This is a genomic window from Streptomyces roseofulvus (assembly GCF_039534915.1).
Classification (GTDB): Bacteria; Actinomycetota; Actinomycetes; order Streptomycetales; family Streptomycetaceae; genus Streptomyces; species Streptomyces roseofulvus.
This window is the reverse complement of record NZ_BAAAWE010000001.1, coordinates 3,956,354-4,011,900: the sequence shown is the minus strand read 5'-3', so window position 1 is coordinate 4,011,900 and position 55,547 is coordinate 3,956,354. Positions and strand designations below refer to the sequence as shown.

At 72.8% G+C, this 55,547-nt stretch carries 52 protein-coding genes and 1 riboswitch (2 of these 53 running past the window's edge); of the genes, 22 read left to right on the top strand and 30 right to left on the bottom strand.

Annotated features, from left to right (window positions below):
• On the bottom strand, positions 1 to 240 hold the 5' portion of the coding sequence (locus ABFY03_RS18425; protein WP_319011454.1) for a M18 family aminopeptidase. 1,068 nt of this gene lie to the left of the window's left edge; only the first 240 of its 1,308 coding nucleotides appear in the window; its start codon is at positions 238 to 240; its stop codon lies beyond the left edge, outside the window.
• A gap of 299 nt (positions 241 to 539) precedes the next feature.
• Positions 540 to 2,369: an acyl-CoA dehydrogenase gene (locus ABFY03_RS18420; RefSeq protein ID WP_319011453.1), complete on the bottom strand. Its 1,830-nt coding sequence runs from the start codon at positions 2,367 to 2,369 to the stop codon at positions 540 to 542.
• 157 nt (positions 2,370 to 2,526) lie between these two features.
• Here ABFY03_RS18420 and ABFY03_RS18415 point away from each other — a divergent pair, with 157 nt between their 5' ends.
• The 3 genes from ABFY03_RS18415 (at position 2,527) to ABFY03_RS18405 (ending at position 5,306) form a co-directional block, all read left to right on the top strand.
• Positions 2,527 to 3,027: an SseB family protein gene (locus tag ABFY03_RS18415; RefSeq protein ID WP_319011452.1), complete on the top strand. Its 501-nt coding sequence runs from the start codon at positions 2,527 to 2,529 to the stop codon at positions 3,025 to 3,027.
• A 158-nt stretch (positions 3,028 to 3,185) separates the two neighbouring features.
• Positions 3,186 to 4,148: a pirin family protein gene (locus ABFY03_RS18410; RefSeq protein WP_346170395.1), complete on the top strand. Its 963-nt coding sequence runs from the start codon at positions 3,186 to 3,188 to the stop codon at positions 4,146 to 4,148.
• An 84-nt stretch (positions 4,149 to 4,232) separates the two neighbouring features.
• Positions 4,233 to 5,306 carry an AI-2E family transporter gene (locus ABFY03_RS18405; RefSeq protein ID WP_319011450.1) on the top strand — a complete coding sequence of 358 codons (1,074 nt, stop codon included), beginning with the start codon at positions 4,233 to 4,235 and terminating at the stop codon, positions 5,304 to 5,306.
• 70 nt (positions 5,307 to 5,376) lie between these two features.
• On the opposite strand, the gene ABFY03_RS18400 is transcribed toward ABFY03_RS18405, so the two are convergent.
• A complete protein-coding gene (locus ABFY03_RS18400; protein ID WP_319011449.1) occupies positions 5,377 to 6,189 on the bottom strand; it encodes an MBL fold metallo-hydrolase in 813 nt (270 codons plus the stop codon).
• A 244-nt stretch (positions 6,190 to 6,433) separates the two neighbouring features.
• Entirely contained in the window at positions 6,434 to 8,554 is a 2,121-nt protein-coding gene (locus ABFY03_RS18395) for a SpoIIE family protein phosphatase (protein ID WP_319011448.1), read from the bottom strand.
• Between the two features lie 172 nt (positions 8,555 to 8,726).
• Between ABFY03_RS18395 and aspS the strand changes: the two genes are divergently transcribed.
• Entirely contained in the window at positions 8,727 to 10,544 is a 1,818-nt protein-coding gene (aspS, locus tag ABFY03_RS18390; RefSeq protein WP_346170394.1) for an aspartate--tRNA ligase, read from the top strand.
• 111 nt (positions 10,545 to 10,655) lie between these two features.
• Here the strand turns inward: aspS and ABFY03_RS18385 are convergent, their stop codons facing one another.
• From ABFY03_RS18385 to ABFY03_RS18350, 8 genes are all read right to left on the bottom strand, one after another.
• Positions 10,656 to 11,090 carry a PIN domain-containing protein gene (locus tag ABFY03_RS18385; RefSeq protein ID WP_346170393.1) on the bottom strand — a complete coding sequence of 145 codons (435 nt, stop codon included), beginning with the start codon at positions 11,088 to 11,090 and terminating at the stop codon, positions 10,656 to 10,658.
• Positions 11,087 to 11,332 (bottom strand): ribbon-helix-helix protein, CopG family, encoded by a 246-nt coding sequence (locus ABFY03_RS18380; protein WP_081959704.1) that lies wholly within the window; start codon positions 11,330 to 11,332, stop codon positions 11,087 to 11,089. The genes ABFY03_RS18385 and ABFY03_RS18380 overlap by 4 nt, the downstream gene beginning before the upstream one ends.
• Before the next feature lie 3 nt (positions 11,333 to 11,335).
• Positions 11,336 to 11,878: a GNAT family N-acetyltransferase gene (locus tag ABFY03_RS18375; RefSeq protein ID WP_346170392.1), complete on the bottom strand. Its 543-nt coding sequence runs from the start codon at positions 11,876 to 11,878 to the stop codon at positions 11,336 to 11,338.
• 73 nt (positions 11,879 to 11,951) lie between these two features.
• Positions 11,952 to 12,344, bottom strand: coding sequence for an Imm50 family immunity protein (locus tag ABFY03_RS18370; protein ID WP_346170391.1), 393 nt, complete (start codon positions 12,342 to 12,344; stop codon positions 11,952 to 11,954).
• Positions 12,345 to 12,356: 12 nt separating this feature from the next.
• Positions 12,357 to 16,943: a putative T7SS-secreted protein gene (locus ABFY03_RS18365; RefSeq protein ID WP_346170390.1), complete on the bottom strand. Its 4,587-nt coding sequence runs from the start codon at positions 16,941 to 16,943 to the stop codon at positions 12,357 to 12,359.
• Complete coding sequence (locus tag ABFY03_RS18360; protein WP_346170389.1) at positions 16,943 to 17,590, bottom strand: hypothetical protein; 648 nt, start codon at positions 17,588 to 17,590, stop codon at positions 16,943 to 16,945. Before ABFY03_RS18360 ends, ABFY03_RS18365 begins: the two co-directional genes overlap by 1 nt.
• Entirely contained in the window at positions 17,587 to 18,093 is a 507-nt protein-coding gene (locus ABFY03_RS18355) for an SseB family protein (protein WP_386723639.1), read from the bottom strand. The genes ABFY03_RS18360 and ABFY03_RS18355 overlap by 4 nt, the downstream gene beginning before the upstream one ends.
• A gap of 21 nt (positions 18,094 to 18,114) precedes the next feature.
• Positions 18,115 to 18,945 (bottom strand): MarR family transcriptional regulator, encoded by an 831-nt coding sequence (locus ABFY03_RS18350; RefSeq protein ID WP_346170388.1) that lies wholly within the window; start codon positions 18,943 to 18,945, stop codon positions 18,115 to 18,117.
• A gap of 189 nt (positions 18,946 to 19,134) precedes the next feature.
• On the opposite strand from ABFY03_RS18350, the gene ABFY03_RS18345 reads away from it, so the two are divergent.
• From ABFY03_RS18345 to ABFY03_RS18325, 5 genes are all read left to right on the top strand, one after another.
• The gene (locus ABFY03_RS18345; RefSeq protein ID WP_346170387.1) at positions 19,135 to 19,977 is read left to right on the top strand and encodes a helix-turn-helix domain-containing protein; all 843 of its coding nucleotides are present in this window, start codon (positions 19,135 to 19,137) and stop codon (positions 19,975 to 19,977) included.
• Entirely contained in the window at positions 19,974 to 20,186 is a 213-nt protein-coding gene (locus ABFY03_RS18340) for a DUF397 domain-containing protein (protein WP_346170386.1), read from the top strand. Before ABFY03_RS18345 ends, ABFY03_RS18340 begins: the two co-directional genes overlap by 4 nt.
• 548 nt (positions 20,187 to 20,734) lie before the next feature.
• Complete coding sequence (locus ABFY03_RS18335) at positions 20,735 to 22,510, top strand: FG-GAP repeat domain-containing protein (RefSeq protein WP_346170385.1); 1,776 nt, start codon at positions 20,735 to 20,737, stop codon at positions 22,508 to 22,510.
• Positions 22,511 to 22,623: 113 nt separating this feature from the next.
• Positions 22,624 to 22,962, top strand: coding sequence for a DoxX family protein (locus ABFY03_RS18330; RefSeq protein WP_346170384.1), 339 nt, complete (start codon positions 22,624 to 22,626; stop codon positions 22,960 to 22,962).
• 9 nt (positions 22,963 to 22,971) lie between these two features.
• On the top strand, positions 22,972 to 24,285 hold the full coding sequence (locus tag ABFY03_RS18325) for a hypothetical protein (protein WP_346170383.1): 1,314 nt from the start codon (positions 22,972 to 22,974) through the stop codon (positions 24,283 to 24,285).
• Positions 24,286 to 24,375: 90 nt separating this feature from the next.
• Here ABFY03_RS18325 and metG read toward each other — a convergent pair whose 3' ends face one another.
• Complete coding sequence (gene metG / locus ABFY03_RS18320) at positions 24,376 to 25,983, bottom strand: methionine--tRNA ligase (protein ID WP_319009276.1); 1,608 nt, start codon at positions 25,981 to 25,983, stop codon at positions 24,376 to 24,378.
• A 99-nt stretch (positions 25,984 to 26,082) separates the two neighbouring features.
• Entirely contained in the window at positions 26,083 to 28,509 is a 2,427-nt protein-coding gene (locus ABFY03_RS18315) for a VWA domain-containing protein (RefSeq protein WP_346170382.1), read from the bottom strand.
• A gap of 237 nt (positions 28,510 to 28,746) precedes the next feature.
• Between ABFY03_RS18315 and ABFY03_RS18310 the strand changes: the two genes are divergently transcribed.
• Positions 28,747 to 30,801, top strand: a complete 2,055-nt coding sequence (locus ABFY03_RS18310; protein WP_319009278.1) for a PhoX family protein — start codon at positions 28,747 to 28,749, stop codon at positions 30,799 to 30,801.
• Positions 30,802 to 30,854: 53 nt separating this feature from the next.
• Here ABFY03_RS18310 and ABFY03_RS18305 read toward each other — a convergent pair whose 3' ends face one another.
• The 7 genes from ABFY03_RS18305 to ABFY03_RS18275 all read right to left on the bottom strand — a co-directional run bounded on the left by ABFY03_RS18305 (position 30,855) and on the right by ABFY03_RS18275 (position 38,035).
• The gene (locus ABFY03_RS18305) at positions 30,855 to 31,844 is read right to left on the bottom strand and encodes a hypothetical protein (RefSeq protein WP_319009279.1); all 990 of its coding nucleotides are present in this window, start codon (positions 31,842 to 31,844) and stop codon (positions 30,855 to 30,857) included.
• Positions 31,845 to 31,893: 49 nt separating this feature from the next.
• Positions 31,894 to 33,366, bottom strand: a complete 1,473-nt coding sequence (locus ABFY03_RS18300) for an APC family permease (protein ID WP_346170381.1) — start codon at positions 33,364 to 33,366, stop codon at positions 31,894 to 31,896.
• Positions 33,367 to 33,687: 321 nt separating this feature from the next.
• On the bottom strand, positions 33,688 to 35,649 hold the full coding sequence (locus ABFY03_RS18295; protein ID WP_346170380.1) for an FUSC family protein: 1,962 nt from the start codon (positions 35,647 to 35,649) through the stop codon (positions 33,688 to 33,690).
• Between the two features lie 114 nt (positions 35,650 to 35,763).
• Positions 35,764 to 36,000, bottom strand: a complete 237-nt coding sequence (locus tag ABFY03_RS18290) for a DUF2630 family protein (RefSeq protein ID WP_346170379.1) — start codon at positions 35,998 to 36,000, stop codon at positions 35,764 to 35,766.
• Between the two features lie 17 nt (positions 36,001 to 36,017).
• Positions 36,018 to 37,100, bottom strand: coding sequence for an endonuclease/exonuclease/phosphatase family protein (locus ABFY03_RS18285; RefSeq protein WP_319009283.1), 1,083 nt, complete (start codon positions 37,098 to 37,100; stop codon positions 36,018 to 36,020).
• 4 nt (positions 37,101 to 37,104) lie between these two features.
• Positions 37,105 to 37,524: a hypothetical protein gene (locus ABFY03_RS18280; protein ID WP_346170378.1), complete on the bottom strand. Its 420-nt coding sequence runs from the start codon at positions 37,522 to 37,524 to the stop codon at positions 37,105 to 37,107.
• Between the two features lie 76 nt (positions 37,525 to 37,600).
• Positions 37,601 to 38,035 carry a DUF7144 family membrane protein gene (locus ABFY03_RS18275; RefSeq protein WP_319009285.1) on the bottom strand — a complete coding sequence of 145 codons (435 nt, stop codon included), beginning with the start codon at positions 38,033 to 38,035 and terminating at the stop codon, positions 37,601 to 37,603.
• Between the two features lie 164 nt (positions 38,036 to 38,199).
• Between ABFY03_RS18275 and ABFY03_RS18270 the strand changes: the two genes are divergently transcribed.
• The 4 genes from ABFY03_RS18270 to ABFY03_RS18255 all read left to right on the top strand — a co-directional run bounded on the left by ABFY03_RS18270 (position 38,200) and on the right by ABFY03_RS18255 (position 41,078).
• Positions 38,200 to 38,619: a RidA family protein gene (locus ABFY03_RS18270; protein WP_346170377.1), complete on the top strand. Its 420-nt coding sequence runs from the start codon at positions 38,200 to 38,202 to the stop codon at positions 38,617 to 38,619.
• A gap of 100 nt (positions 38,620 to 38,719) precedes the next feature.
• Complete coding sequence (locus tag ABFY03_RS18265; protein WP_346170376.1) at positions 38,720 to 39,124, top strand: hypothetical protein; 405 nt, start codon at positions 38,720 to 38,722, stop codon at positions 39,122 to 39,124.
• A 125-nt stretch (positions 39,125 to 39,249) separates the two neighbouring features.
• Complete coding sequence (locus ABFY03_RS18260) at positions 39,250 to 40,218, top strand: ATP-binding cassette domain-containing protein (protein ID WP_319009288.1); 969 nt, start codon at positions 39,250 to 39,252, stop codon at positions 40,216 to 40,218.
• The gene (locus ABFY03_RS18255) at positions 40,215 to 41,078 is read left to right on the top strand and encodes an ABC transporter permease (RefSeq protein WP_319009289.1); all 864 of its coding nucleotides are present in this window, start codon (positions 40,215 to 40,217) and stop codon (positions 41,076 to 41,078) included. The genes ABFY03_RS18260 and ABFY03_RS18255 overlap by 4 nt, the downstream gene beginning before the upstream one ends.
• Positions 41,079 to 41,087: 9 nt before the next feature.
• Here ABFY03_RS18255 and ABFY03_RS18250 read toward each other — a convergent pair whose 3' ends face one another.
• The 4 genes from ABFY03_RS18250 to ABFY03_RS18235 form a co-directional block, all read right to left on the bottom strand.
• A complete protein-coding gene (locus tag ABFY03_RS18250; protein ID WP_319009290.1) occupies positions 41,088 to 41,459 on the bottom strand; it encodes a VOC family protein in 372 nt (123 codons plus the stop codon).
• Positions 41,460 to 41,729: 270 nt separating this feature from the next.
• Positions 41,730 to 42,158, bottom strand: a complete 429-nt coding sequence (locus tag ABFY03_RS18245; protein WP_319009291.1) for a universal stress protein — start codon at positions 42,156 to 42,158, stop codon at positions 41,730 to 41,732.
• A 71-nt stretch (positions 42,159 to 42,229) separates the two neighbouring features.
• Positions 42,230 to 42,856 carry an FMN reductase gene (locus tag ABFY03_RS18240; protein WP_319009292.1) on the bottom strand — a complete coding sequence of 209 codons (627 nt, stop codon included), beginning with the start codon at positions 42,854 to 42,856 and terminating at the stop codon, positions 42,230 to 42,232.
• A gap of 4 nt (positions 42,857 to 42,860) precedes the next feature.
• Positions 42,861 to 43,958: an LLM class flavin-dependent oxidoreductase gene (locus ABFY03_RS18235; RefSeq protein WP_319009296.1), complete on the bottom strand. Its 1,098-nt coding sequence runs from the start codon at positions 43,956 to 43,958 to the stop codon at positions 42,861 to 42,863.
• Positions 43,959 to 44,100: 142 nt separating this feature from the next.
• Between ABFY03_RS18235 and ABFY03_RS18230 the strand changes: the two genes are divergently transcribed.
• The 3 genes from ABFY03_RS18230 to cobM all read left to right on the top strand — a co-directional run bounded on the left by ABFY03_RS18230 (position 44,101) and on the right by cobM (position 46,576).
• Positions 44,101 to 44,241, top strand: a complete 141-nt coding sequence (locus tag ABFY03_RS18230; protein ID WP_169092966.1) for a DUF6126 family protein — start codon at positions 44,101 to 44,103, stop codon at positions 44,239 to 44,241.
• A gap of 353 nt (positions 44,242 to 44,594) precedes the next feature.
• Positions 44,595 to 45,830, top strand: coding sequence for a precorrin-6y C5,15-methyltransferase (decarboxylating) subunit CbiE (gene cbiE, locus ABFY03_RS18225; protein WP_319009293.1), 1,236 nt, complete (start codon positions 44,595 to 44,597; stop codon positions 45,828 to 45,830).
• A complete protein-coding gene (cobM, locus tag ABFY03_RS18220) occupies positions 45,827 to 46,576 on the top strand; it encodes a precorrin-4 C(11)-methyltransferase (RefSeq protein ID WP_319009294.1) in 750 nt (249 codons plus the stop codon). Before cbiE ends, cobM begins: the two co-directional genes overlap by 4 nt.
• An 80-nt stretch (positions 46,577 to 46,656) precedes the next feature.
• Here cobM and ABFY03_RS37940 read toward each other — a convergent pair whose 3' ends face one another.
• Positions 46,657 to 46,731, bottom strand: coding sequence for a 50S ribosomal protein bL37 (locus ABFY03_RS37940; protein ID WP_099895366.1), 75 nt, complete (start codon positions 46,729 to 46,731; stop codon positions 46,657 to 46,659).
• A 132-nt stretch (positions 46,732 to 46,863) separates the two neighbouring features.
• On the opposite strand from ABFY03_RS37940, the gene ABFY03_RS18215 reads away from it, so the two are divergent.
• Positions 46,864 to 47,229, top strand: a complete 366-nt coding sequence (locus ABFY03_RS18215) for a transcriptional regulator (RefSeq protein ID WP_346170375.1) — start codon at positions 46,864 to 46,866, stop codon at positions 47,227 to 47,229.
• Positions 47,226 to 47,630, top strand: a complete 405-nt coding sequence (locus tag ABFY03_RS18210; RefSeq protein WP_346172378.1) for a hypothetical protein — start codon at positions 47,226 to 47,228, stop codon at positions 47,628 to 47,630. The genes ABFY03_RS18215 and ABFY03_RS18210 overlap by 4 nt, the downstream gene beginning before the upstream one ends.
• Here the strand turns inward: ABFY03_RS18210 and ABFY03_RS18205 are convergent.
• Positions 47,560 to 48,678 carry a cobalt-precorrin-5B (C(1))-methyltransferase gene (locus ABFY03_RS18205; protein WP_319009419.1) on the bottom strand — a complete coding sequence of 373 codons (1,119 nt, stop codon included), beginning with the start codon at positions 48,676 to 48,678 and terminating at the stop codon, positions 47,560 to 47,562. The genes ABFY03_RS18210 and ABFY03_RS18205 overlap by 71 nt on opposite strands.
• A gap of 12 nt (positions 48,679 to 48,690) precedes the next feature.
• On the opposite strand from ABFY03_RS18205, the gene ABFY03_RS18200 reads away from it, so the two are divergent.
• Together ABFY03_RS18200 and ABFY03_RS18195 are read left to right on the top strand one after the other, a co-directional pair.
• Positions 48,691 to 49,419, top strand: coding sequence for a cobalt-precorrin-6A reductase (locus ABFY03_RS18200; RefSeq protein WP_319009420.1), 729 nt, complete (start codon positions 48,691 to 48,693; stop codon positions 49,417 to 49,419).
• Positions 49,420 to 49,457: 38 nt separating this feature from the next.
• Positions 49,458 to 51,029: a serine hydrolase gene (locus ABFY03_RS18195; protein ID WP_346170374.1), complete on the top strand. Its 1,572-nt coding sequence runs from the start codon at positions 49,458 to 49,460 to the stop codon at positions 51,027 to 51,029.
• A gap of 3 nt (positions 51,030 to 51,032) precedes the next feature.
• On the opposite strand, the gene ABFY03_RS18190 is transcribed toward ABFY03_RS18195, so the two are convergent.
• From ABFY03_RS18190 to ABFY03_RS18180, 3 genes are read right to left on the bottom strand one after another with little or no spacing between them, the layout of a single operon-like run.
• Positions 51,033 to 52,517, bottom strand: a complete 1,485-nt coding sequence (locus tag ABFY03_RS18190) for a precorrin-2 C(20)-methyltransferase (protein ID WP_346172267.1) — start codon at positions 52,515 to 52,517, stop codon at positions 51,033 to 51,035.
• Positions 52,518 to 52,522: 5 nt separating this feature from the next.
• Positions 52,523 to 53,158 carry a precorrin-8X methylmutase gene (locus ABFY03_RS18185; RefSeq protein WP_319009422.1) on the bottom strand — a complete coding sequence of 212 codons (636 nt, stop codon included), beginning with the start codon at positions 53,156 to 53,158 and terminating at the stop codon, positions 52,523 to 52,525.
• A 2-nt stretch (positions 53,159 to 53,160) separates the two neighbouring features.
• Entirely contained in the window at positions 53,161 to 54,393 is a 1,233-nt protein-coding gene (locus ABFY03_RS18180; protein WP_319009423.1) for a cobalamin biosynthesis protein CobG, read from the bottom strand.
• Between the two features lie 76 nt (positions 54,394 to 54,469).
• Positions 54,470 to 54,607: riboswitch (cobalamin riboswitch) on the top strand.
• A 38-nt stretch (positions 54,608 to 54,645) separates the two neighbouring features.
• On the opposite strand from ABFY03_RS18180, the gene cobN reads away from it, so the two are divergent.
• Positions 54,646 to 55,547 carry the 5' end (the start) of a cobaltochelatase subunit CobN gene (cobN, locus tag ABFY03_RS18175; RefSeq protein ID WP_346170373.1) on the top strand. It continues 2,707 nt past the right edge of the window, so the window shows 902 of its 3,609 coding nt (coding positions 1-902); the start codon lies at positions 54,646 to 54,648; the stop codon falls past the right edge of the window.

The window sequence follows — 55,547 nt, the reverse complement described above, 5'->3', positions numbered from 1 at the left end:
GGCGCCGGCGGGCACGTACCAGGCGATGATCGCGCCGCCGCGGGTGACGAACTTCCCGCCGCTGGTCCCGTCCCACGCCGCGGTCTCCTCGACCCGGCGGAAGCCCGCCTTCTCCAGCCGCTCGGCGGCGTTGGCCACCGCGTGGTACGGCGACGGGGACGCCGAGAGGAAGGTCATCAGGTCATCGGTGTGGCCGGGGCCGAAGGGTGCGGACGCCGGTCGGGAAGCTGCGCTGCTCATGCGCCCCACCTTACGCAGCCCTTTGGCAGGGCCTTCTTGACGGGCCCACGCGTGCCCCGGACCCTCCGCCCGCGGAGCCCGTACCCCACCCGGCAGGACCCGGCGAGTGAGCCGAAGGGGCGCGCCGGGGGAACGGCGCCGCCCGCGCGCAGGCCCGTGAGGGACGAGCGGGCCGAGCACGGCCGGTGTCGTGAGCCCGGCTTGCGGCGCCCCGGAGGCGAACCGAGCCCGCAAAGACAGCAGAACGGCCCGCCCCCCTCCCCGGGGACGGGCCGTTCCAGTAAGGACCAGGCGGGTTCTTAGAACGCCGCCTCGTCCAGGTCCATCAGGCTGCCGTCCACGCCGTCGGCGAGGAGGCGCTCGGTGGAGACGCCGGGCAGGACGTTGGCGGCGAAGAACTTCGCGGCCGCGATCTTGCCCTGGTAGAAGGGGACGTCCTTGCCGGTGGCGCCGGCCGCGAGCTTCTCGGCGGCGACGGCCGCGCCCTTGAGGAGCAGGTAGCCGACGACGACGTCGCCGGAGGCCATGAGCAGGCGGGTGGTGTTGAGGCCGACCTTGTAGATGTTCTTGACGTCCTCGCCGGTGGCGGTGAGGTCGGTGATCATCTTGCCGACGATCGCCTCCAGGTCGACCGCCGCCTTGGCGAGCGCGTCGCGGGCGCCGGCCAGCTCCTCGCCGCCGGTGCCGACCGCGAGGAACTTCTTGATCTCCTCGGAGAGGGTGTTCAGGGAGGCGCCCTGGTCGCGGACGATCTTCCGGAAGAAGAAGTCCTGGCCCTGGATGGCGGTGGTGCCCTCGTAGAGGGTGTCGATCTTGGAGTCCCGGATGTACTGCTCGATCGGGTACTCCTGGAGGAAGCCGGAGCCGCCGAAGATCTGGAGCGACTGCGCGAGCTGCTCGTAGCCCTTCTCGGAGCCGTAGCCCTTCACGATCGGGAGCAGGAGGTCGTTGAGGCCGTGCAGGGCCTTGGCGTCCTCGCCGGCCGCTTCCTTGAGCTGGATGGCGTCCTGGACGGAGGCCGTGTAGAGCACGAGGGAGCGCATGCCCTCGGCGTACGCCTTCTGCGTCATCAGCGAGCGGCGGACGTCGGGGTGGTGGGTGATGGTGACCTTCGGCGCGGCCTTGTCCATGAAGTTGGCCAGGTCGGTGCCCTGGACGCGCTCCTTGGCGTACTCCAGGGCGTTGAGGTAGCCCGTGGAGAGGGTGGAGATCGCCTTCGTGCCGACCATCATGCGGGCGAACTCGATGATGAGGAACATCTGGCGGATGCCGTCGTGCTTGTCGCCGATGAGCCAGCCCTTGGCGGGGTGCTTGTCGCCGAAGGTCATCTCGCACGTGTTGGAGGCCTTGAGGCCCATCTTGTGCTCGACGTTGGTGGCGTAGACGCCGTTGCGGGCGCCCAGCTCGCCGGTCTCCCAGTCGAACTCGTACTTGGGGACGAGGAAGAGGGAGAGGCCCTTGGTGCCGGGGCCGGCGCCCTCGGGGCGGGCGAGGACGTAGTGGAGGATGTTCTCCTCCATGTCGTGCTCACCGGAGGTGATGAAGCGCTTGACGCCCTCGATGTGCCAGGAGCCGTCCTCCTGCTGGATGGCCTTGGTCCGGCCGGCGCCGACGTCGGAGCCGGCGTCGGGCTCGGTGAGGACCATGGTGGAGCCCCAGCGCTTCTCGACGGCGATCTGCGCGATCTTCTTCTGCGCCTCGTTGCCCTCGTTGTAGAGGACGCCGGCGAACGCCGGGCCGGAGGAGTACATCCAGACGGCCGGGTTGGAGCCGAGCAGCAGCTCCGCGTAGGCCCAGACGAGCGAGCGCGGGGAGACGGTGCCGCCGATGCCCTCGGGGATGCCGAGGCGCCAGTACTCGGACTCCATGAAGGCGTCGTAGGACGCCTTGAAGGTGGCCGGGACCGGGGCGGTGTTGGTCTCGGGGTCGAAGACCGGCGGGTTGCGGTCGGCGTCGGCGAAGGACTCGGCGAGCTCGTTCTCGGCGAGGCGGCGGATCTCGTCGAGGATGCTCTTGGCGGTGTCGACGTCCATCTCCTCGAACGGACCGGTGCCGTACACCTTGTCGCGGCCGAGCACCTCGAAGAGGTTGAACTCGATGTCGCGGAGATTCGACTTGTAGTGCCCCATGGCGACGGCTCCGTAAAGATCGGGGAGGGATGCTTCCTCGTGCCGCGCTACCCAGGTCCTACTCACGGGTAGCGCACTCTTCTCTACGATGATGCTACCCACCGGTAATAAGGGCAACCCCTACCGGGCGATCTGTGACGCAGTAGGCTCATGGCCCATGTACGGCTACGAGCAGAATCCGGGTGCGCAGCAGCAGTACGGGCCGCCTCAGCAGGGGCAGTACGCGCCCCAGGCGGGCATGCCGGGCGGGGTGCCCGGCGGCTACGGGCAGCAGCAGGCCCCGCTCTATCCCGAGCCCTCGCCGCCCTCCCTCGCCGACGCCGTACGCGCCTTCACCACCGGCACCCTGGCCGCCGAGGACTTCCAGCAGATCTTCGCGACCTCCAAGGTCTACTGCCCGCGCGGCGACAACCCCGGCTTCCTCGCCCTGCACAACACCCAGCAGCCGGTGATCCCGATGTTCACCTCGCTGAAGGAGCTGCGGCGGTACGCGGGCAAGGAGTCGAAGTACTTCGTGATCACCGGCGCCGAGGTGATCGACCTGCTGCCGACCGGCTACGGCTTCGTCCTCGACATGGAGGGCGACCACCGGATGGTCTTCGACGCGAAGGCCGTGGAGCAGATGGTCGACTTCGCGATGCGGCGGATGTACGGCTGACCCATCCTGAGACCAGGAGCAGAGAGCGCCCGGGAGGAATTCCTCCCGGGCGTTCCGCGTTTCGGGTGGCAGGAAGTTCAGCATTCAACTAAAGTGGTCGTACGAGGACAGGCCGAGCCGGCCACCGTGCCCTCAGGCCGTATCAAGGAGGTCCCGCCATGCCCGCCGTGACTGTCGAGAACCCGCTCACCCTGCCGCGCGTCGTCGCCACCGCCGACGCCACCCCGCGCCCCGTGCTCGCCGTCACCACGGCCCCCCAGGGCTTCGAGGGCGAGGGCTTCCCGGTCCGCCGGGCGTTCGCGGGCATCAACTACCAGTACCTCGACCCGTTCATCATGATGGACCAGATGGGCGAGGTGGAGTACGCGCCGGGCGAGCCCAAGGGCACCCCCTGGCACCCCCACCGCGGCTTCGAGACCGTCACCTACATCATCGACGGCACCTTCGACCACCAGGACTCCAATGGCGGCGGCGGCACCATCACCAACGGCGACACCCAGTGGATGACCGCCGGCTCCGGCCTCCTCCACATCGAGGCGCCGCCGGAGTCCCTCGTCGTCAGCGGCGGCCTCTTCCACGGCCTCCAGCTGTGGGTCAACCTGCCCGCGAGCGACAAGATGATGGCCCCCCGCTACCAGGACATCCGCGGCGGCCAGGTCCAGCTCCTCACCTCCCCGGACGGCGGCGCGCTGCTCCGCGTCATCGCCGGCGAGCTCGACGGGCACCAGGGCCCCGGCATCACCCACACCCCGATCACGATGATCCACGCCACCCTCCGCCCCGGCGCCGAGATCACCCTGCCCTGGCGCGAGGACTTCAACGGCCTCGCGTACGTCATGGCCGGCCGCGGCACCGTCGGCGCCGAGCGCCGCCCGATCCACCTCGGCCAGACGGCCGTCTTCGGCCAGGGAGGCTCGCTGACCGTCCGCGCGGACGAGAAGCAGGACGCGCACACCCCGGACCTGGAGGTCGTCCTCCTCGGCGGGCAGCCGATCCGCGAGCCCATGGCCCACTACGGCCCGTTCGTCATGAACACCCAGGCCGAACTCCGCCAGGCGTTCGAGGACTTCCAGGCCGGCCGCCTCGGCACCATCCCGGCCGTGCACGGCATGGGCGAGTAGGGAGCGGCGCCGATGTGACGGGCCGTCGCCCGGACGGCCCGTCATGTCCGCATTCGGCGGACATCGGTGTGATCTTATGGACGGGTGGAGACGAGTCGAACGCCCCTGCTTCCCGAGCCCGCCCGCAAGCTCGCCGCCTGGTGCGCCGTGGTGCTCCTCGTGGCCGGGGTGGCCGCCGTCTTCATCTGGCTCTGCGTGGTCTTCAAGACCGCCGTGACCCCGGTGCTGCTCGCCATCCTCGGGACGGCGCTGCTCGGCCCGCTCTACCGGCGGCTGCTGCGGATGAAGGTCAGCGCGTCCCTCGCAGCCGCCGTCACCGTCGCCGCCGTCCTCCTGGTCGTCGGCGGCGCCACGTACATCGTGGTCGCCGCGCTCATCGAGACCGGCGACCAGATCCTCGCCTCGCTCCGGCAGGCCGCCCTCGACATCGCCGAGCACTTCGGCGCCGCCGGTACCTCGCTGGAGGACCTGGCCGAGAACGCGAAGGCGCTGCTGGAACGGTTCGGCGGGACGGCCGCCTCCGGAGTGATCTCCGGGCTCAGCGTCGTCGGCCAGATGCTCGCCACCGCCGTCCTCGCCCTCCTGCTGATCTTCTTCTTCCTCCGCGACTCCGACAAGGCCGTCGGCGCCCTGCGCGCCTTCGTCCCGTCCGGCACCTCCGACACCGCCGAGGCCATGGCCCGCCGCGCCTTCGAGGCCGTCGAGGGCTTCATGCGCGGCACCACCCTCGTCGCCTTCGTCGACGCGGTCCTCATCGGCATCGGCCTGCTGGTCCTCCAGGTGCCGGGCGCGGTCGGCCTCGCCGCCCTCGTCTTCGTCACCGCCTACATCCCCTACCTGGGCGCCTTCCTCTCCGGCGCGGTCGCCGTCCTCGTCGCCCTCGCCGACCGCGGCTTCGTCATCGCCCTGTGGGTGCTCGGCATCGTCCTCGCCGTCCAGGTCATCGAGGGCAACGTGCTCCAGCCGATGGTCCAGAGCCGGACCGTCCAGATGCACCCCGCCGCCGTGATGCTGGCCATCACCGCGGGCGCCTCCGTGGCCGGCGTCCTGGGCATGCTGCTCGCCGTGCCGCTCACCGCCGCCGCCACCGGCATCCTCGGCGAACTCCGCGCGCGATACGGCTCGGCTGCCGGTACGACCCCGGAGACGACCGCCTAGAAGGCCGCCTAGAAAGTCGCCTGGACAACCGGCCCTGGAAGACCGCCCAAGGACCGGTCCGGAAGGCCGCCTAGACCGGCGCGCCGCCCGGCTCGAAGGACTTCAGCATGGCCTCCAGGGCCACCTGGTCCGGGCCCACCCACGGGTCGGAGTCCGGCGCGGCCGCCAGCGTGCCCAGCATCCGGTCCGTCATCCGTACGGCCGGCGGGAGATGGGTGCACAGCACGATCTCCGGGTCCGTCTCCCGCAGCGGCGCCAGGCTCGCCCGGTACTTCTCCGGGTCCACCACGTGCACCCATGGGCTGTCGATCGTCGCCCACAGCAGCTGCGCGGCCCGCAGCTCCTCCGGCTTCAGGTCGCTCGCGTGCCCGCTCTCGGCGAGCTCGGCGCTCGGCATCGGGCCGCCGAAGCAGTCCGAGCTGAAGCAGATCCGGGTCCGGTCGTCGTAGAAGCCGACGGTCGCCGGGCTGTCGAAGAGCGGCGGCCGGAAGGCGTGCAGGCCCCGGTCGCCGACGTCCAGGGACTGCCCCGGGTTGAGGAAGTACACCCGGTCCATCGGCAGCGGCCGCTCGGTCGTCATGATCCCGAAGCCGAGGAAGGTGGTCACCACGCGCGCGTGGGGGGCGGCGTCCAGCAGCGCGAAGATCCCGCCCGTGTGGTCGCGGTCCGGGTGGGTGAGCCAGATCCACCGCACGTCGGCGGGGTCGATCACCCCGGAGAGCGTCGCGAGGAAGTCCCGGTCCTCCAGCGACAGGCCGGTGTCGACGACGACGGGTTCGGCGGCGGTCAGTACGTAGGCGTTGACGGGGATGTGTCCGATCCCCGGAATCTCCAGGCTGTCGGCGATGACGGTGGTGTCGCTGCCGACCTTGTGGGTGTCCATGACCAGCTCCGTGGTCCCCCCGGCGGCCGTACCCCACCAGTCTCCGCCGCTTGAGCGCCGGCCGCGCGCCGGGAGGGGGGGGTACGCGCCTGGAGGAGGCCGGTACGCGCGCGCGTGCGCGGCGGCGGTGAGCGCCCGGCCGGGCCCCGCACGCGCGCGTACGCGACCGCACCGCCCGCGGCCCGCCCACCCGCACCGCCCGCGGCCCGCCCACCCGCAGCGGCCCGGCGGGGGTCGCTGCCGCCTACCCGCAGCAGCCCTCCGGGCCCGCCGGCTCGCGGAGTTCGAACCAGATGGTCTTGCCCTCGCCGCGGGGCTCGACCCCCCACGCGTCCGCGAGCATCTCCATCAGGACCAGGCCGCGGCCGCTGGAGGCCATCTCGCCGGGATGGCGCTTGTGCGGCAGCTCGTCGCTGGTGTCGGAGACCTCCACGCGCAGCCGGCGGGACTTCTCGCCACAGGCCACCTCGGCCGTCAGCAGGGCATCGCCGTCCGTGTGGACCAGCACGTTGGTGACCATCTCCGAGACCATCAGCACCGCCGCGTCGAGCTGGTCCCCGTCCGTCCAGTCGTGCAGCAGCTGCCGCACCTGCTCGCGCGCCTCCGCGATCCGCTCCGGCTCCGCCTGCGCGATCGTCATCAGGGTGCGGCGCGGGGTCTCCCGTACCGTCGTCGCCGGCCGCCGGGACAGCAGCAGCACCGCGATGTCGTCCTCGCGCCGGTCCGCCAGCGGCCCGGTGGTGTGGTGCGAGCCCGGGCCGTGCACGGCCTCCACGAGGGTGTCGGCCAGCGCCTCCAGGTCGTCGCCCCGGTGCTCCTCCAGGAGCCGCCGGACCCGCTCCCAGCCGCTGTCCAGATCGTGCCCGCCGGTCTCCAGGAGCCCGTCCGTGCAGATCATCAGCGTCTCGCCGGGGTCGAGGGTGAGCCGGGTCGTGGGGTAGTCGGTGTCGGCGTCGATGCCGAGCGGCAGCCCACCCGCCGTCGGCCTCTGCAGGACCGTTCCGTCGACCATCCGCACCGCCGGCTCCGGATGACCCGCCCGGGCGATGTCCACCGTCCCCGTCTCCAGGTCCACCTCCAGGTACAGACAGGTCGCGAAGCGCGGCCCGCCGCCGGGACCCTCCCCGTCCACCCCGTACCCGTCGTTCACCCCGTACAGGAACCGCGAGGCCCGCGACAGCACCGCGTCCGGCCGGTGCCCCTCGGAGGCGTACGCCCGCAGCGCGATCCGCAGCTGGCCCATCAGCGCCGCCGCCCGCACGTCGTGCCCCTGCACGTCCCCGATGACCAGCGCGATCCGGCCCGCCCCGCCGCGCCGGCCGCCCGGCAGCCGGATCATGTCGTACCAGTCGCCGCCCACCTGGAGCCCGCCGCCGGTCGGCACGTACCGCGCCGCCACCTGGATCCCCGGGATCCCCGGCCCGAGCACCGGCATCATCGTCCGCTGGAGCCCCAGCGAGAGCTCCCGCTCCGACTCCGCCACCCCGGCCCGGGCCAGCGCCTGCGCCAGCATCCGCGCCACCGTCGTCAGCACCGACCGCTCGTCCGGCGTGAACGCCACCGGGTGCTTGAACGCCGCCATCCAGGCGCCCATCGTCCGCCCCGCCACCACCAGCGGCACGAACGCCCACGACTGCCGCTCGAACGGCTCCGCCAGCGGCCACGTCGTCGGGAAGCGGCGCCGGTACTCCTCCGGGGACGGCAGGTAGATCGCCCGCCCGGTCCGCACCACCTCCGCCGCCGGATAGTCCGTCGCCAGCGACATCGACGTGAAGGGACCCTCGTCGCCGTCCCGCTGCCCGTGGTGCCCGATCACCGTCAGCCGCTCGCCCGACATCCCGAAGACCGCGAGCCCGTCCGGCGAGAACCCCGGCATCGACAGCGAGGCCGCCACCCGCAGCACCTCCGCCGTCGACCGCGCCTCCGCCAGCGCCCGCCCCGCGTCCAGCAGGAACGCCTCCCGCGACCGCCGCCAGTCGCCCGTGATCGGCGTGTGCGGCCCGGCCGTCCCCGGCTGCGGCTCGGCCACCTCCTGGATCGTGCCGACCAGCTGGTAGTCGCCGCCCTCGACCAGCGGCTTCGACCGGCTCCGTACCGTACGGATCACCCGGCCGCTCTCGTCCATGATCCGCAGCCGCGCCTCGGCGAGCGTCCCCTCGGCCACCGCGAGGTTGACCACGCCGTCGATCTCGTTCCAGTCCACCGGATGGAACCGCGACCGCACCGCCGCCTCGGTCAGCCGCACCGGCTCCGCGGGCAGCCCGAGCAGCCGGGCGGCCTCGGCGTCGAGCGAGACGATCCCGGAAGCGTTGTCCCAGCGCCACAGGCCCGTGGCGATCGCGGCCAGGACGTCCTCGGTGCGCATTGCCCCACTTTATGAATATCGGACAGTGTGCCGCCACCGTGTCCGGGTCGGCGGCGACCGAGAGTGATCGAATCGCGATCTTGGGTGTCCCGGTAGGCTTGGTGCGGCCCCGGCACCGCCCGGGCCGAGGTTTCAAGGTTTCTCTCCGATCCCGAAGACTGGATGAACGACGATGCATCGGTACAGGTCCCACACCTGCGGCGAGCTCCGCGCCTCTGACGTCGGCACCGACGTCCGGCTCAGCGGCTGGCTGCACAATCGGCGCGACCTGGGCGGCATCCTCTTCATCGATCTGCGCGACCACTACGGCATCACGCAGCTCGTCGCCCGCCCCGGCACCCCCGCCTACGAGGCGCTCGACAAGCTGACGAAGGAGTCCGTCGTCCGCGTCGACGGCAAGGTCGTCTCCCGCGGCACGGAGAACGTCAACCCCGAGCTGCCCACCGGCGAGGTCGAGGTCGAGGTCGGCGAGGTCGAGGTCCTCGGCGCCGCCAAGCAGATCCCCTTCACCATCAACGCCGACGACGGCGTCAACGAGGAGCGGCGCCTGGAGTACCGCTTCCTCGACCTGCGCCGCGAGCGCATGCACCGCAACATCATGCTGCGCTCCGCCGTCATCGCCGCCATCCGCTCCAAGATGACGGCCCTCGGCTTCAACGAGATGGCGACCCCGATCCTCACCGCGACCTCCCCCGAGGGCGCCCGTGACTTCGTCGTCCCGTCCCGCCTCAACCCGGGCAAGTTCTACGCGCTCCCGCAGGCCCCGCAGCAGTTCAAGCAGCTGTTCATGATCTCGGGCTTCGACCGCTACTTCCAGATCGCGCCCTGCTTCCGCGACGAGGACGCCCGCGCCGACCGCTCGCCCGGCGAGTTCTACCAGCTCGACGTCGAGATGAGCTTCGTCGAGCAGGAGGACGTCTTCCAGCCGATCGAGAAGCTCATGACCGAGCTCTTCGAGGAGTTCGGCGGCGGCCGCCACGTCACCTCGCCGTTCCCGCGGATCCCGTTCCGCGAGTCGATGCTGAAGTACGGCAACGACAAGCCCGACCTGCGCACCTCGCTCGAACTCGTCGACATCACCGACGTCTTCGAGAAGTCGGAGTTCAAGGCGTTCGCCGGCAAGCACGTCCGTGCCCTCGCCGTCCCGGACACCGGCGACCAGCCGCGCAAGTTCTTCGACGGCCTCGGCGACTTCGCCGTCTCCCTCGGCGCGAAGGGCCTGGCCTGGGTCCGCGTCGGCGAGGGGAACGCCCTCACCGGCCCGATCGCGAAGTTCCTCACCGAGGAGAACGTCGAGGTCCTCACCGAGCGCCTGGGCCTCAAGCCCGGCCACGCGGTCTTCTTCGGCGCCGGCGAGTTCGACGAGGTCTCCAAGATCATGGGCTCCGTCCGCGTCGAGGCCGCCAAGCGCGCGGGCCAGTTCGAGGAGAACGTCTTCCGCTTCGCGTGGATCGTCGACTTCCCGATGTACGAGAAGGACGAGGAGACCGGCAAGATCGACTTCTCGCACAACCCCTTCTCCATGCCGCAGGGCGGCCTTGAGGCCCTGGAGACGAAGGACCCGCTGGACGTCCTCGGCTGGCAGTACGACATCGTCTGCAACGGCATCGAGCTGTCCTCCGGCGCCATCCGGAACCACGAGCCCGACATCATGTTCAAGGCCTTCGAGATCGCCGGCTACAGCCGCGAGACCGTCGAGACCGAGTTCGCGGGCATGCTCCGCGCCTTCCAGTACGGCGCCCCGCCGCACGGTGGCATCGCCCCCGGCGTCGACCGCATCGTCATGCTCCTCGCGGACGAGCCCAACATCCGCGAGACCATCGCGTTCCCGCTCAACGGCAACGCGCAGGACCTCATGATGGGCGCCCCGACCGAGCTCGACGAGACCCGCCTGCGCGAGCTGAACATCCAGCTCCGCAAGCCGGTCGAGAAGAAGGCCGCCGACGACCGCCCGGTCACGGAGTCGGTCCACCCGGACGCGGCGCGCTGACCCTGACGCGCGTGTGAAGGGCCCGGAACCGTAGGCACGGTTCCGGGCCCTCTCGTCTGCCGGTACGAACCCGGTGGCACGGCCGGTCCCGACGGGATCAGGACCGCCGTCTCAGCCGTCGGCGGGCAGGATACGGAACGAGGTCAGGCCCCGGGTGAGCGGCTCGATCGCCCGGTAGTCCCGCTGATCGAGCGTGAAGATCCGGTCGGTCCTGTACCGGTCCGCGAGCACGACGCCCACGGCGTCCGCCAGATCCAGGCGGAGCCCCTCGTACTTCGCCCGAACGGCGTGGGCGGACGTCAGGTCCGCCAGGCGCAGCTCCGCGAGCTTGTACTGGCCCGCCTCGATCCTCGCGTTGAGCGCCTCCATGATCTGCAGGGCGGCGGCGAACCCGAGATCCCGGTGCACCAGGTGGTCCAGTTCGGTGATCACGAGCGGCGAGATCGCGAACACCTCACGGTCGAGGAGCGCCGCGGCGGCGGCGTGTTCCGGCTGTGCGGCGTCGAAGGCCGCGTAGAGGGCGGACGTGTCCGCGATGATGATCAACGCCGGGCGTTCCGCTCTTTGATGTGCTCGTACACGGCGTCGTCCATGCCGGCCGCGGTGCGCGGACGCCCGCTGTCGAAGACGGGGAGCGCTCCGGTGCCCTTCTGAGCCCGGGGCGACGAGTCCAGGAGCAGGGCGATGGCCCGCCGGATGAGCTCCGCCTTGCTGACGCCGGTGGCCGCGGCCTCCGCGTCGAGGCGCAACTCCAGTGCCTCAGGGAGATACACCGTCGTCTTTATCATGCCCTATATGGTACCACCCGTGCCCGATTCGTCCCCTACGCGCTCGGGAGGAGCCGCCCACCGCACCTCCCCGTCGTGCACCTCATCGGTCGGTACGAGCCCGGCGGCGCGGGCGACGGCGGCCGAGGCGGTGTGGCCGGGGCGGACGTGGGCGACGACGGTACGGACCCGGGGCCGCAGCCACCCGACGAGCGCGCGGGCCGCCTCGGAGGCGTACCCGCGCCCCTGCCAGGCGGTCCCGACGACCCAGGCGACCTCGGCGACACCGCCGGCGACGGTGGCCTGCACGGTCCCGACGAGCCGCCCGCCCTCCCGCTCGCGCACCACCCAGTTGCACCAGCTGGTCCCCGGCTCCGGCGCCCCGGCCGCCCACCGCGCGTACCGGGCCCGCAGCCCCTCAAGCCCCTCCGGCGCACCCCCGATGAACCGGTGCAGCGCCGGATCCCCCAGCACCCCCACCATCTCCTCGGCGTGCCCGACCTCCAACGGCACCAACTCCAGCCGCTCCCCGGCCGGGATCACCTCGACGACGACGCTTTCCCACATCCTCGACTCCTCTTGTGCGAGTGCCCCGGCTCAAGGCCCTCTGTTGCTCCTATTGGAGATGCGGTGGCGTGGCTCAGTCAACGCTGTTGGTGTAGGCGGAAATCCGAAAAATATAGGCCATTTCTGCGGTGGCGAGCAACTGGACCGGGACGGATTCGATCCCCAGCGTGATTCCGTCCTGAGCTCGCAGGGAGATCGACACCACAGGGTTCGAAGTGAAACCGCTGAGTGAGACGCTTCGCAGGCCGGAGAGGCCCAAGGTGACCTGGACCGTATTGAAGCCCTGGACGCTCCACTTTTTCGGAGGCTGCTTCGGAAAGGACGGCATGTCGAACCTGAGGTTCAGTGCCGGACCTTCGCGAAGGATTTCGACCTCGTGGAGTGACACGTCTTCGAGGTCAGGAACATGTCCTCCATAAATACTCTCCAATCCTGCGGAGTCGGCGAGAAGGGAGATCCAAGTCATCCACGTATCCTGTCAGTAGTCATAGTGCCTCGCCGTGCCGGGAACATGTCCGGTCCGGGTGTTTTCGATGGGCCTGACGTTGAAATGGCTGCCTTGGTCGCCCTGGCCGCCCTCGCCGTAGTAGTGCCCTGCGGCGTGATCCTGGATCATGACACGGCTGCCGTCCGCCCGGGTGAAGATGTATTCGCGCGTCATGACGAACTGATTATTGGCGTCCAGGATCCGGTTGCCGTCACGATCGGTCATGGGGACCCGTTGGATCTCGTCAGGATGCTGCGACATGGGAATTCCCAGATGTTGTTTTGCCTTCCGAAACGCCTCTCTTCTGCTCTTTGAGGTGTCATGACTGGGATCCTCGCACGGACTCAGACCAAGAGGGTCGCTCCACGTATGCGGATTGTCGACGTACGCGGCCGGGTTCGGGGCCGGGGTCAGGCCCAGGGGGTCCTGGGTCAGGTAGCGGGCCGATTCCGGGTCGTAGTAGCGGAAGTAGTTGTAGTGGAGGCCGGATTCGGGGTCGTAGTACTGGCCCGGGAAGCGGAGGGGGGTGTAGGCGGTGGCGGACTTGTTCCAGGTGGTGGTGCCCCAGAGGGTGGCGCGGGTGTGCCAGGCCAGTTCGCCCGACTCGTCGACCAGTTCCGTGGGGGTGCCGATGAGGTCCGTGACGATGGCGAAGAAGCGGTCGTCGGTCGTGTCCGTGCGGCGTTCGGTCTGGGAGAGGGGGCGGAGGCCCGCGTGGTCCCAGGTGAGGATGACCTGGTCGGTCGTCTGCTCGCAGAGGGTGGTCCCGTCCCACGTGAAGTGGACCGTCTCCAGGGCCGATTGCTTGGCGATGCGACGGCCGAGGGGGTCGTAGGTGTAGTGCCAGACCGTGCCGTCCGGGGTGGTGACCGACCGCAGGCGGTCCTCCGGGTCCCACGCGTAGCGCCAGGTGTCCGGTTTGCGGGAGAGGCGGGGTTTCTGGCGGAGGGTGATGCGGCCTTGGGCGTCGTGTTCGTAGCGGACGGCGCCCGCCTGCGTGAGGCGGTTGCCCTCGTAGGCGCGCGGGCCCGTCGCCGCCTGGGACGGGTGGCGGGACGGCCAGGTCGCCTCCGTCTGGTTGCCGGCCTCGTCGTAGGCGTAGCGCTCCGTCCAGCGGTCCGCACGGACCGCCGTGACCCGGCCCGCGCCGTCCAGGTCGAAGTGGCGGGTGCCTGAGAAGGCGTCCGTGACCGAGGTCAGGGCGCCGTCGGGGCGATAGGCGTACGCGCGGTGCTGGAGGCGGCCGGAACGGGCCGTGACCTCCTGGGTCGTCAGGCGGCTCAGTTCGTCGTACGACGACGTCAGGGTGGTGAAGTCGCCGATGCTGCGGGCCGTCTCCCGGCCCAGGGCGTCGAAGGAGAAGGTGAGTTCACGGCCGGACGACGTCAGTCTCGTCCGGCGGCCGGCCGCGTCGTACGTCCACTCGCTGACCGCGCCGGTCGGGGTGGTGCGTCCCACCCGCCTGCCGAGGTCGTCGTACGCGTATGTCATCGTCCGGCCGTTGACGGTCTCGGACCTCAGACGGCCGTGGCGGTCGCGGAGGCGTTCGAGGCGGGCGTCCGGGCTGACCGCCTCCGCCAGTTCGTCGAAGACGTCGTACGTGAACGTCGTCGTCCCGACGCCCTCGACCTCCTTGCGGACGATCTGGCCCAGCGCGTTGCGCTCGAAGCGGATCGTTTCACCGAGGCCGTTCACCCGGGAGGTGAGGCGACCGGCCGCGTCGTACGCGTAGCCCAGCGTCCGGCCGTCGAAGTCCGTCTCGGCGATCTGCCGGCCCGCCGGGTCGTAGGCGTACTCCCAGGTCAGACCCTGCGGGTTCGTCACCCGCGTCAGCCGCAGATCCATGTCGTGGGCGAACTCGTGGCGGACGCCGTCCGGGTCCGTGCGGGAGGTCAGCAGGTCGAAGTCCGTGTACGTGAAGCGGGTCGTGCCGCCCAGCGCGTCCGTATGGGTCAGGCAGTTGCCCTCGCCGTCGTACGTCCACGACTCCACCGTGCCGTCGGGCGCCACGCGCCGGGACGGGCGGCCCTCGACCGTCCACTCCAGCCGGGTGACCGCGCCGAGCGGGTCCGTGATCCGGACCGTACGGCCGAAGGCGTCGTGCTCGTAGCGGGTCGTCGCACCGAGCGGGTCGGTGACCTCGACCGGAAGGCCCCGGGCGTCCACGGCGATACGGGTGGTGGCGCCCAGCGGGTCCGTCACCGCCGTGAGCCGGCCCGCCTCGTCGTACGCGAACTCCGTGCGCGCCCCGGACGCCGAGGTCACCGACGTGCGGTTGCCGCGCGCGTCGAAGGTCTGGCGCGTCACCGTGCCGTCGGTCCCCGCGATCCGCACGGGCATGCCGTCGGCGTCGTACTCCACCCGGACCCGCCGCCCGTCCGGGCGCTCGGCCAGGACGGGGCGGCCCTCGCCGTCGTACTCCGTGCGGCTGACATGGCCGAGCGGGTCCGTCCGGGACAGCATCCGGTCGTGGCGGTCGTACGTGAAGCGGGTGACCGCGCCCAGCGGGTCGATCTCGGCGACGACCTTCGAGCGGGCGTCGATCAGATGACGCTCGGTGCGGCCGCTGCCGGTGGTGAGGGTGGTCGAGCGCAGTCCCGTCGCGGGGTCGACGTCGTCCCACGTGAACGTCGTCTCCATATGGCCGTTCGCGCCCGACTGGTAGGTGCAGCGGTCCTGGTCGTCGTAGACGTAGTCGAAACGGCTGCCGTTGGTGTCGGTCCACCACGTGAGCCGGCCGTGCTCGTCGCAGCCGAAGCGCAGCGGCCGGCCCGAGGAGTTCGTGACCTCGGTGAGGTGACCGTCGGTGTAGCCGTACCGCAGGATCTCCTGGTCGGATCCGTCCGCCGCCGCCCCGGCCAGGTGCAGGGCCGTGATCCGGCCGTCGGCGGTCGTGAGCCTCAGGTGGTAGCCGCCGTGGTGGACGATCGACGTCGGCGCACCCGACTCGTCGTACTCGAAGGCGATCCAGTTGCCGTTGCGGTCGTCGATCTGGGCCAGCAGGGCGACGTCGTCGGAGTGGTCCGCGAAGTGCCAGACCCGGCCGCTGAGCGGATCGGTGATCGTGTACCCGTCGTCCACCCGGTCCAGGGGCCACCGCCGGCCGTGGGCGGGCATGACCGGCACCCCAGGGGCCGGGTGCGGGTAGGCGAGGAGGCTGCCCTCGTCGCAGCTGAACACGACCCCCTCGGGGTCGATCTCCAGCCGCTGGTCCACCGTGCTCGACCACGTCGGGCCGAACCACCGCCCGGACCGCCGGGACGAGTCGAAGGTGCGCCGGAAGACGAGCGGGAGGGAGCCGGGCAGGGCGACGTCCGTCTGCGGCAGCAGCATCCGGCCCGACGCGATGTCGATCGGGTCCTGCTTGCAGACGGACTCGGAGCACCGCTGCCCCTTGTTCGCGGGGTCCTTGTTCAGATCGGTGCGGCCGCCGTCCGGCTTCCCGCCCGGCGGACGCTTGGCGTCGAGCCCGGCGCGCAGACCGCCGCGGGCCAGCCCCGTGCCCTTGGTGCCGAGCAGCTCCGGTATGAGGCGGCCGATCCCCTCCGACGGGTCCTCCTTGAACCCGTCCCAGGCGTTCTTCAGCGCCCGGTCCGGGTTGGCCCCCATCGAGACCAGACCGGCGAGCGTCATGTTGACGCCCTTGTAGTACTCCGCCGGGTGGGTCAGGTTGTACGGGTCCATCGGGTTGAGCGAGCGCACGAAGTTGACCAGACCGGCCGTGCCCTTCACGACGCCGCCGCCGACGTGCATCAGCTCGACACCCGTGCCCACGCCCAGGTCGAGCAGCTCCAGCTTGGCCTTCTCCAGGCCCTTCGGCTCCTGCGGCGCGTGCGCGAGCGCGGCACGCACCGCGGCCGTCGCCGTCTCACCGGCCTCGTTGCGCGCCGTGCGGGCGGCGTTCAGGAGCTCCCGGGCCCGCTGCCGCTTCGCCTTGCCCGGGTCGGAGAACGGCTCCGGGCGGGGCAGCGGGCTGTCCCCCTCGCGGGCCGCGTTGTACGCGTCGACCTTCTGGTTGTAGCTGTCGACCGCCTTCTTGGAGTCCTGGTCGCCCTCCTTGTACAGGGCGATCGCCTCCCTCGCCTTGGACTGGGCGCTGACGACCGCCCGCGCGTACGTCTCCAGAGCCTTGGCCGCAGCTTCCATCGCGTCCGCCGCGTGCAACCAGTCCGTCGGCAGCGTCTGGAACTTCGCCCGGAACGCGTCGGCCGCCTCGCCCTTCCACTGGGACGGGTCGAGCCTCCGCATGCCGCCGCCGACCAGGTCGAACGCCTTCTGGAAGTCCCGCAGGTTCTTCACCGTCGCGGTGATGCGGTCCGGCTTTCCGTGGACCAGCTCGTCCGCGTCCTCGGTCTGCCCGAGCTGCTGCTCCCCGACCTGGGCGCCGAGCGAGGAGGCGGTCTCGTCGCCCCAGTCCTCGACCGCGTCCGCCCAGTCGTGCGCACCCACCTTGTCCAGCGCCTGACCGGTCTTGTCGGTGACGTAGTCGACGCCCTCGCCGAGCAGCTCGCCGCCCTTGTCGACGGCCTTGTCCCACCCGTCGACGAGCTTGTCGCCCCACCCCCTCAGGTCCACCATCAGCGGCTCTCCCCCCACCGCGGCTGCTCGGCCTGGTCGATCGTCGCCTGGTCGGGATCGAAGTCCTCCCTGACCCGCTCGTCGATACGGTTACGCAGCTCGCCGTCGAGCAGACCGGACCGCTCCAGGGAGTCCATCTGCGAGTCCATGACGTCGTACCCCGTGTTCTTCCAGGTCTGCTTGACCTCGTCGTTCGCCGCGCTCATCGACTCGACGCTCCAGTCGGCACCGTCCGTCGCGGACTGGTCGCGGATCGTGTCCCAGCGCATCTGCTTGACCTCGTCCTCCGACAGGTGCGGGTTGCCGTTGAGGGAGTTCACGCCGATCTTGATCGTGTCCTTGACGTACTGGTCCTGCTCGGCGAACGAACCCGCCGACAGGCCCACGCCCTGCGCGAAGGCGTTCCCCCGCAGAGTCAGCCCGCGCACCCCCCACTCCCACCGCTCGCAGAACGTCTCCAGCGTCGAGGTGAGCCCCGCGTGCCCCAACTCGATCCCCGTCAGGGCCAGTTCCGAGAACCCCCGGCCCGTCGTCGCCTCGCCGATCATGCCGAGCTCCTTCAGCTCGGCATGGGCCAGGTCGATACCCTTCGCTATCGCCGCCAGCGCCTCCGCCGGCGCGGCGAGATCAGGCTCGTTGCCGCTCACTGCTCCCCCGTTCCCCCTGCTTCTGCCAGATCGACCGCCACCTCGTCCGGGACGATCCCCGCCACCGGCGGGAACACCATCCCGCCGGCGCTCCCCGCGTCCAGTGCCACCCCGCCCGGGCCGGGCAGCATCGGGACCATCGCGTCGAGCAGCCGCGCGCCGAGGACGGTGCGGTACGTCCACTCCCGCGCCGCTTCTCCGCGCGCCTCGGCGAACCGGGCGAGTGCCTCCTCGTCGGAGAAGGCGCAGATCCACCGCACGCCCCCGTACTCCGCCGTCCAGAGGCTCCCCAGCTCGTCGAACGGCACCAGTACCGCGGTCCGCCGGAATTCGCCGAGCAAACGGGCAAACTCGCGCCGCGCCGCTGCCTCTGGGTCGGTCGCTTCCCGGGGCGGGGCGGGGACCTGGTCGGCCGGGGGCGGGGCAGAGTACGTCAAGTCGGCGATTCTGGAGTGCTGCTGAGGTCCTGTCGTCTTCTCCCCGTGGTCGTTCACCCGAGCCATGCTGTCATGCGGCGGTTTTCGTCAGCAACGGAGAACCGGTCTGGTGGAGGGAGTGGCGTTCGTGTGGCCGCAGGAGGGGCAGGTCGGGGCCGGGGACTTGAAGGTGACGTCGCAGTCGTCGCAGAGCCAGATGGGGTCGGGTGGCGGGGGTGGCGTGTGAGTGGGGGTGGGGAGTGGTGGCGGTGCCGGGGGGAGGTGGGTCGTCAGGCGGTGGGCGAGGAGGGCTGCCGGGTGGGTGAGGGGGCCCTTGGGGAGGTGGGACGTCAGGGCGTGGCGGATGGTCTCCGGTGAGGCGTCGCGTTCCAGCCAGGCCGCGACGCCCAGGGCGAGGTGGTCGGCGTCGGCCTCGGAGACGTACAGGCGGGGGTCCGCGTTCCGCAGGTCGAGGAGGACGCGGAGGGCGACGCGGAGGAGTTCGCGGGCCGGGAAGCCGGGGCGGGGGACGGGTGGGAGGGGGCGGCGGGTGAGGCGTTCGGGGGTGGGTTCGGGGTCCGGCGGGGGAGTCGGGGCCGGCTTTGGTGGGTGCCTGCGTGGGGGCTTCTGGGGGGCCGGCTGGTCCTGGGACGGCTTGTGGCAGAAGACCGTGTGGGTGAAGACGCGGCCGTCGGGGGTGCGGACCACCGTGCGGCGCAGGTAGCCGTGGGCCTCCAGGGCGTTCAGGGCCCGCGACACGGTCGTCCGGCCGAAGCGGAGTTTGTCGGCGAGGGTCCTGATGTCCACGCGGGTGCCCTCGGGCTGCGAGGCGATGTAGCAGGCGATGGCGATCGCCGCACCGCCCAGGACCTCGTGCTGGATGAGGGCGTTGTCGAGGACCGTGAAGTTGCGGGTGAGGCGGGTCCGCTCGTGGCACACTCCGCCGGAAGTACGCTGGGAAGAGTGGTTCTTGGCGGGTGGGCGGGACGTGGGCCGCTGTCGCCGACTACGCTGTCGAGTATCCATCGGGAAGGTTTGAGCTTCCTGGTTGGTAGGCCCTCGCATGGGACTGCAATCCCGGCGGGGGCCGACGCATTTCTGCGCACGGTTCGGGTGGAGGGGTGCGGGATGTCGGCGGAGGAAAGCGGCTGGGAAGTCGACCCGGACGACGAGTGGGGCGTCGCCGTCGTCGCCACCGTGGGTCGCCAACTGCGGTTGCGGCGCGAGGCGGTGGGCATGAGCGCGGCGGATTTCGGGGTGGCGCTCGGCTACGGCGAGGACCTCGTCTACAAGATCGAGGGCGGCAAGCGGATCCCACGCCCCGAGTACCTGGACAAGGCGGACGAGGTCCTGCGGGCGGACGGGCTGCTGTCGGCGATGAAGGACGACGTGGCGAAGGTCCGCTACCCGAAGAAGGTGCGTGAGCTGGCGCAGCTTGAAGCGAAGGCCGTGGAGATGCAGTTGTACGAGCCGCTGAACGTGCACGGGTTGTTGCAGACGCCCGAGTACGCGCGGGGGTTGCTGATGATGCGGCGGCCGGCCTATGCGCAGGATGAGGTGGAGCGCTACATGGCGGCGCGGGTCGCTCGGAAGTCCGTGTTCGACCGTGAACCTGCGCCCGAGTTGAGTTTCGTCCTGGAGGAGTGGACGCTCCGGCGCCCCTTGGGAGGGCGGGCAGTACTCCGGCGCCAGCTCGAACACCTCCTGGAGGTGGCGCGGTGGCGGCAGGTCGAGCTCCAGGTCATGCCCATGCGCCGCGAGGAGCACGCGGGCCTCGCTGGGGGCATCGAAGTGTTGAAGTTCGAGGACGGGACGGCGGTCGGCCGTTCGCCTGCGGTCGCGGGTGGGCGGCCCGTGACCGACCTCCGACAGCTCCGTATTCTGGAGCTGCGCTACGGGATCATTCGGACGCAGGCCCTCACTCCCGGTGAGTCCGCCGCCGTCATCGAGCAACTGCTAGGAGAGACATGACGCGCAGCACCTCGCCAGGGGATGTCTCTGCTCTGGTCTGGTTCAAGAGCTCCTACAGCAGCAGCAGCGAAGGCGATTCGTGCGTCGAGGTCGCCACCACCCCCGCCTCCGTCCACGTCCGTGACTCCAAGGTCGCCGACGGGCCCCGGCTCGTCGTCTCGCCGGAGGCGTGGGGCGGGTTCGTCGGGTTCACGGGTACGCACGGCTAGCGCTCGCGAGCCGCAGAAGCACAGGCGGGACGTGGCGCGGCGGAGGGACGGTGACCACTGTCACCAGTGCCTTCGCCGGAGTGACGCCGACGCAGCCTCAGCAACGGGGACGTCGAGTGCACGACCGTCCTCGCCGGGGCGTACCGGGTGCGGTGCGTGCACGACCACCACGGCGCACGAGGGCGCGACGATGGCGCCCTCCGGGTATGAGGGCGGGCTGTTCTACAGCGAGGGGCCCGCTTGGATTCGGCCGAGGTCGCCCCGTACCGAGCCGTATTCCGCCAGTACCACCGAGCGGACCACTTTCCACCAGGGCGCAGTTGAGACCCTTCAGCGCCGCGGCGCGGATCTTCTTCGCGTACGCCCGGTGACGACCGCGCTTCAGGGTGAGGGGCGGTAGACGCTCATGCCCGCCCGGTGGAGTCGCCGGGGGCGAAGAACCCCGCTGTCGGGGCCGTGAGCGGCAGCGCCTACCGTTACGCGGTCCTTTTCGCGAGGGCGGCACGCCCGCAGGCCGGTGTCGCCGCCCGGTTCACCAGGAGTCATTCTTGAGACCACGTAAGGCACTCGGCAGCGTCGGGGCTCTCCTCGGCAGCCTCGCCGCCGCCCTCGTCCTCGGCGCACCGGCCGCGCAGGCCGACACCGTGAGCCCCGGCAGCGCGCCCCCGCTGCGCTTCGTCAGTTACAACATGTGCGGCAGCGGCACGATGTGCAAGTGGGCGGCCGGCTTCACGAACAAGGCGAAGTACGACGCGGTGCTCAAGGAGACCGAGGCTGCCGCCTCGGGCACCGCCACCGGGTGGAACGCCGATCAGATCTTCCTGCAGGAGGTCTGCGAGTACCAGTTCGACACCCTCGCGGCGAAGCTCGCGCCCAAGGGCTTCACGGGGCGTTACGTCACCACCAGGGACTTCGGGGCGGAGAGCGGAGTCTGCGCGAAGCCGACCGGCGACACCGAGAGCATCGTCAAGAGCGGCACCGAGGGTCATTACGGCATGGCCGTCTTCGTCAAGGGTGCCGTCACCGAGGGCAAGGACCTCAAGCTGGCGGACGCGACCTTCGACAACGAGTGGGTCATATCGCCCTGCCTCAAGAGCTACACCCAATGGCGTGCCACCTGGGCCTGCTCCGTTCACCTCAACTGGAGCAAGGACACCGACGAGTACCGGAACAAGGAGGCCGCGAGGCTTGCCGCGCAGGCCGCCGTCTGGCAGGCGGCTGGCACCCCGGTCGTCCTCGGCGGCGACTTCAACGGCACGCCTGGGACGGCGATGGCCGCCAACTTCTACGAACCGGCAGCCGGCGGGTACGACGACCCGGCAGTCCTCGGGAAGGGCACCTTCCGGGAGGTCGACGAGACCGACGAGGAGTTCTTCAGCATCGAGCACTACCCCACTACCTGTCTGAGCACGGGTGCGACCCGCTGCCGCAGCGGCGCGCCCACCTTCGGTGACTGGCGCCGGAAGATCGACTACATCTTCGTCTCGTCCGCCCACTTCAAGGACGTCAAGGCGAGCGTCTCGCCGCGGGACGTGCACGCCACGGACCACGACACGCTCCGTGGCGCCGCCAGCTGGACCGACTGCGGTCCGGCCGGTGGCGGCGGCAGTCTCTTCCGCCGCGACTCGGGCGGTGCGCTGTACCGCTACGCGGGCCGCGCCGGCGGGCTCGCCGCGCCCTGCAAGGTCGGCGTCGGCTGGGGGGCGATGAGTGAGATCACCCGGGACGGCACCACCCTCGTCGCCAGCGACACCGACGGCAAGCTGTGGCGTTACCCGGCCGACCCGGGCACCGGCACGTACTCCGGATCCACCCGCATACTGGCCGGCACCGGCGGCTGGCAGGCCATGGACGCGCTGCTGGCCCCCGGTGACGTCGACGGCGACGGCAAGGCCGACCTGCTGGCCCGGGAGCGCGCCACCGGCACGCTCTGGCTGTACCCCGGCAACGGCGCCGACGGCTACGGAGCCCGGACGAGCATCGGCGGCGGCTGGGGGATGTTCGACGTGCTGCTCGCCCCCGGCGATTTCAACGGTGACGGCAAGGCCGATCTGATCGGGCGTACTCCCACCGGCGATCTGTGGCTCTACAAGGGCACCGGTGGGGCGCCGTGGTATTTCGACCCCCGCGTCCAGATCGGTTTCGCATGGGACCGGTACACCGCTCTCGCCGCCCCCGGCGACATCGACGGTGACGGCAGGGCCGACCTGATCGGACGGGACGGCGACAACGACGTGTATCTCTACAAGGGCGACGGCGCGGGCTCCTACGCGCCCGCGGCCAAGGTCGGCTTCGGCTACCCGGCCGGGGAGCTGCTCTTCTGAGCCCGGTTCGCCGGATTCCCTGACGCATGACGCCCGCCCCGTCACATCGACGGGGCGGGCTCCGTCATCCCGGTGAGCGGCCCCTCCCGGGGCCCGTAGTCGGAGGAGTCCCGATGTCCACCACCGCCGCCGTCGTCACCGCCCTCGCCGCGTTCATGGCCGGGTTCTCGGGAGCGTCGGTGCTCCTGCGGGCGAAGTTCGTCGTCGAGCCGCTCGCCGCGTACGGGGTGCCGCGGTCGGTGTGGAACCTGCTCGGGGTGCTCAAGCTGGCCGGCGCGGCGGGGCTCGTCGTGGGGTTCTTCGTGCCGGTGATCGGGACGGTCGCCGCGATCGGGCTGGTCCTGTACTTCGCCGGGGCGGCGGCCACCGTCGTGCGGGCGCGGGCCTACGGGCACGTGCCGTTCCCGCTGGTCTACATGGCCCCCGCCGTGGCCGCGCTGGCCCTCGCGTAACCTCCCCCGGTGACCAAGACCCATACTCGAACAGACAGATGGCGCACGCGCGCCGCCGCCGCGATGGTGGCGGCGCTCGGGCTCCTCGGCCTCAGCCTGACGGCGGCCCCGCCGGCCGCCGCCGCGACCCCGGTCGCGCCCATGGACGCCACGAAGATGCGGCTCACCGCGAGCGGCTTCACCGAGCGCTGGGCCGCGATCGACGCCCTGGAGACCTCGGGGAAGGTGACCAGCTTCCCCGGGCGGACCGCGCTCTCCCCGCTCTTCGACCCGGGCGTCACCGGGGGTGTCACCGGCGTCTCCGGGCTCTGCCACACCAGCAACCTCAACACCGCCTACAGCATCGGCGGCTTCTGCTGGAACAAGGAGGACGACGTCTCCAGCACGTGGACGCCGCAGGGCTTCACCGGCTCCCACGACGCCCAGCCCACCGGCACCTGGGACGGCAAGTACCTCTACATCGCCTCCTGGCACAACGCGAACGACACCCAGGCCCGCATCACGGTCGTCAACAACAGCAGCCCGAACGTCGCGCCGGTCTACCACCGCATCCTGCTCGTGGACCCGCACGGCTCGGGTGACACCGCCGGCTTCCGGGCCGTGGGTGACCCCGGCAACCCCGTCCTCCCGCATCCGGGAGGCCACGCCGACGGCGTCTCCTGGTACGGCAACAAGCTCTTCGTCGCCACCGGACACCAGATCCAGGTCTACGACCTGCGCCACCTGTGGAAGACGACCCGCGACACCACCAAGGTCGGCGTCGTCGACGGCAAGGCGTACTCCGGGGACCACGACTGGGCCCTGCCGATGATCGGCATGTACTCCAACGCCCCCTACGGCACCGACTGCACCGACACCGCGCCCTGCCTGACCTCGCTCAGCCTCGACCGCACCGGCACCGACAGCCTGGTCACCTCCGAGTTCGGCGCGACCGGCGGCCGTCCCCTCGTCCGCTGGCCGCTCAACGCCACCGACGCGCTCCTCGACACCGACGGCGCCACCAACTACACCGGCTCGGTGACGGCGAGCGCCGCCTACCGCGTCCCCGTCTGGAAGGTGCAGGGCGCGGCGACCGACGGCACGTACTACTACTTCAGCGGCGTCTGCCCCGAGTACGCGGGCGCCCAGACCTCCGACGATCCGTACTGCATCCACCGGGCCAAGCCCGGCGAGGCGCCGCACGTCCTCACCAAGGCGCCGCCGCTCACCCAGAACCTCTCCTGGTCCCCGGCGGTGCACCGGCTGTGGGGGCTCAACGAGCGGGCCAACTACTCGGGGCCGGGCAAGCGGGTCGTCTTCACGCTGAACCCGCCGTACACGTAGGAGGGACCGAGGTACGGCGAAGGCCGCCGGCCCCTGTTCTGCCAGGGGCGGCGGCCTTCGGTCGCGTACGGGTTCGCGTACGGGCGGACGTCAGTCCTTCTTCGGGTCCTCCAGGCGCGGGAAGAGGACCGCGCCCTTCGTCACCGTCGCGCCGGCCGGCAGCCGGCCCCAGCGGGCCGCGTCCTGCACCGGCTGGTCGGCCAGCGCGCCGAGCGCGGGCTCGGCGCCGAGGGAGTCCCACAGCTTCTGGGACGACTCCGGCATGATCGGGTTGAGCAGGACGGCGGCGGCGCGGAGCGACTCGGCGGCCGTGTAGAGGATCGTCGCCAGGCGGGCCTTGCCCTCCGGCGACTCGTCCTTGGCGACCTTCCACGGCTCCTGCTCCGTGATGTAGCCGTTGACCTGCTTCACGAAGTCGAAGACCGCCAGGATGCCGCCCTGGAAGTCCAGCTCCTCGCCGATCTTGGCGTCGGCGGTCGCGACCGCCTTCGCCAGGCCCTCCTGGACCGCCTTCTCGGCGTCGCCGTCGGCTGCCGAGGCCGGCAGCTCGCCGCCGAAGTACTTGCCGACCATCGCCGCCACGCGGGAGGCGAGGTTGCCGTAGTCGTTGGCCAGCTCCGAGGTGTAGCGGGCGGAGAAGTCCTCCCACGAGAAGGAGCCGTCCTGGCCGAACGCGATCGCGCGGAGGAAGTACCAGCGGTACGCGTCCACGCCGAAGTGCGAGGTCAGGTCCTGCGGCTTGATGCCGGTCAGGTTCGACTTCGACATCTTCTCGCCGCCGACCATCAGCCAGCCGTTCGCGGCGACCTTGCCGGGCACCGGGAGGCCCTGCGCCATCAGCATGGCCGGCCAGATCACCGCGTGAAAGCGGAGGATGTCCTTGCCGATGAGGTGGACGTTCGCCGGGAAGGTCTCGTCGAACTTCTCCGGGTTCTCGTTGTAGCCGACCGCCGTGGCGTAGTTCAGCAGCGCGTCGATCCACACGTAGATCACGTGCTCGCTGTCCCACGGGACCGGGATGCCCCAGTCGAAGGTCGAGCGCGAGATGGAGAGGTCCTCCAGGCCCTGCTTGACGAAGTTCACGACCTCGTTGCGGGCCGACTCCGGCTGGATGAAGCCCGGGTTCGCCTCGTAGAACTCCAGGAGCTTCGGGCCGTACTCGCTCAGCTTGAAGAAGTAGTTCTCCTCCTTGAGGATCTCCACCGGCTTCTTGTGGACGGAGCACAGCTTGGTGCCGTCCTCGGCCTCGATGAGATCGCCCGGGAGCTTGAACTCCTCACAGCCGACGCAGTACGGGCCCTCGTAGCCGCCCTTGTAGATCTCGTCCTTGTCGTACAGGTCCTGCACGAACTCCTGGACGCGGTCCGTGTGACGCTTCTGCGTGGTGCGGATGAAGTCGTCGTTCGCGATGTTCAGGTGCTCCCAGAGGGGCTTCCACGCCTCCTCGACGAGCTTGTCGCACCATGCCTGGGGCGTGACGTCGTTCGCCTCGGCCGTGCGCATGATCTTCTGACCGTGCTCGTCCGTGCCGGTGAGGAACCACACCTTCTCGCCGCGCTGACGGTGCCAGCGCGTGAGCACGTCGCCTGCGACGGTCGTGTAGGCGTGGCCCAGGTGAGGAGCGTCGTTGACGTAGTAGATGGGGGTCGTGACGTAGAACGCCTTCGCCCCCTGCTTCTCGGATCCAGTGGCCGCCATGGTCGAAATCCTAACGGCCTTACGAAGATCCACTCACATCGATAAGCAGGGGGCGGAAGGGCGGGTTCAGAGCGTCCCGGTTCGGAGTGTGCGGAGTGCTCAGAGTGTGAGACCGGTGAGGATCCCCCGGTAGAAGTCCTCGTGCGGGGTCTCGACCGGGGCCGGGCCCGCGAAATGGGTCGCCGTACGGTCGGCGGCGAGCTTCCGCAGATAGTCGAAGCCCTTGCCGTCCTCCTCGCCCCAGGCGGTGAAGCGCCAGTGGATCGGGCGGCCGGCGGCCTCGGCGAGGGCCTGGTTCGCGGCGGTACGGGACTCGGGCGGGCCGTCGGTCTGGAAGATCACCAGCGCCGGGGCGGCCTTGTCCGCCTTCTCGTGGTGGGCCAGGACCTCCTCGACGGCGCGGTGGTAGTTCGTCCGGCCGAGGCGGCCGAGACCGGCGTTGATCTCCTCGACGCGGGTGGGGGTGAGGTCGGCGGGGGTCAGGTCGACGACGCCGTCGACGTCGGTCGAGAAGAAGACGGTCGTGACCGTCGCGTCCTCGTCCAGGTGCGCGGCCAGCGCCACGGCCTGCTCGGCGAGCCGCTGCACGGACCCGTCCTTGAAGTACCCGCGCATCGACCCGGACCGGTCGACGACCAGGTACACCCGAGCGCGAGCGGCCCCGAGCCCCTGGGCCCGCAGCACGTCACCGGCGACGCGGTACGGCTCCGCGAGGTGCGGCGCGAGACCGTCGCCGCGGACGCCGGTGGCGGCCTGCGGCTCGGCGGGGTCCGTGTCCGTGTCCGTGTCGGCCTCGGCCGCCGGCTCCGCCTCGGCCTGCGGCTCGTCGGCGTCGCTGGTGGCGTCCGCGGTGGCCGGGGCGGCCTCGGTGGTGTCGGCGTCCGCGGTGGCCGGGGCCGTCTCGGTGGTGTCGGCGTCCGCCGGGGCGGTCTCGGCCTCGGCCTCGGCCTCCGGCGCCGGGACGGCGGCGGGAGCGGTGTCGGGCTCGGACGCGTCCGCGTCGGCGGTCGCCTCCGGGGCCGGGGCCGCCTCGTTCTGCTCGGCGTCCGCCGTGGGCTCCGCCTCGGCCGTCGGCTCCGCCTCCGGAGCGGCCGGGGCCGCCCCGGTGGTGTCGGCGGCGTCCGCCGGGGTGGCCTCGGCCTCGGCGGGGGCCGCTTCCGCTTGCGGCTCGTCGGCGTCGGTGGTCGCCTCCGGGGCCGTGTCGGTCTCCGCCGTCCGCTGCGCCTCCGGCGCCGCCTCGGCGGTGGGCTCGGTGTCGGCCTCCGGCTCGACCGCCTCGGCGGCGTCCGCCGGTGCGGTGTCGGCTTCCGACGCGTCCGTGTCGGTGGTCGCCTCCGGGGCCGTGTCGGTCTCCGCCGTCGACTGCGCCTCCGGCGCCGCCTCGGCGGTGGGCTCGGTGTCGGGCGCCGACGCGTCCGCGTCGGTCGCGTCGGCGGGGGCCGCCTCCGGCGCCGGCTCCGCCTCGACCTCGGCCGTCGGCTCCGCCGCGTCCGCGTCCTTCTCGGGCGCGGTGACCTCGGTCTCGGCCGCCGGCGGCTCGGCGTCGGTCGTCTTCGGCGCGGCCGCCTCGGCCTCTGCCGCCGGCTCCTCCGCCTCGGCCTGAGCGTCGGCCTGCGCCGCCTCGACCTCGACCTTGACCGTGGTCGCGGCCTCCGCCGTCGGCTCTGCCGCCTCGGCCTCGGGCTCCGCCACCGGCTCCGGCGCCTCGGCCTGCGCCGGGGTCTCCGTCTCGGCCTCGGCCGTCGGCTCCGCCGCGTCCGCGTCCTTCTCGGGCGCGGTGACCTCGGTCTCGGCCGCCGGCGGCTCGGCGTCGGTCGTCTTCGGCGCGGCCGCCTCGGCCTCTGCCGCCGGCTCCTCCGCCTCGGCCTGAGCGTCGGCCTGCGCCGCCTCGACCTCGACCTTGACCGTGGTCGCGGCCTCCGCCGTCGGCTCTGCCGCCTCGGCCTCGGGCTCCGCCACCGGCTCCGGCGCCTCGGCCTGCGCCGGGGTCTCCGTCTCGGCCTCGGCCGTCGGCGCCGCCGCGTCCGCGTCCTTCTCGGGCGCGGTGACCTCGGTCTCGGCCGCCGGCGGCTCGGCGTCGGTCGTCTTCGGCGCGGCCGCCTCGGCCTCTGCCGCCGGCTCCTCCGCCTCGGCCTGAGCGTCGGCCTGCGCCGCCTCGACCTCGACCTCAACCGTGGTCGCGGCCTCCGCCGTCGCCTCCGGCACCGCCTCGGCCTCGGGCACCGCCGTCGCCGCCGTCGCCACCGCCGTCGGCTCCGCCGCCTCCGGCTGGGTGGACGTGCGGGCCTTGGGGATCTGGGGGTTGTCGAAGGCTGCTGCCACCAGGTCGGCGGCGGCCTTCTGGGCGGCCGTTGCCGGGGCGGGCTCCGGGGCGGCGGCGGAGGCCGTGGCCGTGGTGGGTTCCGGGGCCGCGGGGGTCGGTTCCCGGGTGGGCTCGGGTTCGCGGGACTGGGGCGGGACGGAAGGGGTCGCCGGATCTTCGCGGTCGCGGCCGAATACCTTGCGCAGCAAGCTCCGAATACCCATGGGCGAACCCTTTCGCATGAGTTGGATGCGGTATGCGTCCTTCATCCCTGGCCAGGGCGGACACGTAAGGTTAGCGGCCGCGTCCTCCGGTTCCGTGGACCCCGTCGGTCACGGTTGCCTCGCATTCATCCGGCGTTCATTCCGTCGCCGTCCCCGTGCAGATGTGCGCACATACCGTCACGGTCGAACGGATTCCCGACACCATGTCGGCGCAGTGCTGCGCCGGAGGAGGACGAAGTGCGCAAACTGCTGCCGCTGATCGGCACCAACCCGCACGGGGGCGGTCGTTCCGCTCTCACCTGCCGGTTCCGCTGTGGCGACGCCTGCTTCCACGAGGTGCCGAACACCAGCGACAACGAGTACGTCGGCGACGTCATCGCCGGTGTGCTGTCCCGCCGTTCCGCGCTCCGTGCCGCCGCCGTCGCGACCGTCGCCACCGCCGCCGGCGGGTCCCTCGTCCTCGGCGGCGCCCCGGAGGCGCAGGCGCACCCCGGGCACAAGCCCGCCGCCGACGGCGCCCGCGGCCTCCGCTTCGCGCCGGTCGCGCCCAACACCGCCGACCAGGTCACCGTGCCCTCCGGTTACGGGCAGAACGTCGTCATCCGGTGGGGCGAGCCGATCCTCCGCGGCGCCCCCGCCTTCGACTCCGAGAACCAGACCGCCGCGGCGCAGGCCGGTCAGTTCGGGTACAACAACGACTTCCTCTCCCTGCTGCCGCTGCGCGGGGAGTACGGCAAGCAGGTGCTCGTCGCCAACCACGAGTACACCGACGAGATCCTCATGTTCCGCGGCTACGACGCCGAGAACCCGACCCGCGAGCAGGTCGAGATCGCCTGGGCCGCGCACGGCCTCTCCGTCGTCGTCGTGCAGGAGGAGCGCCGCACCGGCAAGCTCACCCCGGTCACCCGGCACTACCTGAACCGCCGCCTCCACACCACCAGCGAGTTCGAGCTGACCGGCCCCGCCGCCGGCTCCGCGCTCGTGAGGACCTCCGCCGACCCGGAGGGACGTACCGTCCTCGGCACGCTCAACAACTGCGCGGGCGGCACCACCCCGTGGGGCACCACGCTTCACGGCGAGGAGAACTTCAACCAGTACTTCGCCAACGGCTCGTCCGAGACGGACAAGCGGTACGGCATGGTCCCCGGCGCCTCCGAGCGCAAGTGGGAGCGGTTCGACAAGCGCTTCGACCTCGCGCAGGAGCCGAACGAGTCCCACCGCTTCGGCTGGGTCGTCGAGCTCGACCCGTACGACCCGCGGTCCACGCCCCGCAAGCGCACCGCCCTCGGCCGCTTCAAGCACGAGGCCGCGCAGCCGCGCCTGACCGCCGACGGCCGCCCGGTCGTCTACATGGGCGACGACGAGCGGTTCGACTACTTCTACAAGTTCGTCTCGTCGAAGCGGATGATGAAGGGCTCGTCCCGGCGTGCGCGCGAGCACAACCTCACGCTGCTCGACGAGGGCACGCTGTACGTCGCCAAGCTGACCGGCGACTCCCCGGCGGCCGAGATCGACGGCACCGGCAAGCTCCCGAACGACGGCGAGTTCGACGGCTCCGGCACCTGGATCCCGCTCGCCACGGCCGGCCCCGACGGCGCCGTCTCGCACGTCCCGGGCATGACCGCCGAGGAGGTCTTCGTCTTCACGCGCGTCGCCGGCGACAAGGCGGGCGCGACGAAGATGGACCGCCCCGAGGACGTCGAGCCCTCGCCCCGCAGCGGCCGGGTCTACGTCGCCCTCACCAACAACAAGGACCGCGGCAAGGCCGGCAAGGCGCCCGCCGACGAGGCCAACCCGCGCAACGCCAACAAGCACGGGCAGGTCCTGGAGCTGGCCGAGCACTGGGACGACCCGTCCTCGGACGGCTTCGCCTGGCGCCTCTTCCTCGTCGCCGGCGACCCGAACGACCCGGCCACCTACTTCGCCGGCTACCCGAAGGAGAAGGTCTCCCCGATCTCCTGCCCGGACAACGTGGCCTTCGACCCGCACGGCAACCTGTGGATCTCCACGGACGGCAACCAGCTCGGCTCGCACGACGGCCTCTTCGGCGTCGCCACCCACGGCGAGCGCCGCGGTGAGCTGAAGCAGTTCCTCACCGTGCCGAAGGGCGCCGAGACCTGCGGCCCGATCATCCAGGACCGCCGCGTCCTGGTGGCCGTGCAGCACCCCGGCGAGATCGACGGCGCCTCCGTCGAGAACCCGGCCTCCACCTGGCCCGACGGCCCCGGCAAGATCGTCCGCCCGTCCGTCGTCGCCGTCTGGCGCACCGACGGCCGCGACATCGGCGTCTGATCCGGAGCCGGATCCGGAGCCCGCTCCGGCAGCGGTACGTGTGGGCCTGGGGGTCAGCCGACCCCCAGGCCCTCCCGGAAGCGGACGAACTGCTCCTCCGGGTCGCCCGTGTACGCCCACGGCACCCACGCCGCCCGCGTCCCGAGCAGCCCGAGCAGCTCCCGCGCCTGCTCCACCTGGCCCGCGTAGCAGGCCGCGTGGGCCAGGAAGTTGAGGTCGCCGACCTCCTCGGGGGCGACCGGGCGCGAGGCGTCCCGGCCGCCGATCCAGCGCTCGTAGGTGCGCCGCAGCTCGGTCACCGCCAGCTCGTGCTTCCAGTGCTGGTCGAAGCCGCGCACCGGGCCGCGGCCCAGCGCCCCGTCGGCGATGTAGCGGTACTCCTCCACCCGCGCCACCTGCACCAGGACCGGCAGCGCCGAACCGGGCGGCGCCACCCCCGCCGCGTCCCGCGCGAAGTCGTACATCGACCCGTGGGTGCCGTGCCAGCGCGCCGACAGGTAGCGCAGCACCTGCACGTGGCCCTCCGTGTTGTACGGGTCGCGACGCCGCAACTCGTCGAACCAGTAACGCAGTTCACGGCGCGGCACGCCGCCCTCGTACAGCCGCGCCACGGAGAGCAGCGACACCCACGGCATCGGGTCGGCGGGTGCCGCGTCCGCCGCGCCCCGGCAGGCGTCGACGGCCGCGTCGATCCGGGCCCGGTCCACGGCGGCGCCCCGGCCGGCCGCGATCGCCGCGTCGAAGACCCGTACCACCTCGGTCGCCGCCCGGAGCACCGCCGCGTCGGCGCTGCGCGGTTCGGCGGCCCGCCAGGTCTCGACGGTGGAGCTGCCTGCGGCGGCGTGCGAGAGGAGCCGGATCCGGTGGGTGCGGCGGGCCCAGTCGTCGCCGGTGGCGGCGAGCAGGTCCCGTACGCCCTGCCAGCGGCCGATCACGATGTCGTGGCGCGCCTCGGTCAGCGCGCGGTCACCGAAGTCCGGGTCGAAGTCGGGGGTGAACCGGTCCGCGCGGGACCGTCTGAGGGCGCGTCGGCGTACGCCCATGGGGGCCTCCTTCGATCGGTGCGTCGGTACAGCAACGGGCGGGTCGGCGTCAGAAGTCGGTGGCGTAGCTCTTGTCCCGCAGGCGGGTGCCGGGGGAGACCGGGGCCGACTCGTCGGCGGCGGCGAGGGCCCGGGTGGCGTCCAGGCGGGCGGGCCGGTAGTAGTCGCTGCCCTTGCGCCAGTACACCGCCATCGGGACGAGCCCGGCGGCGAGCCCGCCGAGGCCGATGGCGAGGGCGGTGGTGGACAGCTCGCCCAGCGACTCGACGAACGCCCACAGCATGAACGCGGCGCCGAGCAGCGGCCACACCCCGCCGAGCAGGAAGTTCCTGACCGAGCGCAGCAGCAGGGACTTGTACGCGACGACGGCCGCGATGCCCGCCAGGCTGTAGTAGAAGGCGATCTGGAGGCCGATCGCGGAGACCGCGTCGCGCAGGATCCGCTGGACGGAGCCGGCGGCGGCCGCGGCGGCGAAGAGGACCAGCGCGGCGGCGCCGACGGCGGCGACGGCCACCCACGGGGTGTTCCAGCGGCGGTGGACCAGGCCGAGGGCGGCCGGCAGGGTCCGGTCGCGGCCCATCGCGAAGAGCGAGCGGGTCACCTGGAGGAGGGTGGTCTCCAGGGTCGCGACCGTGGACAGGATCACGGCGACGACCAGCAGTTTCCCGCCGACGCCCGGCCAGATCTCCTCGCCGAGGACGGCGAGCACGTTCGGTCCCGCGGACGCGATCCCGTCGGCCGGCAGCAGCACGTTCACCGCGACCGTGAAGGCGACGAAGAGGAGGAAGACGAAGCCGACGCCGACCAGGGCGGCGAGGCCGGCCGTGCGCCGGCTGTTCCGGGTCTCCTCGCTGAGGTTGCTGGTGACGTCCCAGCCCCAGTAGTAGAACGCGGCGATCAGCGCACCCGCCGCGAAGCCCTCGGGGCCGTGGAAGTGCCCGAGGCCGAACCAGGACCAGTCGAAGGCGACGGCCCGGCCGCGGTGCGCGACCGCCGCGAGGACGAAGACGAGCAGGATCGCCATCTCGATCCCGGACATGAGGAGTTGGGCCCGCACGGTGAGCCGGGCGCCGCCCAGCACGACGCCGAGCATCAGCAGGAACCAGCAGGCGCCGACGCCGGTCGCCAGCGGGGTCGAGGCGGCGAGGTCCGCGTCGAAGAGGGCGAGGGTGAGCGTCCCGGCGGGCACCGAGCCGGCCACCATGAACACGGTCGCGGCGAAGACCAGCGCCCAGCCGGAGAGGAAGCCGAGGAAGGGGTGGAGGGTGCGGCCCACCCACGAGTAGCCGGCGCCCGCGTTGACGTCGATCCGGCCGAGCCGCGCGTAGGCGAGGACGATGCCGAACATCGGTATCGCGCAGTAGAGGAGCGCGGCGGGCCCGGCGTATCCGACCGCCCCGAAGAGCACGGCGGTCGTGGCGGCGAGCGAGTAGGCGGGGGCGCTGCCCGCGACGGCCATCACGATCGTGTCGAAGGTGCCGAGGACATTGGGCTGGAGCCCTCTGCTGGTGGTCGTGCGCATGACGGTGTCCTCGGAGTCCTGGGATCGGGTGTGGGGGGTTCCGGACGACGGAGGGATGGAGGGAAGGGGGGGAGGGCGAGGGGGAGGTGGAAACGGAGGGGGAGGTGGTGGGCAGGTGAAGTGGCCCGGTGGGCGAGCCGGTTGGCCGTCCGGGAGCGGGCGCGGGCAGGGGTGCGGGCGCTGATCACCTCGGAGCGGTCGAGCGCATCGTAGTCGGCCCGGTGGATTCCGGTAACGGTGGCAGGAGGGTTCCGTTCCGTGACCGCCGGTAAGTCCGCCGATACGCCCCCACGTACCGTCCCAAAGGGGTTTACGGGGCGGTCAGCGCAGCTCGGGACCGGCGATGGCGCGGGCCGCGCGGACCTCCTGGCGGAGCGGTGCGAGGACGCCCTCGTCGTCGCCGGGCAGTTCGGCGCGGACCGCGAAGAGGGTCTCGGTGGCGCGCAGGCCCTCGGCGAGCTCCCGCAGTTCGCGCGCGACGGCCGTCACCTCCGCCGCGTCCGGTGGTGGGGCGCCGTGCGCGACCCGGATGCGGGCGGCGGTGGTGGCGTCCACGATCCGTTCGACGGCGATCGCCAGCGGCCACCAGGCGGCGGCGCGGGTGCCGGTCGGCGGCGGTTCGGTGAGGGCGCGCTGGAACTCGGAGCGGACCGCCGACAGGTCCCGGTACAGCGCGCGGCGGGCCCGCAGCCGGCCGGCGTCGGCGTCGGCGCCGAAGGCGCGTTCCACATAGGCGGCCGCGTCGGCGACGGCGTCGGCGAGCCGGTCGCCGATCCGGCTGTGCCAGGACTCCGGCCACAGCAGATAGCCGGCGACGAGTGCGATGGCGCAGCCGATGAGGGAGTCGTACAGGCGGGGCAGGACGAGGTCGAAGCCCTCCTGGTTGAGGGCGTCGGACAGCAGCAGGATGACGGGGGTGATGGCCGCCGTCTGGAAGGCGTACCCCTTCGCCGAGAACGCCGGGATCAGCGCGGCCAGCACCGCCATCACCGGCACGTCCCACCAGCCGCGGGGCACCTCGGCGAGGACCAGCGCGGCGGCGACGAGCCCCAGGCAGGTGCCGACCGCGCGCAGCACCGCGCGCGAGAACACCGAGCCGAAGTCCGGCTTCATCACGAAGGTGACGGTGAGCGCGACCCAGTACGAGCGGGGCACGGCGATCAGCGAGACGAGCGCCTGGGCGAGGCCGATGCAGAGCGCCAGGCGGAGCCCGTACCGCCAGGACGGCGCGGAGAGCAGCATGGTGCGGGCGGCGCGGCGGGCGCGGACGGTGAGCGAGGCGGGGCGGCCGAGCCGGTCGTCGACGTTGTAGGGGTCGGGTTCGGCCTCGTGGACGACGGTGGCGGCGTGCCGCAGCGCGTGCTCGACGGCCTTCTCGGCGGGGCGGGCGGAGGGGCCGAAGACCGGCTCGGGCCGAACCGGGTGTTCGGTGCGGCCGCTCTCCACGGCGTCGGCGAGGTCGCGGACGGTCGCGGCGACGGCCGGCGGCAGCGGGCCGTACAGCCGGGCCCGCAGGTCGGCGGCGGGGGCGGCTTCCAGGAGCGGGACGAGGACGTTGAGCTGGGCGAGCAGCCGGGCCAGCGAGGAGGTGCGGCCGTGCTGGCGGGTGCGGCGGGCCAGGATCAGGTCGTACGACTGGTTGAGGGAGGCGGTGACCGCCTGCCGTTTTTCCTGGTACGACTCCGAGCCCGCGGCCTCGTACAGGTCGGCCAGCGTCCGGTAGGTGGCCGCCACCGCGGCCCGCTCGGGCGCGGCGCGACGCAGCGGCCAGCCGAGGAGGGTCAGCGCCAGGACGACCAGTCCGCCGGCCGTCAGCAGCAGCGGCGCCTTCCACCAGGGCTCCGGCATGGGGAGACCGGCGCCGACGACGGCGTTCAGGAGCAGCAGCAGGCCGGAGGCGGAGGCGACCGCGCCGATCGAGGAGATCATCCCCGAGACGAGCGCGACGAGGGTCAGCGTGGCGACCGCGAGCCAGCCCTGCCCGAAGACGAGCGTCCCGAGGGTGACGCCGAGGGCGCCGAACAGCTGCGGGACGGCGATGTTGAAGATCCGCATCCGGTAGGCGTCGGCGGTGTCGCCGATGACGCCGGAGAGCGCGCCCATCGAGACGAGCGCGCCGTACGCGGGTCGGTCCACGGCCAGCCCCACCGCGAGCGGCAGCGACAGCGCGAGCGAGGCGCGGACGACGGCGGCCCAGGGGATGGGGGCGGGCGCGGGGCGGAGACCTGCGGTCAGCCACGCGGGAGGAACCAGCCGACCGTTCCGACGCCGTCCAGGACCCATGCCCCTTAACTTACGCGGCCCCGCCGGTCCCGCACCGGACCGCGTGGGCAGGCGCCCTGCGGAACGACTGCCCGCAACGGGGGGGCGGGGCGCGCCCCGCAACGGGGGCGGGGGTCAGTTGCGGTAGGACTCCACTTCCGCGGCGGGGCGGAGGACCGCCGTATCGGGGTCCTCGCCGAACTCCGCTTTCGCGCGCCGCTGCCGCAGCAGGTCCCAGCACTGGTCGAGGCGGACCTCCAGCTCGGCGAGGCGCGTGCGTTCCTCGGGGAGGAGGCCGCCGGTGCGCCGGCGGAGGGCGCGTTCCTCCTCCACGAGCGCTCCGATGTCGTCGAGGATCTGCTCGTTGTCCATGCCTCCAGCGTGGCCGATCAGCGCCCGTCGTGCAGGTCGAGGTCGGCGACGACGGCCCGGTGGTCGCTGCCGGGGAGGGCGGGGAAGCGGGTGGCCGTCGGGGTGAGGGCGGTGCTGGTGAGGACGTGGTCGATCTGCACGTACGGCGGGAGGGGGCCTTCGGCGGGCCAGGTCGGGGTGCGGGAGGCACCGGTGACGCGGGCCGCATCGAGGAGGAGGCGGGCGGCGACGAGGTCGCGGTAGGCGGCGTGGTCCTGGGAGGCGTTGAAGTCGCCGGCGACGATCAGGGCCTCGTCGGCGGGGCGGTCGGCGACGGCGTCCCGGAGGCGGGCGAGTTCGGCCTTCCAGAGGGCGACCTGGCCGGGGACGGGCGGCATGGGGTGGGCGAGCTGGAGGCGTACCGGCCGTCCGGCGATCTCCGCGGTGGCGCCGGGCATGCCCATGGTCGCGGGGACGACGGACCGGTCGCGCAGCGGATAGGCGCTGAGCAGGACGGAGCCGGCGGAGCCCGCCGCGTCGACGGAGACCCGGTGCGGCAGCTGCCCGGACAGCGCGGCGGTGAGGGCGCGTCCGCAGGCGGGGTCGCACTCGGAGACGTAGAGCAGCTGGGGCCGTTCCCGGCGGGCGAGGTCGATGAGGGAGCCGGTGGCCTGCCCGAACTCGACGTTCGCGGCGATGACCCGGACGCGGGCGAGGGGGTGGCCGTGGGTGACGGCGAGCAGCGGGGTGTACGGCAGCGACGCCCACGCGGTGGCGGTGAGGACGAGTACCGCGAGGAACGCGAGCACCCGGCGGCGGGCGGCCGCCGCGAGCAGCAGCCCGAGCGCGGCGGGGACGGTCAGCCAGGGGAGGAAGGAGAGGAGCTGGGGGAGCGGGGTGTCGCCGTCGGCGTCGAGGGCGCGGCAGCCGGCGACGACCGCGGGGACGGCCAGGAGCGGCCCGGCGGCCCAGGCGAGGGCGCGGTCGCGGTGCCTGGGCCGGAGGGGCGGGGAGGGCGGGGACGGTGCGGGCCGTGGGGACGGGAGCGGTGGCCGGGGTCGGGGGCGCGTCGTGTCGCCCGGGTCCGTGCTGCCGGTCGCTGCGCTGAGGGCTCGGTCCACTCCCTCAGTGTCGCAGGGCCCGGGTGATCTCCGCGGTGGTCGCCCCGTCGAGCGTCCGATTGCTGCGCGCCGTACCGGACTTGGCGGCTCCGGCCGGGACGCCGTCGAGGGTGAGGAGGACCGTGTCGAGGAAGTTCCCGCCGCCGTCGCGGAAGGTGACCAGGACCGCGTAGTCGGCGGTCCGGTCGAGGGGGTTGGCGGCGGTGACGGTGGCGACCGTGCGGTCGCCGTCGACGGAGGTCGGCCCGGCGCTGAGGTCGCCGGTGGCGTTCACGCCGTCCTTGATCTGGTCCATCTTCTCCTGCGCGGCGGAGGCGACGGCGGAGGTCGCCGAGGAGACGAGGTCCCCGGCGGCCTCCTTGGCGGCGTCGCATCCGCCGGCGCCGCCGGCCACGGCGAGGGCGAGGAGGGCGGCGCCCGCCACCCGTCTCGCCCTCGCCGGTGGTCGCGCCGGCGTCCGTGGCCGGTGGGCGGTCATCCGTGGTGTCCCTCGTCCGCGCTCAGGAGCGCTTGCCGGCGCCGTACGCGTCGTCCGTGGCGAGGGCCCAGATCACGAAGACCGAGATGGCCATGGAGAACAGCGCCCACCACGGCTGGTAGGGCAGGAAGAGGAACTGGGCGATGAGGTTGAGGGAGGCCAGGGAGATACCGGCGACCCGGCCCCACTCGGCGCCCTTGAGGATCCCGAAGCCGGCGATCGCGACGACGATGCCGATGACCAGGTGGATCCAGCCCCAGGTGGTGAGGTCGAACTTGAAGACGTAGTCGCCGACGCGGGTGTAGACGTCGTCCTCGGCGATCCCGGCGATGCCCTGAAAGACGTCCATGATGCCGGTGACCAGCATCAGGACACCGGCGAAGAGCGTTCCGCCGGAGGCCCACGCCTCGGAGGTGCTCGACGTGTGCGGGCGGGAGGGTGCGGTGTTCTGGCTCATGGCGTCATCCTGGGGACAAACGGGCGAATTCGGCCTCCCGGCTGGGCCGAACGGGTGAGGGCCGTCTCCCTTGCCCTTCCTGATCCTGGATGTGTAAGGTCCGGGATTGTCGAGTGATTCTGGACATCGAGTGTCGAGAAACCGGGGAAAGGAACCGACCCGTCATGACCGACCGGCGCACCCTCACCAACCCGCCCGCCCTCCACGACCCCACCCCCTTCGGCTACAGCCACGCCGCCTCCGCACCCGGCGAACTCGTCTTCATCGCCGGGCAGTACGCCTCCGACGCCACCGGCGCGCCCGTCCCCGGCGACTTCGCCGCCCAGGTCGAGCTCTCCCTCACGAACCTGCGGCACGCCCTCGAAGGCGTCGGGCTGGGCTTCGAGCACGTCGTGCGGCTCGGCTCGTACGTCGTCGACCACGACCTCGGGAAGCTGGAGGTGCTCGGCAAGGCGCTGCACGCCGCCTTCGGCGAACGGCTCCCGGCGCAGACCCTCAGCGGGGTCGCCGCGCTGGCACTGCCCGGCATGCAGTTCGAGATCGACGCGGTGGCGGTACGACCCGGGAGCGGCGGCCGCCGCTGATCCACTTGCGGGGGCGGGGGCGGGGGTGTCCGCTGGACACGAGTGACCGCGACACGCGACACGCGACACCGCGACACTGCGACGTGAAGGAGGCCCTGCCATGGCCGCACACGCAGCGGTACCCGCGCGGCGCACCGTGCACCTGCACGGCGCCGTCCTGCCCGCCCTCGTCGGCATCGCCTACGGCCTCTACGCCCCGACCGTCTCGCGCCACGGCGGAGCGCTGACCTGGGGCCAGCTGTGGCTCGGGATCATCTCCGCGATCCTCGTCGGCGGAGCGGTGTACGCGCTCCGCACCTACGGCCGCGCGCTGCCGCGCGAGCTGCGGGCGGTGGCGTGGGGCGCGCTGGCGGGCGTCGCGATCGGCTTCCTCTACAGCCTGTCCGGCTCCAGCGTGCTGTCGGCGAGCGTGCTGGGGCTGATCGTGGGGGCGGGGGTGGGGGCCGGGACCTTCTACCTCTTCTACACGCACGAAGACGCCACGGGCCACCCGGCCCCGTACTGACCCCCGGCCACGCGCCGGACCCGGCTTCAGGTCGCGGGCACCCGCGCCGGTCCTCGGCGCGGGTGCCCGCGACCGGCAGCGCCGTCGGGCGTGCGGGGGGACGGGGGGCGGGGGAGACTGGGGGGATGAGCGGGTTGGCCGTGGAGACCGAGGGGCTCGTCAAGGAGTTCGGGGGGAACCGGGCCGTCGACGGCGTGGACCTCCGGGTCCCCCGCGGCACCGTCTACGGGCTGCTCGGCCCGAACGGCGCCGGCAAGACCACCACCGTCAAGCTGCTCGCCACCCTCCTCCGCCCCGACGCCGGGCGCGCCCGCGTCTTCGGGCACGACGTCGTCCGCGACGCCGACACCGTCCGCGGCCGCGTCAGCCTCACCGGCCAGTACGCCTCCGTCGACGAGGACCTCACCGGCACCGAGAACCTCGTCCTCCTCGCCCGTCTCCTCGGCCACACCCGCCCCGCCGCCCGCGAACGCTCCGCGCAGCTGCTCGCCGCGTTCGGGCTCGCGGAGGCCGCCGGCCGGCAGGTCAAGAACTACTCGGGCGGCATGCGGCGCCGCATCGACATCGCCGCGTCCATCCTCAACACCCCCGACCTGCTCTTCCTCGACGAGCCGACCACCGGTCTCGACCCGCGCAGCCGCAACCAGGTGTGGGACATCGTGCGGGCCGTCGTCGCCCAGGGCACGACCGTGCTCCTCACCACCCAGTACCTCGACGAGGCCGACCAGCTCGCCTCCCGGATCGCCGTCATCGACCACGGCAGGGTGATCGCGGAGGGCACGAAGGGCGAGCTGAAGGCGTCGGTGGGCTCGGGCTCCGTGCACGTACGGCTCCGGGACGCCGAGCAGCGGCCGCGGGCCGAGCGGCTCCTGGCCACCGCCCTGAACGCCGCCGTCCAGCTCGATCCCGACCCGGTCGCCCTCACCGCCACCGTCAACGGCCACGGCACCGACCTCGGCGCCGCCGAGCAGGCCGCCCGGGCCCTCGCGGAGCTGGCCCGGGCCGGGATCACCGTCGACAACTTCGCCCTCGGCCAGCCCAGTCTGGACGAGGTCTTCCTCGCCCTCACCGACCGGAAGGGGCCCGCCGCATGAGCACCGGTACGTCCACGTCCACGGAGACCGGCCAGGAGGTGGAGTTCGCCGCGCCCCGCGCCGACGACCTCGCCGCCCTGCTCCTCGCGAAGGACCGGCCAGCCCGGCCCGGCGCGCTCGCCGCGTCGCTCACCTTCGGCTGGCGGGCCATGCTGAAGATCAAGCACGTGCCGGAGCAGCTGTTCGACGTGACCGCGTTCCCGATCATGATGGTGCTGATGTACACGTACCTCTTCGGGGGTGCGCTCGCCGGGTCGGTCTCGGCGTACATCCAGTTCCTGCTGCCCGGCATCCTCGTGATGTCGGTCGTGATGATCACGATGTACACCGGCGTCTCGGTCAACACCGACATCGTGAAGGGCGTCTTCGACCGCTTCCGCACCCTGCCCATCTGGCGGCCGGCGCCGATGGTCGGTTATCTCCTCGGCGACGTCGTGCGCTATCTGATCGCGTCCGCCGTGATGCTGAGCGTCGGCCTCGTCATCGGCTACCGGCCCGCCGGCGGGGTGGTCGGCGTGCTGCTCGGGGTGGCGCTGCTGCTGGTCTTCTCGTTCGCGTTCTCGTGGGTCTGGACCATGTTCGGGCTGCTGCTGCGCAGCGAGAAGTCCGTCATGGGCGTCAGCATGATGGTGATCTTCCCGCTGACCTTCCTCTCCAACGTCTTCGTCGACCCGAGGACGATGCCGGGCTGGCTCCAGGCGTTCGTCGACAACAACCCGGTGACCCATCTGGCGACGGCGGTACGGGAGTTGATGGCCGGCGACTGGCCCGCGGCGGACATCACGTGGACGCTGGGGTGGTCGGTGGCGCTGGTGGCGGTGTTCGGCGCGGTGACGATGCGGCTCTACAACCGCAGGTGAGGCCCGCCCCTACTGGTCGCGGGGCGTCTTCTGCTGGACGGCCCAGCGGTTGCCGTCCGGGTCCGTGAAGTACACGAAGGAACCCCACGGCTGGTCGTCGATCGCGCCGACGTCGACGCCGCGGTCGGTCAGTTCGGCGTGGGCCTGCTCGATGTCGTCGACGACGACCTGCATGTTGTCGAGGGAGCCGGGGGGCATCTCGGTGATGCCCTTCCCGAAGGCGATCGAGCAGGCGGAGCCGGGTGGGGTCATCTGGACGAAGCGGATCGCTTCGCTGACGGTGACGTCGTGGTCCGCGTGGAAGCCGACGCGCTCGTAGAAGGCCTTGGCGCGGTCGATGTCGGTGACCGGGACGCCGATCAGTTCGAGCTTGATGTCCATGAGAGCCATCCTCCGCCGCGAGGCCCCACCCCGCACGTCCGGCCACGCACCGGACCTCCGTGTGGGCAGGCGTTCCGCGGGGCGGTCCCCACCCTGCCCGTCCGGCTTCGCGCCGGGCCCGGCTGGGGGAGCGGCGCCGCTGGCCGGGCCCGGCGGGCGGCCGCGCCGTTTCGTTGTGGGCAGTCGTTCCGCCCCTTGCGGAACGCCTGCCCACGCGGGGCGCGGGTGCCCGCGGCCGGCATCGGGGGTGGGCGTCGCCGCGGTGTCGGGTCAGGTGCCTCGGACCACTACGACGGGGCAGGGGGCGTGTTGGGTGACGTTCGTGGAGACCGAGCCCAGGACGGCCGCCTTGAAGCCGCTGTAGCCCCGGTCGCCGACCACCAGCAGGCTCGCCCCCTCCGCCTGGTCGATCAGCGCCTGCGCCGCGTTGCCGCCGACGACCGTGCGGGTCGTCGCGGCCGCCTCCTCGGGGGTGAGGGCCTCCGCGAGGGACTGGTCGAGGATCTGCTTGGCCAGTCGTTCGGGGTCGAACTCCGGCGGGACGCCCGGCATCATCGTCGCCCAGGACGCCGGGTACTCCCAGCTGATCACCGCGTGGAGGGTGTCCCCGGTGAGGGCGGCCTGGGCGGCCGCCCACTTCACTGCCTTCAGGGACGGTTCCGAGCCGTCCACGCCCACCACGATCCTGCCGCCGGCCATCGCCGACCTCCGTTCGTCGGGGAGTTACCGATCCATCGGTACCGATTACCCCTCACAACGTAACAAAAGCATCAGTCCAGGCGGAGATCGGCCAGCTGCTTCTCGAAGGGGACGAGCTCCTCCTCGGGCCGCGGGCGACTGTTCGCCGTCGCCGCGACCAGGCCCGCGAACTCCTCGCCCGCCCGGGTGATCCGGTGCGGCAGGCCCTCGGTGTACTCGTCGCCGCCGGTGCCCCAGTCCTCCGAGGCCGCGTAGACGGCGGTCGGGGCGGTCTGGGCGCGCAGGTAGGCGAAGAGCGGGCGCAGCGCGTGGTCGAGGACCAGGCTGTGGCGGGCGGTGCCGCCGGTCGCGCCGAGGAGGACCGGCGTACCGGTGAGGGCGGCGGGGTCGATCAGGTCGAAGAAGGACTTGAAGAGGCCGCTGTAGGAGGCGGTGAAGACGGGCGTCACGGCGATGACGCCGTCCGCGCCGGTCACCTTGTCGATGGCCTCCTGGAGCGCCTCCGACGGGAAGCCGGTCACGAAGTTCTTCGCGATGTCCACGGCGAGGTCGCGGAGTTCGACGACCTCGGCCTCGACCGCGTACTCCTGCTCGGCCAGCCGGTAGCGGGCGGCCTGGACGAGCCGGTCGGCGAGGAGCCGGGTGGAGGACGGGGAGCTCAGGCCGGCGGAGACGGCGACCAGCTTCAGGGTCTGCATGGCGTCAGACCTCCTTCGTGGCGTTCGTGGCGTTCGAGGCGAGGACGGCGGGGTGGAGCGGGGCGGTCGCCGGCACGCCGGCGGGGCGCAGGTTCGCGAACTCCTTGCGGAGCACCGGGACGACCTCCTCGCCGAGGATGTCGAGCTGTTCCAGGACGGTCTTCAGGGGCAGTCCGGCGTGGTCGACGAGGAAGAGCTGGCGCTGGTAGTCGCCGACGTACTCGCGGAAGGACAGGGTGCGTTCGATGACCTCCTGCGGGGAGCCGACGGTCAGCGGGGTCTGGCTGCTGAACTCCTCCAGGGAGGGGCCGTGGCCGTAGACCGGCGCGTTGTCGAAGTACGGGCGGAACTCCCGTACCGCGTCCTGCGAGTTCTTCCGCATGAAGACCTGGCCGCCGAGGCCGACGATGGCCTGCTCCTCCGTGCCGTGGCCGTAGTGCGCGTACCGCTGGCGGTAGAGGCGGACCATCTTCTCGGTGTGCTGCTTGGGCCAGAAGATGTGGTTGGCGAAGAAGCCGTCGCCGTAGTACGCGGCCTGCTCGGCGATCTCCGGGGAGCGGATGGAGCCGTGCCAGACGAACGGCGGGACGCCGTCGAGCGGGCGCGGGGTGGAGGTGAAGCCCTGGAGGGCGCTGCGGAACTTGCCCTCCCAGTCGACCACGTCCTCCCTCCACAGCTTGTGGAGGAGCGCGTAGTTCTCGATGGCGAGCGGGATGCCCTGGCGGATGTCCTGGCCGAACCACGGGTAGACCGGGCCGGTGTTGCCGCGGCCCATCATCAGGTCCACGCGACCGTCGGCGAGGTGCTGGAGGGTGGCGTAGTCCTCGGCGATCTTCACCGGGTCGTTGGTGGTGATGAGGGTCGTGGAGGTGGAGAGGATCAGGTTCTCCGTACGGGCCGCGATGTGCCCGAGGAGGGTGGTCGGGGAGGACGGGACGAACGGCGGGTTGTGGTGCTCGCCGGTGGCGAAGACGTCGAGTCCGACCTCCTCGGCCTTGAGCGCGATGGCGACCGTGTTCTTGATGCGCTCGTGCTCGGAGGGGGTGCGGCCGGTGGTGGGGTCGGTCGTCACGTCGCCGACGGTGAAGATCCCGAACTGCATCGTGGTCACCTCTCGCGTTTCCTGGCTGGTGGTTGAATCTTAAACCATCAGCTCCAACGGTGCGACCCCTTTCGCTATTCCGGCGCGTTCCGGCGCCTTCGCCGTTCCGGCGCCGCCGGGCCTCCGCCGTACCCTGGACGCCATGACCGAGAAGACGCACGACAACGAGAGCTGGAAGGAGCGGGGCGTGATGCTCCGCGTCTTCGTGTACGTCTTCGCCACCCACGCCTTCGCCGGCTTCGTCTGGCTCCTCTTCTACGTGGGGCAGAACGCGCAGAAGTGACCGCGCGGCCGTGGACGCGACCCGGCTCCGCGACGTGACGGCCCCGGCCCGCCGGAGGGCCGACCCTTCGGCCCTCCGGGCCGCCGCGAGGGCCCCCGGCACGCGGGCCCTTCGGCGCCCCGCCGTGACGGCCCCCGGCGCGCGGGCCCTTCGGCGCCCCGCCGTGACGGCCCCCGGCGGCCCGGACGGCCCCGCGCCCCCGCGTCCCGGCGCCCCGGCGGCCCGGACGCCCCCGCGCCCCGGACGCCCCCGCGTCCCGGCGCCCCCGCGCCCCCGCGTCCCGGCGCCCCGCCCCCTCCGCGTGAGGGTCGCCACGTGCCGCTCACCTGTGCCCCTCACGTAGAGTCCCCGACGTGAACGCTGCGATATCGGTGGTGTCGGTCGTGGGGATCGGCGCGGACGGCTGGGACGGGCTCCCCGAGAGCTCCCGCCGCGTCCTGCGCGCCGCCGAGGTGGTCATCGGCGGTCCCCGCCAGCTGGACCTCCTCCCCGCCGCCGACTGCCCCGGCGAACGGATCGCCTGGCCGTCCCCGCTCCGCCCCGCCGTCCCCGGACTGCTCGCCGCCCACGAAGGACGCGCGCTCGCCGTCCTCGCCAGCGGCGACCCCTCCTTCTACGGGATCGCCCGCACGCTCACCGAGGCCGCCGGGGGCCGGGAGCTCGACATCCACCCGCACCCGTCCTCCGTCTCGTACGCCTGTGCCCGCCTCGGCTGGCCCCTGGAGGCCGTCGACACGCTCTCGCTCGTCGCCAGGCCGCTCGACGCGCTGCGCGCCGCGCTCCACCCGGGGCGCCGGCTCCTCCTCCTCGGCGAGGGCCCCGAGACGCCCGCGCGGGTCGCGGCGCTGCTCCACGAGGCCGGCTGGGGCGGAACCCGGATCCGGGTCCTCGAACAACTCGGCGGGCCCGCCGAACGGCTCCTCGACGCCACCGCCGCCGACTGGCCGCACCCACGCACCGACGCCCTCCACGTCCTCGCCCTCGACTGCGTCCGCGACCCCGGCACGCTCCGGCTCGGCACCACGCCGGGGCTGCCCGACGAGGCGTACGAGCACGACGGGCAGCTCACCAAGCGGTACGTCCGCGCCGCCACGCTCGCCGCGCTCGCCCCCGCCCCCGGCGAACTCCTCTGGGACGTCGGCGGCGGCTCCGGCTCCATCGGCGTCGAATGGATGCGGGCCCACCGCGACTGCCGGGCCGTCGCCGTCGAGAAGTCCCCCGAACGGGCCGCGCGGATCGGCCGCAACGCCGCCGCCCTCGGCGTCCCGGCGCTGCGGGTCGTCACCGGACCCGCGCCCGAGGCGCTGGCCGGCCTGGAGACCCCCGACGCGATCTTCGTCGGCGGCGGACTCACCGCCCCCGGCCTGCTCGACACCTGCTGGGACGCGCTCCCCGACGGCGGCCGGCTCGTCGCCAACACCGTGACCCTGGAGTCCGAGGCGCTGCTGGCCCGCTGGTACGCCCGGCACGGCGGCGAGCTGATCCGGCTGGCCGTCTCCGCCGCCGTGCCCGTCGGCGGCTTCACCGGCTGGCGCCAGGCCATGCCGGTCACCCAGTGGTCCGTAACGAAGGGTTCAACGAACGCATGACCGTCTACTTCATCGGCGCGGGCCCCGGCGCGGCCGACCTGATCACCGTGCGCGGCGCCCGCACCCTCGCGGCCTGCGGGGTCTGCCTCTACGCCGGTTCCCTCGTCCCCCGCGAGCTGCTCGCCGAGTGCCCGCCGGAGGCGAAGCTCGTCGACACGGCGAAGATGCACCTGGACGAGATCGTCGCGGAGATCGCCGCCGCCCACGCGGCCGGCCAGGACGTGGCCCGCCTCCACTCGGGCGACCCGTCCGTCTTCAGCGCGATGGCCGAGCAGATGCGGCGCCTCGACGCGGCGGGCATCCCGTACGAGGTCGTGCCCGGCGTCCCGGCGTTCGCGGCGGCCGCCGCCGCGCTGAAGCGGGAGCTGACGGTCCCGACCGTCGGCCAGACCGTCGTCCTCACCCGCATCGCCCAGCAGGCCACCCCCATGCCGGAGGGCGAGGACCTGGCCACCCTGGGCCGCAGCGGCGCCCTGCTCGTCCTCCACCTCGGCGCGCGGTACGTCGACCGGATCGTCTCCGAGCTGGTCCCCCACTACGGCGTGGACTGCCCGGCCGCCGTGGTCGCCATGGCCAGCCGCCCCGACGAGGTCGTCCTGCGCGGCACCCTGGAGGACATCGCGGAGCAGGTGAAGGCGGCCGGCATCACCAAGACGGCCGTCATCATCGTCGGCCGCACGCTGGCCGCCTCCGAGTTCCGCGACAGCCACCTCTACGACCCGGCCCGCGACCGCCACACCTGCTGACCCGCCCGCCGACCCGCCTCCCGACGCGCCGGAGGCCGGGCCCGTACGCGACGGGTCCGGCCTCCGGGCACCACGACGGCTCAGGCGTTGGGCCGCTTGCCGTGGTTCGCCTTCTTCTTCTTGCGGGCCCGCTTCTTGTTGCCGCGCTTCGCCATGGGACTCCCTCTCGTGCGGGGGTTTCGTGGTGGTAAGCGTAGGTTCGCCCCTCCACGGCCGCATGTCGGCGACCGGGTGAGGAAAGCGGCGGGAGTGGCCCCCGGGGCCGGTGGGTGTGGGGATGATCGGGTATGGCACAGCAGACGCCGGTCTCCGAGCTTCGGCGCGAGCGGTTCGCACGGCGGCTCCCCGCCGACCTCTCCGCCCTGCGGGGGCCCGCCCGGGGGTCCGTGCGGCTCCCGCTGCACCTGGCGTGGTCGGGGCTGACGGAGTACGACCTCGACCGGCCCCGACTGCGGATGAGCTGTTCCCGCACCGTACTCGCCGAGGGGGGCCGCGACGACCTGGTCCGCCACCTCAACCGCGACCTGCTCGTCGAGATGTGGCCCGTGCTGCGCACCCTCGTCAGCAAGGACCTGCGGGCGGTCTGGGAGGACGCCTTCCGCGAACTGGCCCCGGAGCCGGCGACGGCCTCGGCGGGCGGGCGCGCGGGGTGAACCTCACCGGCCTGCACCGCCGCCTCCTCGGCGACGTCCTCGCGGCGGGCGACCTGGAGGAGCTCCAGGCGAAGCTTGCCGGGGCGGTGTGGATCGACGACGACGAGTTCACCGCCCACGGCCTCGACGAGCAGCGGATCCAGGAACTGCGCGCCTGGGCCCAGCGCTGGGCCGACGACATCGGGGAGCGGCTGCTCGAAGGCGCCGACCCGGTGGACGACGACGGCCTCCGACCTCCGCCCGCGCCGGCCTACGGGCCCGCCGCTCTACGGGCCCGTCGCCCTACGGGCCCGCCGCCCTACGGGCCCGTCGCCCTACGGGCCCGCCGCCCTACGGGCCCGCCGGTGCCGAGCGGCCCACCACCGTGCCCGCGCGGTCGATGCAGACGACGTCGACGGTGACCGGGGCGCCGCGCAGGACCGCCAGGGCCTCGTCGCGGGCGGTCGCGGCCACCAGGTCGCCCAGGGGGACGCCGGCGGCCTCGCAGAGGCGCAGGGCGGCGAGGCCCGTGTTGGCGTCGGCGATCTCCGCGACCAGGGGGTCCGGCGCGCCGCCCGCGCGGGCCAGCTCCGCCAGGAAGCCCTTGTCGACCTGGGAGCGGGCCGAGTGCAGGTCCAGATGGCCGGCGGCGAGCTTGGAGAGCTTCGCGAAGCCGCCGCAGATCGTCAGGCGGTCGACGGGGTGGCGGCGGATGTACTTGAGGACCGCGCCCGCGAAGTCGCCCATGTCGAGCAGGGCGATGTCCGGCAGGTCGTAGATCCCGGTGACCGTGCGTTCGGAGGTGGAGCCCGTGCAGCCGGCGACGTGGGTGAGGCCGCCCGCGCGGGCCACGTCCACGCCCCGGCGGATGGAGTCGATCCAGGCCGAGCACGAGTACGGCACGACGATCCCGGTCGTGCCGAGGATCGACAGGCCGCCGAGGATGCCGATGCGCGGGTTCCAGGTGGAGCGGGCGATCTCCGCGCCGCCGTCCACGGAGATCGTGATCTCGACGTCGCCGGGCGCCCCGTGTGCCGCCGCGACCTTCGCCACGTGGGCGCGCATCAGCTCGCGCGGCACCGGGTTGATCGCCGGCTCGCCGACCTCCAGCGGGAGGCCGGGGAGGGTGACCGTGCCGACGCCCTCGCCCGCGCGGAAGACCACGCCGGAGCCCGCCGGGAGGAGCCGTACCGTCGAGCGGATCACGGCGCCGTGGGTGACGTCCGGGTCGTCGCCGGCGTCCTTCACCACGGCCGCCATGGCCGCGCCGCCGGTCAGGGACTCCGCCGTCAGCGCGAAGGACGGCGTCTGGCCCTTGGGCAGGGTGATCGTCACCGGGTCCGGGAAGTCGCCGGTGAGCAGGGCGGTGTACGCGGCGGTCGTCGCGGCCGTCGCGCAGGCGCCGGTCGTCCAGCCGGGCCGCAGGCCGGTGTGCTTGAGTTGGGCCTCGCGCCCGCCGCCGGTACTCACGAAAAGGCTCCCATGCACGTACTCATTCTCGGAGGGACGACCGAGGCCCGCGCCCTGGCCGGCCTGCTGCACCCCGGCACGCGGGTGACCAGCTCCCTCGCGGGGCGGGTCGCCGCGCCCCGGCTGCCGGCCGGGGAGGTCCGGATCGGCGGGTTCGGCGGGCCGGACGGGCTCGCCGCGTGGGTGCGGGAGCACGCCGTGGACGCGGTCATCGACGCCACCCATCCCTTCGCCGAGCGGATCAGCTTCAACGCGGCCCGGGCGGCCGCCACCGCCCATGTTCCCCTGCTGGCCCTGCGCCGCCCCGGCTGGGTCCCGGGGGAGGGCGACGACTGGCGCGACGCGGGCTCCCTGGAGGAGGCGGCCGGGGCGCTGGAGGGGCTCGGCGACCGGGTGTTCCTGACCACCGGCCGGATGGGCCTCGCGGCCTTCGCGGACCGCCCGGAGTGGTTCCTGGTGCGGTCGGTGGACCCGCCGGACGCCCCGATGCCGGCCCGGACCGAAGTCCTCCTCGACCGGGGGCCGTTCACCCTCGACGGGGAGCGGGAGCTGATCGCCCGTCACCGCGTCGACGTCCTGGTGACGAAGGACAGCGGCGGCGCCGCGACCGCCCCCAAGCTCACCGCCGCCCGCGAGGCGGGCATCCCGGTCGTCGTCGTCCGCCGCCCCCCGGTCCCGCGGGGCGTACCGGCGGCGGCGGCGCCGGAGGAGGCCGCGGAGTGGGTGCGGGGCCTGGGCTGACGTCCGTCGGCGCGACAGACGACCCCGCCCGGCGTTCAATGGGAGGCGTGGCTACCGTTCGCTGGCTTGTCGCGACGGGGCTGGCGGCGCTGCTCGGCGCCACCGCGCTCGGGCCGAGCCCGAGTCCGAGCCCCGGCCCCACGCCCCCGCCGAACCAGCCCCCGCCCGAGCTCGACGCCGCCGAGGTGCGGCGGGCCGTCGACCGGCTGGACGGGGTGGTCGAGGCGGCCATGAGACGGACCGGCGTCCCGGGGGTCGCCGTCGCCGTCGTGCACGACGGGAAGGTGCTGCACCTCAAGGGCTACGGGGTGCGGAAGGCGGGCGAGAACGCCGCCGTCGACGCCGACACCGTCTTCCAGCTGGCCTCCGTCTCGAAGCCGATCGCCTCCACGGTCGTGTCCGGCGCGGTCGGCGTCGACGGCTGGTCGCGGCCGGTCGCGCCGCACGTGCCGCGCTTCGCGCTCAAGGACCCGTGGGTGACCTCGCACGTCACCGTCGCGGACCTCTTCGCGCACCGCAGCGGGCTGCCCGACCACGCCGGCGACCTGCTCGAAGACCTCGGCTACGACCGGGAGTACATCCTGTCCCACCTGCGGTACGAGCCGCTGGCGCCGTTCCGCGCGAGCTACGCCTACACCAACTTCGGCCTGACGGCGGCCGCGCAGGCCGTCGCCGACGAGAAGGGCGTGCCGTGGGAGAAGCTGGCCGAGGACGTCCTCTACGGACCGGCCGGGATGGACGACACCAGCTCGCGGTTCGAGGACTTCGAGAAGGCGGGCGACCGGGCCTGGGGGCACGTGAAGGAAGGCGGGGAGTGGAAGACGGAGTTCGTCCGCGACCCGGACGCGCAGTCCCCGGCGGGCGGGGTCAGCTCCTCCGCCCGTGACATGGCGGTCTGGCTGCGGCTCCAGCTCGCGAACGGCGAGCTCGACGGGAAGCGGATCGTCGGCGCCGACGCCCTGGAGCGCACCCACTGGCCCGAGGCGGTGGCCGGCCCGCCGCGCGCCCCGGCCGCCCGCACCGGCTTCTACGGCCTGGGCTGGAACGTGAGTTACGACGACGCGGGCCGGCTGCGGCTCTCCCACACGGGCGCGTTCGCCCTGGGCGCGCACACCAACGTGACGATGCTGCCCGGCGAACAGCTCGGCATCGTCGTCCTCACCAACGGCTCCCCGGTCGGCGTCGCCGACGCCGTCGCCCTCGACTTCTTCGACATCGCGGAGACCGGCGAGGTCAGCCGGGACTGGATCCCGCTGGTCGACGCGGTCTACCAGCAGCAGGCGGACGAGGGCCGGTCGGACACCGACTACGCCCGCCCGCCCGGGAACGCCGCGCCCGCGCGGGACGCGGACGCCTACGCCGGCACGTACCGCAGCGACTACTACGGCCGGGCGGAGGTGGTGGCCGGGGACGACGGGACGCTGACCCTCCGGCTGGGGCCCGAGCCCCAGTCGTACCGCCTCGCGCACTACGACGGCGACGTGTTCAGCTTCGAGACCCGCGGCGAGAACGCCGTCGGCCGCACCGGCGTCACCTTCGCCGCGGACGGCGAGTCCTTCACCGTCGAGTACCTGGACGGCGAAGGACTCGGGACCTTCACCCGCGGCTAGCCGTCAGCCGTACCGCCGCGGGGTCCAGGTGATCGTGCGGCCGTCGCCGCGTTCGACCGCCCGGGTCTGGGAGGAGCCGATGAGGAGCAGGGTGCGCATGTCGACCTCGGAGGGCTCCAGGGTCTTCAGGGTCACCACCCGGACCGACTGCTCGGGGCCGCCGACGTCGCGGGCGACGACCACGGGGGTGTCGGGGGAGCGGAGCTCCAGCAGGAGGTCGCGGGCGGCGGCGACCTGGTGGGTGCGGGACTTCGAGCCGGGGTTGTAGAGGGCGAGGACGAGGTCGGCCTCGGCGGCGGCGCGGAGCCGGGCCGCGATGACGTCCCAGGGCTTGAGCCGGTCGGAGAGCGAGATCGTCGCGTAGTCGTGGCCGAGGGGCGCGCCGGCCGCGGCGGCGGCGGCGTTGGCGGCGGTGACGCCGGGCAGGACCCGGACGGGCACGTCCGCGTACGCCGGTTCGCAGGCGACCTCCAGGACGGCGGTGGCCATGGCGAAGACACCGGGGTCGCCGCCGGAGACGACCGCGACCTTGTGGCCGCGCCGGGCCAGGTCGAGGGCGAACTCGGCCCGCTCGGACTCGACCTTGTTGTCGGAGCCGTGCCGGATCTGGCCGGGGCGCAGGACCGGCACCCGGTCGAGGTAGGTGGTGTAGCCGACGAGGACGTCGGCGTTGACGAGCGCGCCGCGCGACTCGGGGGTCAGCCAGGGCGCGCCGGCGGGGCCGGTGCCGACGACGGTGACCTCGCCGCGTGCGCGGACCGGGTTGGCCTGGTCGATGCGGGAGGGGAGGACGGCGACGGAGAAGTACGGGACGGTCTCCGGGTCCACGTCGGCGAGGCGGTCGGTGCGCTCGCCGGCCATGAAGGCGCGCTCCACGTACCGGGCGTCGTCCAGCCGGCCGGCCCGCTCCAGGGCGCGGCGCACGGCGGGGAAGGTGCGGCCGAGCTTCATGACGACGGCGGAGTCGGTGCCGGCGAGGCGGGCGGTCAGCTCGTCCTCGGGGAGGGTGCCGGGGATGATCGTGAGGACCTCCTCGGCCTCGCACAGCGGCTCGCCGAGGCGGGCGGCGGCGGCGCTGACGGAGGTGACGCCGGGGATGACGGTGGTGTCGTAGCGGTCGGCGAGCCGCTTGTGCATGTGCTGGTAGGAGCCGTAGAAGAGCGGGTCGCCCTCGGCGAGGACGGCGACCGTGCGGCCCGCGTCGAGGTGGGCGGCGAGCCGGGCCGCGGCTTCCTCGTAGAAGTCGTCGAGGGCGCCCCGGTAGCCGCCGGGGTGGTCGGTGGTCTCCACGGTGAGCGGGTACATCAGCCGCTCCTCGATGTGGTCGTCGCGGAGGTGGGGGGCGGCGATGGAGCGCGCTATCGAGCGGCCGTGGCGGGCCGAGTGGTAGGCGACGACGTCGGCCTCGGCGATGGCCTTCACGGCGGCGAGGGTGAGGAGGTCGGGGTCGCCGGGGCCGAGGCCGACCCCGTACAGCTTGCCCTTCACTACGGTCACTGCTGGATCTCCGGTTCGTGCGCGAGGGCGTTGAGGGCGGCGGCGGTCATGGCGCTGCCGCCGCGTCGGCCGCGGACCACCAGGTAGTCGAGGCCGAGGTCGTTGGCGGCGAGGGCGTCCTTGGACTCGGCGGCGCCGATGAATCCGACGGGGATGCCGAGGACGGCGGCGGGCTTGGGCGCGCCCTTGGCGATCATCTCCAGGAGGTGGAAGAGCGCGGTGGGGGCGTTGCCGATGGCGACGACGGAGCCTTCGAGGCGGTCGCGCCACAGTTCGAGGGCGGCGGCGGAGCGGGTGGTGCCCAGCTCGGCGGCGAGGGCGGGCACGGCCGGGTCGGAGAGCGCGCACAGCACGTCGTTGTCGGCGGGCAGCCGCTTGCGGGTGACGCCGGAGGCGACCATCTGCGCGTCGCAGAGGATGGGGGCGCCGGCCTGGAGGGCGGCGCGGGCGCGGGTGACGACGCCGGGGGAGTACGCGAGGTCGCGGACGAGGTCGGTCATGCCGCAGGCGTGGATCATGCGGACGGCGACGGTGGCGACGTCGGCGGGCAGGGCGCCGAGGTCGGCCTCGGCGCGGATCGTGGCGAAGGAGCGGCGGTAGATCTCTGCGCCGTCTTTCTCGTACTCGTACATCCTCAGCTCTTTCTCGTACGGGCCGCCGCCACGGCTTCGGCCAGGGCGGTGCGGGGGACGGGCGCGCCGTCCAGCAGGTAGGTGCCGGAGTCCCGGGCGGTGACCTCGATCCAGGTGCCGTGCGGGTGGCCGCAGCGGCGCTCGCAGCCGGAGTAGTGCACGGGCAGCGGGCCGCCGGGCGCGCGGGCCGCGTCGGCCCGGACGTCGGCGAGGGACTTGGCGCAGCCGGGCAGGCCGGTGCAGGCGGTGACGCCGGCGCCGGGGGCGGCCGGGTCGGTGATCAGGCCGGCCGTCTCCAGCGCGGCGAGCCGGGAGCCGTGCGTCCCGACGGCGACGACTCCGCGCCACGGGGTGAGCCGGAGCTCGGTGGCGCCGTCGGCGAGCGCCCGCAGCCGGCCGGCGGTGAGCCGGCCGAGCGGGGCGAGGACGTGCAGGGCGTGCGCGCCGAGCGGTCCGGGCGCGGGCGGCGGGGTCCCCGGGGAGGAGAAGGGGGGTACGGGCTCCGCGGTGATCGCCGCCTCGTGCAGGGCGGCGGCCCAGTCCGGGAGGTGCCCGGGCGGGAGTTCGCGCGGGCGCCAGGCGCCGGTGGCGGCGGCCGCGGCGGCGTCGAGGAAGGCGAGGGCGCAGGCGAGTGCGGCGGGGACGGCGTCGGCGGCGGGCAGCCGGAAGGTTCCGGAGCAGGTCGCCAGGAGGGCGGCGCCGTCCGGGGCTGCGATCAAGGTCACATCGCCGCCGAGTCCGGCGACGTCGCCGCGGCCGTCGTCGAGGACGAAGAGGAATCGGCCGGAGAGGGCCGCCGCGCGGGGTTCGGCGCAGAGTGCCCGGTCCAGGGCGCGGGCCCACAACTGCACGTCGGCGTGGCCGAGTCCGTCGAGTCCCGCGGCGGGGGAGGCGACGATGTTCCGGACCCGTTCGTGGCTGGGGGAGGGCAGCAGGCCGGCGTCGTCGAGGAGCGCGGCGAGTGCGGCGTCGCAGCCGTCGCGGAGACCGCGCAGCTCGGCGTTGCCGCGCGAGGTGACGGAGAGGCTGCCGTCGCCCAGGGTCTCCGCGGCGTCGGCCAGGACGAGCGCCTGACGGTGCGTCAATCGCCCGGCGGGTAGCCGGAGTCGGGCGAGGAAACCGTCGGCGGCGGCGTGCAGCCGGAGCGCCCCCGGGCACGCGTCGCCTCGGTCCCGTATGCGAGGTTCGCCCGGTTCGGGCGGGCTGGGCGGGGTCGGCGGCATGGCGGCGAGCATACCCACGGGGAACCGGGCGGCCACCGAGTGTGATCCGGCCGACTCTCCGGACCCCTCCGGCCCGCCGACGCCACGCTCTACTATGCAGATCGGCATGGGGTCCCAGGACCCCGGGGAGGAAGCCCGGTGAGAATCCGGCGCGGTCCCGCCACTGTGAGCCCGAGCCGGCGACGGCCCGGGTGAGTCAGGAACTCCCCGCCGACCACGACCACCCGGGGCGCGGAAACCCCGAGGAAGGGCCTGAGCCTCGCCATGCTCCTGCTGCTGTCGCACTCCGACACCGACCTGCTCAGCGCCCGCGCGGCCGGGGGGCCGGTGGAGTACCGCTTCGCCAACCCCTCCCGGCTCCCGCTGGCCGACCTCCCCGCCCTGCTCGACGGGGTCGAGCTGGTCCTGGTCCGCCTGCTCGGCGGCGTCCGCTCCTGGCAGGAGGGCCTCGACGCGGTCCTCGCCACCGGAAAGCCGGTCGTCGTCCTCAGCGGCGAACAGGCCCCCGACGCCCAGCTGATGGCCTCCTCCACCGTGCCGGTCGGCGTCGCCACCGAGGCGCACGCCTACCTCGCCCACGGCGGCCCCGCCAACCTGGAGCAGCTGGCCCGCTTCCTCTCCGACACCGTCCTCCTCACCGGCCACGGCTTCGAGGCTCCGGCGCCCGCCCCCACCTGGGGCCCGCTGGAGCGCACGGCCCGCGCCACCGACGGCCCGACCGTCGCCGTGCTCTACTACCGCGCCCACCACATGAGCGGGAACACCGCCTTCGTCGGCGCCCTCTGCGACGCCCTCGAGGACGCCGGCGCCCGGGCACTGCCGCTGTACGTGGCCTCCCTGCGGGCCCCGGAGGAGGAGCTGCTCGCCGTCCTGCGCGGCGCCGACGCGATCGTCACCACCGTCCTCGCCGCCGGCGGCACCAAGCCGGCCGCCGCCCAGGCCGGCGGCGACGAGGAGGCCTGGGACGCGGGCGCGCTCGCCGCGCTCGACGTGCCGGTGCTCCAGGCGCTGTGCCTGACAAGTGCGCGCTCCGCCTGGGAGGAGAACGACGAGGGCCTGTCGCCGCTGGACGCGGCCAGCCAGGTCGCCGTGCCCGAGTTCGACGGCCGGCTCATCACCGTCCCGTTCTCCTTCAAGGAGATCGACGAGGACGGCCTGCCCGCCTA

What these genes read in the sequence shown, in the direction of transcription:
- ABFY03_RS18420 (WP_319011453.1), bottom strand. Translation starts at nt 2,369, where the DNA reads ATGGGGCACTACAAGTCGAATCTCCGCGACATCGAGTTCAACCTCTTC.
- ABFY03_RS18415 (WP_319011452.1), top strand. Translation starts at nt 2,527, where the DNA reads ATGTACGGCTACGAGCAGAATCCGGGTGCGCAGCAGCAGTACGGGCCG.
- ABFY03_RS18410 (WP_346170395.1), top strand. Translation starts at nt 3,186, where the DNA reads ATGCCCGCCGTGACTGTCGAGAACCCGCTCACCCTGCCGCGCGTCGTC.
- ABFY03_RS18400 (WP_319011449.1), bottom strand. Translation starts at nt 6,189, where the DNA reads ATGGACACCCACAAGGTCGGCAGCGACACCACCGTCATCGCCGACAGC.
- ABFY03_RS18395 (WP_319011448.1), bottom strand. Translation starts at nt 8,554, where the DNA reads ATGCGCACCGAGGACGTCCTGGCCGCGATCGCCACGGGCCTGTGGCGC.
- aspS (WP_346170394.1), top strand. Translation starts at nt 8,727, where the DNA reads ATGCATCGGTACAGGTCCCACACCTGCGGCGAGCTCCGCGCCTCTGAC.
- ABFY03_RS18380 (WP_081959704.1), bottom strand. Translation starts at nt 11,332, where the DNA reads ATGATAAAGACGACGGTGTATCTCCCTGAGGCACTGGAGTTGCGCCTC.
- ABFY03_RS18375 (WP_346170392.1), bottom strand. Translation starts at nt 11,878, where the DNA reads ATGTGGGAAAGCGTCGTCGTCGAGGTGATCCCGGCCGGGGAGCGGCTG.
- ABFY03_RS18370 (WP_346170391.1), bottom strand. Translation starts at nt 12,344, where the DNA reads ATGACTTGGATCTCCCTTCTCGCCGACTCCGCAGGATTGGAGAGTATT.
- ABFY03_RS18365 (WP_346170390.1), bottom strand. Translation starts at nt 16,943, where the DNA reads ATGGTGGACCTGAGGGGGTGGGGCGACAAGCTCGTCGACGGGTGGGAC.
- ABFY03_RS18355 (WP_386723639.1), bottom strand. Translation starts at nt 18,093, where the DNA reads ATGGCTCGGGTGAACGACCACGGGGAGAAGACGACAGGACCTCAGCAG.
- ABFY03_RS18345 (WP_346170387.1), top strand. Translation starts at nt 19,135, where the DNA reads ATGTCGGCGGAGGAAAGCGGCTGGGAAGTCGACCCGGACGACGAGTGG.
- ABFY03_RS18340 (WP_346170386.1), top strand. Translation starts at nt 19,974, where the DNA reads ATGACGCGCAGCACCTCGCCAGGGGATGTCTCTGCTCTGGTCTGGTTC.
- ABFY03_RS18330 (WP_346170384.1), top strand. Translation starts at nt 22,624, where the DNA reads ATGTCCACCACCGCCGCCGTCGTCACCGCCCTCGCCGCGTTCATGGCC.
- metG (WP_319009276.1), bottom strand. Translation starts at nt 25,983, where the DNA reads ATGGCGGCCACTGGATCCGAGAAGCAGGGGGCGAAGGCGTTCTACGTC.
- ABFY03_RS18315 (WP_346170382.1), bottom strand. Translation starts at nt 28,509, where the DNA reads ATGGGTATTCGGAGCTTGCTGCGCAAGGTATTCGGCCGCGACCGCGAA.
- ABFY03_RS18305 (WP_319009279.1), bottom strand. Translation starts at nt 31,844, where the DNA reads ATGGGCGTACGCCGACGCGCCCTCAGACGGTCCCGCGCGGACCGGTTC.
- ABFY03_RS18300 (WP_346170381.1), bottom strand. Translation starts at nt 33,366, where the DNA reads ATGCGCACGACCACCAGCAGAGGGCTCCAGCCCAATGTCCTCGGCACC.
- ABFY03_RS18295 (WP_346170380.1), bottom strand. Translation starts at nt 35,649, where the DNA reads ATGGGTCCTGGACGGCGTCGGAACGGTCGGCTGGTTCCTCCCGCGTGG.
- ABFY03_RS18290 (WP_346170379.1), bottom strand. Translation starts at nt 36,000, where the DNA reads ATGGACAACGAGCAGATCCTCGACGACATCGGAGCGCTCGTGGAGGAG.
- ABFY03_RS18275 (WP_319009285.1), bottom strand. Translation starts at nt 38,035, where the DNA reads ATGAGCCAGAACACCGCACCCTCCCGCCCGCACACGTCGAGCACCTCC.
- ABFY03_RS18270 (WP_346170377.1), top strand. Translation starts at nt 38,200, where the DNA reads ATGACCGACCGGCGCACCCTCACCAACCCGCCCGCCCTCCACGACCCC.
- ABFY03_RS18265 (WP_346170376.1), top strand. Translation starts at nt 38,720, where the DNA reads ATGGCCGCACACGCAGCGGTACCCGCGCGGCGCACCGTGCACCTGCAC.
- ABFY03_RS18260 (WP_319009288.1), top strand. Translation starts at nt 39,250, where the DNA reads ATGAGCGGGTTGGCCGTGGAGACCGAGGGGCTCGTCAAGGAGTTCGGG.
- ABFY03_RS18255 (WP_319009289.1), top strand. Translation starts at nt 40,215, where the DNA reads ATGAGCACCGGTACGTCCACGTCCACGGAGACCGGCCAGGAGGTGGAG.
- ABFY03_RS18250 (WP_319009290.1), bottom strand. Translation starts at nt 41,459, where the DNA reads ATGGACATCAAGCTCGAACTGATCGGCGTCCCGGTCACCGACATCGAC.
- ABFY03_RS18245 (WP_319009291.1), bottom strand. Translation starts at nt 42,158, where the DNA reads ATGGCCGGCGGCAGGATCGTGGTGGGCGTGGACGGCTCGGAACCGTCC.
- ABFY03_RS18240 (WP_319009292.1), bottom strand. Translation starts at nt 42,856, where the DNA reads ATGCAGACCCTGAAGCTGGTCGCCGTCTCCGCCGGCCTGAGCTCCCCG.
- ABFY03_RS18235 (WP_319009296.1), bottom strand. Translation starts at nt 43,958, where the DNA reads ATGCAGTTCGGGATCTTCACCGTCGGCGACGTGACGACCGACCCCACC.
- ABFY03_RS18230 (WP_169092966.1), top strand. Translation starts at nt 44,101, where the DNA reads ATGACCGAGAAGACGCACGACAACGAGAGCTGGAAGGAGCGGGGCGTG.
- cobM (WP_319009294.1), top strand. Translation starts at nt 45,827, where the DNA reads ATGACCGTCTACTTCATCGGCGCGGGCCCCGGCGCGGCCGACCTGATC.
- ABFY03_RS18215 (WP_346170375.1), top strand. Translation starts at nt 46,864, where the DNA reads ATGGCACAGCAGACGCCGGTCTCCGAGCTTCGGCGCGAGCGGTTCGCA.
- ABFY03_RS18200 (WP_319009420.1), top strand. Translation starts at nt 48,691, where the DNA reads ATGCACGTACTCATTCTCGGAGGGACGACCGAGGCCCGCGCCCTGGCC.
- ABFY03_RS18195 (WP_346170374.1), top strand. Translation starts at nt 49,458, where the DNA reads ATGGGAGGCGTGGCTACCGTTCGCTGGCTTGTCGCGACGGGGCTGGCG.
- ABFY03_RS18185 (WP_319009422.1), bottom strand. Translation starts at nt 53,158, where the DNA reads ATGTACGAGTACGAGAAAGACGGCGCAGAGATCTACCGCCGCTCCTTC.
- ABFY03_RS18180 (WP_319009423.1), bottom strand. Translation starts at nt 54,393, where the DNA reads ATGCTCGCCGCCATGCCGCCGACCCCGCCCAGCCCGCCCGAACCGGGC.